Annotated in this window: 53 protein-coding genes, 2 tRNA genes, 1 other RNA gene and 1 pseudogene (2 of these 57 running past the window's edge); 22 read left to right on the top strand and 35 right to left on the bottom strand. The window is 68.2% G+C overall.

Annotated elements, in window-relative coordinates; all coding sequences use genetic code 11:
* From FDZ84_RS13300 to FDZ84_RS13275, 6 genes are all read left to right on the top strand, one after another.
* On the top strand, positions 1-266 hold the 3' end of the coding sequence (locus FDZ84_RS13300) for a nitroreductase family protein (protein WP_168586155.1). The gene continues 358 nt to the left of window position 1, outside the view; the window shows 266 of its 624 coding nt (coding positions 359-624); its start codon lies beyond the left edge, outside the window; it ends in the stop codon at positions 264-266.
* A gap of 71 nt (positions 267-337) precedes the next feature.
* Positions 338-943 (top strand): DUF2975 domain-containing protein, encoded by a 606-nt coding sequence (locus tag FDZ84_RS13295; protein WP_168586154.1) that lies wholly within the window; start codon positions 338-340, stop codon positions 941-943.
* Positions 943-1185 (top strand): helix-turn-helix transcriptional regulator, encoded by a 243-nt coding sequence (locus tag FDZ84_RS13290; RefSeq protein ID WP_168586153.1) that lies wholly within the window; start codon positions 943-945, stop codon positions 1183-1185. The genes FDZ84_RS13295 and FDZ84_RS13290 overlap by 1 nt, the downstream gene beginning before the upstream one ends.
* Positions 1186-1719: 534 nt before the next feature.
* Positions 1720-3042: a hypothetical protein gene (locus FDZ84_RS13285; protein ID WP_168586152.1), complete on the top strand. Its 1323-nt coding sequence runs from the start codon at positions 1720-1722 to the stop codon at positions 3040-3042.
* A 571-nt stretch (positions 3043-3613) separates the two neighbouring features.
* Positions 3614-4471: a helix-turn-helix transcriptional regulator gene (locus FDZ84_RS13280; RefSeq protein WP_168590028.1), complete on the top strand. Its 858-nt coding sequence runs from the start codon at positions 3614-3616 to the stop codon at positions 4469-4471.
* Positions 4468-4659, top strand: a complete 192-nt coding sequence (locus FDZ84_RS13275; protein WP_168586151.1) for a DUF397 domain-containing protein — start codon at positions 4468-4470, stop codon at positions 4657-4659. The genes FDZ84_RS13280 and FDZ84_RS13275 overlap by 4 nt, the downstream gene beginning before the upstream one ends.
* A 247-nt stretch (positions 4660-4906) precedes the next feature.
* Here the strand turns inward: FDZ84_RS13275 and FDZ84_RS13270 are convergent, their stop codons facing one another.
* The 3 genes and pseudogenes from FDZ84_RS13270 to FDZ84_RS13260 form a co-directional block, all read right to left on the bottom strand.
* A complete protein-coding gene (locus tag FDZ84_RS13270; protein ID WP_168584094.1) occupies positions 4907-5059 on the bottom strand; it encodes a hypothetical protein in 153 nt (50 codons plus the stop codon).
* Positions 5060-5212: 153 nt separating this feature from the next.
* Positions 5213-5575 carry a YciI family protein gene (locus FDZ84_RS13265; RefSeq protein WP_168586150.1) on the bottom strand — a complete coding sequence of 121 codons (363 nt, stop codon included), beginning with the start codon at positions 5573-5575 and terminating at the stop codon, positions 5213-5215.
* A gap of 402 nt (positions 5576-5977) precedes the next feature.
* A pseudogene (locus FDZ84_RS13260) lies at positions 5978-6244 on the bottom strand (adenine deaminase C-terminal domain-containing protein); the annotation flags it as partial.
* A 47-nt stretch (positions 6245-6291) separates the two neighbouring features.
* On the opposite strand from FDZ84_RS13260, the gene FDZ84_RS13255 reads away from it, so the two are divergent.
* Both FDZ84_RS13255 and FDZ84_RS13250 read left to right on the top strand, forming a co-directional pair.
* Positions 6292-6915, top strand: coding sequence for a LacI family DNA-binding transcriptional regulator (locus FDZ84_RS13255; RefSeq protein WP_168586148.1), 624 nt, complete (start codon positions 6292-6294; stop codon positions 6913-6915).
* A gap of 104 nt (positions 6916-7019) precedes the next feature.
* Positions 7020-8183, top strand: coding sequence for an aminotransferase class V-fold PLP-dependent enzyme (locus tag FDZ84_RS13250; RefSeq protein ID WP_168586147.1), 1164 nt, complete (start codon positions 7020-7022; stop codon positions 8181-8183).
* Between the two features lie 264 nt (positions 8184-8447).
* Here FDZ84_RS13250 and FDZ84_RS13245 read toward each other — a convergent pair whose 3' ends face one another.
* Entirely contained in the window at positions 8448-9335 is an 888-nt protein-coding gene (locus tag FDZ84_RS13245) for a TetR/AcrR family transcriptional regulator (RefSeq protein WP_168586146.1), read from the bottom strand.
* On the opposite strand from FDZ84_RS13245, the gene FDZ84_RS13240 reads away from it, so the two are divergent.
* Positions 9325-9666, top strand: coding sequence for a hypothetical protein (locus tag FDZ84_RS13240; RefSeq protein WP_168586145.1), 342 nt, complete (start codon positions 9325-9327; stop codon positions 9664-9666). The two genes, FDZ84_RS13245 and FDZ84_RS13240, sit on opposite strands and share 11 nt — an antisense overlap.
* Before the next feature lie 156 nt (positions 9667-9822).
* Here the strand turns inward: FDZ84_RS13240 and FDZ84_RS13235 are convergent, their stop codons facing one another.
* The 3 genes from FDZ84_RS13235 to FDZ84_RS13225 form a co-directional block, all read right to left on the bottom strand.
* Entirely contained in the window at positions 9823-11616 is a 1794-nt protein-coding gene (locus FDZ84_RS13235) for an FUSC family protein (protein ID WP_168586144.1), read from the bottom strand.
* 276 nt (positions 11617-11892) lie between these two features.
* Complete coding sequence (locus FDZ84_RS13230; protein ID WP_246868984.1) at positions 11893-12231, bottom strand: hypothetical protein; 339 nt, start codon at positions 12229-12231, stop codon at positions 11893-11895.
* A 40-nt stretch (positions 12232-12271) separates the two neighbouring features.
* Positions 12272-12553 (bottom strand): hypothetical protein, encoded by a 282-nt coding sequence (locus tag FDZ84_RS13225; protein WP_168586142.1) that lies wholly within the window; start codon positions 12551-12553, stop codon positions 12272-12274.
* 306 nt (positions 12554-12859) lie between these two features.
* On the opposite strand from FDZ84_RS13225, the gene leuA reads away from it, so the two are divergent.
* Positions 12860-14653 (top strand): 2-isopropylmalate synthase, encoded by a 1794-nt coding sequence (leuA, locus tag FDZ84_RS13220; protein WP_168586141.1) that lies wholly within the window; start codon positions 12860-12862, stop codon positions 14651-14653.
* A 222-nt stretch (positions 14654-14875) separates the two neighbouring features.
* Here leuA and FDZ84_RS13215 read toward each other — a convergent pair whose 3' ends face one another.
* On the bottom strand, positions 14876-15571 hold the full coding sequence (locus FDZ84_RS13215) for a DedA family protein (RefSeq protein ID WP_168586140.1): 696 nt from the start codon (positions 15569-15571) through the stop codon (positions 14876-14878).
* A 214-nt stretch (positions 15572-15785) separates the two neighbouring features.
* Between FDZ84_RS13215 and FDZ84_RS13210 the strand changes: the two genes are divergently transcribed.
* The 3 genes from FDZ84_RS13210 (at position 15786) to FDZ84_RS13200 (ending at position 19309) form a co-directional block, all read left to right on the top strand.
* Positions 15786-16955, top strand: coding sequence for a mandelate racemase/muconate lactonizing enzyme family protein (locus FDZ84_RS13210; RefSeq protein WP_210435543.1), 1170 nt, complete (start codon positions 15786-15788; stop codon positions 16953-16955).
* Between the two features lie 483 nt (positions 16956-17438).
* Positions 17439-17693 (top strand): hypothetical protein, encoded by a 255-nt coding sequence (locus FDZ84_RS13205; protein ID WP_246868983.1) that lies wholly within the window; start codon positions 17439-17441, stop codon positions 17691-17693.
* Positions 17669-19309: a hypothetical protein gene (locus FDZ84_RS13200; RefSeq protein ID WP_168586138.1), complete on the top strand. Its 1641-nt coding sequence runs from the start codon at positions 17669-17671 to the stop codon at positions 19307-19309. The genes FDZ84_RS13205 and FDZ84_RS13200 overlap by 25 nt, the downstream gene beginning before the upstream one ends.
* A 170-nt stretch (positions 19310-19479) precedes the next feature.
* Here the strand turns inward: FDZ84_RS13200 and FDZ84_RS13195 are convergent, their stop codons facing one another.
* The 8 genes from FDZ84_RS13195 to FDZ84_RS13160 form a co-directional block, all read right to left on the bottom strand.
* Positions 19480-19656, bottom strand: a complete 177-nt coding sequence (locus FDZ84_RS13195) for a hypothetical protein (RefSeq protein ID WP_168586137.1) — start codon at positions 19654-19656, stop codon at positions 19480-19482.
* 122 nt (positions 19657-19778) lie between these two features.
* A complete protein-coding gene (locus FDZ84_RS13190; RefSeq protein WP_168586136.1) occupies positions 19779-20891 on the bottom strand; it encodes an ABC transporter ATP-binding protein in 1113 nt (370 codons plus the stop codon).
* 166 nt (positions 20892-21057) lie between these two features.
* Positions 21058-22056 carry an ABC transporter ATP-binding protein gene (locus tag FDZ84_RS13185; RefSeq protein ID WP_168586135.1) on the bottom strand — a complete coding sequence of 333 codons (999 nt, stop codon included), beginning with the start codon at positions 22054-22056 and terminating at the stop codon, positions 21058-21060.
* Between the two features lie 14 nt (positions 22057-22070).
* A complete protein-coding gene (locus FDZ84_RS13180; RefSeq protein ID WP_168586134.1) occupies positions 22071-23003 on the bottom strand; it encodes an ABC transporter permease in 933 nt (310 codons plus the stop codon).
* Between the two features lie 4 nt (positions 23004-23007).
* Positions 23008-24018 (bottom strand): ABC transporter permease, encoded by a 1011-nt coding sequence (locus FDZ84_RS13175; RefSeq protein ID WP_168586133.1) that lies wholly within the window; start codon positions 24016-24018, stop codon positions 23008-23010.
* A gap of 103 nt (positions 24019-24121) precedes the next feature.
* Positions 24122-25819 carry an ABC transporter substrate-binding protein gene (locus FDZ84_RS13170; protein WP_210435542.1) on the bottom strand — a complete coding sequence of 566 codons (1698 nt, stop codon included), beginning with the start codon at positions 25817-25819 and terminating at the stop codon, positions 24122-24124.
* Positions 25820-26273: 454 nt separating this feature from the next.
* Complete coding sequence (gene recR, locus FDZ84_RS13165) at positions 26274-26870, bottom strand: recombination mediator RecR (protein WP_168586131.1); 597 nt, start codon at positions 26868-26870, stop codon at positions 26274-26276.
* Positions 26871-26959: 89 nt separating this feature from the next.
* Positions 26960-27283 carry a YbaB/EbfC family nucleoid-associated protein gene (locus FDZ84_RS13160; RefSeq protein WP_246869172.1) on the bottom strand — a complete coding sequence of 108 codons (324 nt, stop codon included), beginning with the start codon at positions 27281-27283 and terminating at the stop codon, positions 26960-26962.
* 166 nt (positions 27284-27449) lie between these two features.
* Between FDZ84_RS13160 and FDZ84_RS13155 the strand changes: the two genes are divergently transcribed.
* Positions 27450-29261 carry an alpha/beta fold hydrolase gene (locus FDZ84_RS13155; protein ID WP_168586129.1) on the top strand — a complete coding sequence of 604 codons (1812 nt, stop codon included), beginning with the start codon at positions 27450-27452 and terminating at the stop codon, positions 29259-29261.
* A gap of 88 nt (positions 29262-29349) precedes the next feature.
* Here FDZ84_RS13155 and FDZ84_RS13150 read toward each other — a convergent pair whose 3' ends face one another.
* From FDZ84_RS13150 to lysX, 3 genes are all read right to left on the bottom strand, one after another.
* Positions 29350-31641: a DNA polymerase III subunit gamma and tau gene (locus FDZ84_RS13150; RefSeq protein WP_168586128.1), complete on the bottom strand. Its 2292-nt coding sequence runs from the start codon at positions 31639-31641 to the stop codon at positions 29350-29352.
* A 95-nt stretch (positions 31642-31736) separates the two neighbouring features.
* An RNA gene (gene ffs / locus FDZ84_RS13145) (signal recognition particle sRNA small type) lies at positions 31737-31831 on the bottom strand.
* A 500-nt stretch (positions 31832-32331) separates the two neighbouring features.
* On the bottom strand, positions 32332-33837 hold the full coding sequence (lysX, locus tag FDZ84_RS13140; RefSeq protein WP_168586127.1) for a bifunctional lysylphosphatidylglycerol synthetase/lysine--tRNA ligase LysX: 1506 nt from the start codon (positions 33835-33837) through the stop codon (positions 32332-32334).
* Between the two features lie 224 nt (positions 33838-34061).
* Between lysX and FDZ84_RS13135 the strand changes: the two genes are divergently transcribed.
* Both FDZ84_RS13135 and FDZ84_RS13130 read left to right on the top strand, forming a co-directional pair.
* On the top strand, positions 34062-34808 hold the full coding sequence (locus FDZ84_RS13135; RefSeq protein WP_168586126.1) for a DddA-like double-stranded DNA deaminase toxin: 747 nt from the start codon (positions 34062-34064) through the stop codon (positions 34806-34808).
* Positions 34798-35226, top strand: a complete 429-nt coding sequence (locus tag FDZ84_RS13130; protein WP_168586125.1) for an Imm1 family immunity protein — start codon at positions 34798-34800, stop codon at positions 35224-35226. The genes FDZ84_RS13135 and FDZ84_RS13130 overlap by 11 nt, the downstream gene beginning before the upstream one ends.
* Here FDZ84_RS13130 and FDZ84_RS13125 read toward each other — a convergent pair whose 3' ends face one another.
* From FDZ84_RS13125 to FDZ84_RS13095, 7 genes are all read right to left on the bottom strand, one after another.
* Positions 35227-35481 carry a hypothetical protein gene (locus tag FDZ84_RS13125; RefSeq protein WP_168586124.1) on the bottom strand — a complete coding sequence of 85 codons (255 nt, stop codon included), beginning with the start codon at positions 35479-35481 and terminating at the stop codon, positions 35227-35229.
* Positions 35482-35506: 25 nt separating this feature from the next.
* A complete protein-coding gene (locus FDZ84_RS13120) occupies positions 35507-35965 on the bottom strand; it encodes a vitamin B12-dependent ribonucleotide reductase (RefSeq protein WP_168586123.1) in 459 nt (152 codons plus the stop codon).
* A gap of 116 nt (positions 35966-36081) precedes the next feature.
* A complete protein-coding gene (locus FDZ84_RS13115) occupies positions 36082-37695 on the bottom strand; it encodes an aminotransferase class I/II-fold pyridoxal phosphate-dependent enzyme (RefSeq protein ID WP_168586122.1) in 1614 nt (537 codons plus the stop codon).
* A 104-nt stretch (positions 37696-37799) separates the two neighbouring features.
* Complete coding sequence (locus tag FDZ84_RS13110) at positions 37800-37985, bottom strand: hypothetical protein (protein WP_168586121.1); 186 nt, start codon at positions 37983-37985, stop codon at positions 37800-37802.
* Between the two features lie 1696 nt (positions 37986-39681).
* Positions 39682-40056, bottom strand: a complete 375-nt coding sequence (locus FDZ84_RS13105) for a hypothetical protein (protein WP_246868982.1) — start codon at positions 40054-40056, stop codon at positions 39682-39684.
* Between the two features lie 59 nt (positions 40057-40115).
* Positions 40116-41333 carry a helix-turn-helix domain-containing protein gene (locus FDZ84_RS13100; protein WP_256413685.1) on the bottom strand — a complete coding sequence of 406 codons (1218 nt, stop codon included), beginning with the start codon at positions 41331-41333 and terminating at the stop codon, positions 40116-40118.
* Positions 41334-41849: 516 nt separating this feature from the next.
* Entirely contained in the window at positions 41850-42767 is a 918-nt protein-coding gene (locus FDZ84_RS13095) for a tyrosine-type recombinase/integrase (protein ID WP_168586120.1), read from the bottom strand.
* Between the two features lie 114 nt (positions 42768-42881).
* Between FDZ84_RS13095 and FDZ84_RS13090 the strand changes: the two genes are divergently transcribed.
* A tRNA-Ser gene (locus FDZ84_RS13090) sits at positions 42882-42967 on the top strand.
* Positions 42968-44033: 1066 nt separating this feature from the next.
* On the top strand, positions 44034-45401 hold the full coding sequence (locus FDZ84_RS13085) for an FAD-binding oxidoreductase (protein ID WP_168586119.1): 1368 nt from the start codon (positions 44034-44036) through the stop codon (positions 45399-45401).
* Between the two features lie 209 nt (positions 45402-45610).
* Here the strand turns inward: FDZ84_RS13085 and FDZ84_RS13080 are convergent, their stop codons facing one another.
* The 5 genes from FDZ84_RS13080 to FDZ84_RS13060 form a co-directional block, all read right to left on the bottom strand.
* Positions 45611-47350, bottom strand: a complete 1740-nt coding sequence (locus FDZ84_RS13080; protein ID WP_305852039.1) for an endonuclease/exonuclease/phosphatase family protein — start codon at positions 47348-47350, stop codon at positions 45611-45613.
* 316 nt (positions 47351-47666) lie between these two features.
* A tRNA-Ser gene (locus tag FDZ84_RS13075) sits at positions 47667-47752 on the bottom strand.
* Positions 47753-47796: 44 nt separating this feature from the next.
* A complete protein-coding gene (locus tag FDZ84_RS13070) occupies positions 47797-48357 on the bottom strand; it encodes an RNA polymerase sigma factor (RefSeq protein WP_168586117.1) in 561 nt (186 codons plus the stop codon).
* A 573-nt stretch (positions 48358-48930) separates the two neighbouring features.
* On the bottom strand, positions 48931-49407 hold the full coding sequence (locus FDZ84_RS13065) for a nucleoside deaminase (RefSeq protein ID WP_168586116.1): 477 nt from the start codon (positions 49405-49407) through the stop codon (positions 48931-48933).
* On the bottom strand, positions 49404-49892 hold the full coding sequence (locus FDZ84_RS13060) for a tRNA adenosine deaminase-associated protein (RefSeq protein ID WP_010307658.1): 489 nt from the start codon (positions 49890-49892) through the stop codon (positions 49404-49406). Before FDZ84_RS13060 ends, FDZ84_RS13065 begins: the two co-directional genes overlap by 4 nt.
* A 122-nt stretch (positions 49893-50014) precedes the next feature.
* On the opposite strand from FDZ84_RS13060, the gene FDZ84_RS13055 reads away from it, so the two are divergent.
* Positions 50015-50983: a prephenate dehydrogenase gene (locus FDZ84_RS13055; RefSeq protein WP_168586115.1), complete on the top strand. Its 969-nt coding sequence runs from the start codon at positions 50015-50017 to the stop codon at positions 50981-50983.
* A 508-nt stretch (positions 50984-51491) separates the two neighbouring features.
* Here the strand turns inward: FDZ84_RS13055 and FDZ84_RS13050 are convergent.
* Complete coding sequence (locus tag FDZ84_RS13050; protein ID WP_168586114.1) at positions 51492-51614, bottom strand: antitoxin; 123 nt, start codon at positions 51612-51614, stop codon at positions 51492-51494.
* Positions 51615-51866: 252 nt separating this feature from the next.
* Between FDZ84_RS13050 and FDZ84_RS13045 the strand changes: the two genes are divergently transcribed.
* Together FDZ84_RS13045 and FDZ84_RS13040 are read left to right on the top strand one after the other, a co-directional pair.
* Complete coding sequence (locus FDZ84_RS13045) at positions 51867-52559, top strand: TetR/AcrR family transcriptional regulator (RefSeq protein ID WP_168586113.1); 693 nt, start codon at positions 51867-51869, stop codon at positions 52557-52559.
* Positions 52560-52592: 33 nt separating this feature from the next.
* Entirely contained in the window at positions 52593-53780 is a 1188-nt protein-coding gene (locus FDZ84_RS13040) for a cytochrome P450 (protein ID WP_168586112.1), read from the top strand.
* A 397-nt stretch (positions 53781-54177) separates the two neighbouring features.
* On the opposite strand, the gene FDZ84_RS13035 is transcribed toward FDZ84_RS13040, so the two are convergent.
* Together FDZ84_RS13035 and FDZ84_RS13030 are read right to left on the bottom strand one after the other, a co-directional pair.
* Entirely contained in the window at positions 54178-55446 is a 1269-nt protein-coding gene (locus tag FDZ84_RS13035) for an IS4 family transposase (protein WP_168585803.1), read from the bottom strand.
* 45 nt (positions 55447-55491) lie between these two features.
* Positions 55492-55680, bottom strand: coding sequence for a hypothetical protein (locus tag FDZ84_RS13030; protein WP_168586111.1), 189 nt, complete (start codon positions 55678-55680; stop codon positions 55492-55494).
* A 400-nt stretch (positions 55681-56080) separates the two neighbouring features.
* Here FDZ84_RS13030 and FDZ84_RS13025 point away from each other — a divergent pair, with 400 nt between their 5' ends.
* The gene (locus FDZ84_RS13025) at positions 56081-56578 is read left to right on the top strand and encodes a YbaK/EbsC family protein (protein ID WP_168586110.1); all 498 of its coding nucleotides are present in this window, start codon (positions 56081-56083) and stop codon (positions 56576-56578) included.
* A 101-nt stretch (positions 56579-56679) separates the two neighbouring features.
* Here FDZ84_RS13025 and FDZ84_RS13020 read toward each other — a convergent pair whose 3' ends face one another.
* Positions 56680-57012: the 3' end of an SDR family NAD(P)-dependent oxidoreductase gene (locus FDZ84_RS13020; RefSeq protein WP_168586109.1), read on the bottom strand. 453 nt of this gene lie beyond the right edge of the window; only the last 333 of its 786 coding nucleotides appear in the window; its start codon lies off the right edge, out of view; the stop codon is at positions 56680-56682.

The following is a 57012-nucleotide window of genomic DNA, read 5'->3' as shown; positions in this document are numbered from 1 at the left end:
TGGCGCTGGCGACCGAGAACCTGGTGCTGCAGGCCGTCGCGGAGGGCCTGTACGCGCACCAGATGGCGGGCTTCGACCGGGACGCCGCGCGGGCGGAGTTCGGGATTCCGGCCGAGTTCGAGCCGATCGTCGCCGTCGCGGTCGGCAGCCTGGGCACGCTCGACGGCATGCCGGAGCGGCTGCAGGAGAAGGAGCTGCGGCCGCGCATCCGAAAGCCGCTGTCCGAGCTGGTCTTCACCGAGACCTGGGGCGAACCGCTGTTCTGACGTCCACCCTCCCGCACCATATCGTTTTTCGATAGTATCGAGAAACGATATGACTTCGGAAGGTGACGAACATGGGAAGCACGTCCCGGTGGGCTCGGCTCGGCAACCACGTCCTGGAGGCTGCGATAGCGCTCGCCATGCTGCTGGTCGGCCTGTTCGGGGCCCTCTTCCCGGTCCTCGGCGTGACCGGCCCGCTGCCGCCGACCGACACGCGCGAAGTGCAGCTCAACGCGCCCGCGACCCTGCCCGGCACCGCACCCGCCGGCCCCATGGCGCTTCGCGGCACCCACGACGCAGTGCTGATCTTCACCGATCCCAGCTTCGCGGACCGGCTACTGCTGGCCCTCCCGACGCTCGCCGGCAACCTGCTACTGATGGCGGCCCTGTCGATCCTGCTCCGAGTCGCCCGAACCTTCCGCGACGGCGACTTCTTCGTGCCAGCGAACGCACCTCGCCTGTTCGCAATCGCGGCCATCGTCACGTCGAGCGGCCTGGTCGTCCCGTTGGCGGACATGATCACCACGGATCTCCTGGTGTCCGGGACTGAGGTGGCGCAGTCGATCCGGACGGTCTTCGAGTTCGAGTTCCCGCTGCTCCTGGGGCTGCTCATCGCCGCCGCCGCGATGACCTTCCGCAACGGCATCCGGCTGCGCACCGACACCGAAGGACTGGTCTGATGCCGCCCGAGCAGCCGCACCAGATCGAGTGCCACCTCGATCGACTGCTCGCCGAGCGCGGCATGACCCTGGCCGAGCTCGCCGCGCGCGTCGACGTGACCATCGCCAACCTCTCGATCCTGAAGAACCGCCGGGCCAAGGCGATCCGCTTCAGCACCCTCAGCGCCATCTGCCGCGAGCTCGACTGCCAACCCGGCGACGTCCTCTCCTACCGGACATCGGACCGACGCACGGGGGCGTGAGCGCTTTGGCTCGCCACACGGTGCCCGGCCCGACGCGCCCGGTTTCGTCCGCGCCATCTTCGACTACGCGCTGGGCCAAACTGGCCGCCGAACAGCAGTGGCTGGCCGCCTACCGGGCCGCCGAACTCGATGACCAAAGGCCCAGGGATGGCTGACCAAGCTGACGTGTCCACCTGACAGGAACTCCGGGGTTATTTCTAGAAACGGACCAGCCGAAACGCTGGCACCGGGCCCCGGTCCGACTCAACCCGCACAGCGCCCTCGGCCACGTCCGATCCACCACCGCCTAGAAAATCTCGATCCACGGATCTTGACTATTCCCTCTGGCATATACCACAAAGTACACTGTCGACTGACGGAACCGCCCGCGCGGGCGTGGACATTCGGTCAACGACCTATGTGACGTCATTGACAAGGACTGCCATGTACGTGGATTCCTTATGTGCCCAGCCAGCTGGACCGATCTCACCGGATGTCATCAAGAAAGTTGGCGAGTGGACGCTCGAACGTCTACCAGAAGCCACGAAACGGGCGTTGGATGACGACTCCGTGTCCTCCGCGTTCCTCGCCGAGATCGATTCGGCAGTGCTCGCCGACCTCCCGGACGTGGTGGACCTCAACCAGGTGGACGCTCGACGCCTCCTGGTTGACCTGGGTTTCTGCGGTAGCGCTGTCGCCAGGGTCGCGACGGAAAGCGGTCACGACGTCGCCCACCTGCTCGGCAGGCTTGGTGTAGGTGCGCACCGACGCACTTTTCGTGACTACTACGCGGATCTCGCGACGCGATCGGGCGCGGGTCACCCACCACGGCAGACGTTCGTGTCCACGATCACCTGGAACGCACCAACGGTCGAAGTCCGGGTGGACGATACGGTCGCCGCGACCTTGCCGAGCGTGTTCGACGATCAGCGGACGAGGACGTGGACCGGAACCTCGGATGAGGCAAGCCTGTGGCTCCTGTTCAAGAAGTGCGCCGGTCTCGGTGCGGTCGCCAACGTAGCACTAGCGCCCGTGGTCTTCGGCGACCTCCCGGTCGACTCCCCTGACGCGCCGGGCAGGCTCGCTGTGGCTACGGCGGCCATGGAGGAGATGCAGGATCAGATGCGGATCTTCAGCATGGCCGGCAACCGCGCAGGGGGTATGTCCGCGGACGTTTTCATATATGGAATCCGCCAGTTCGGTGTCCCCTGGGAGGACGGTGCAGAGGCGCCGAGCGGTCCCCACGAGGCCGAGTGGATCAAGCGGGACGTAATGCTCGGGCTCAGGAGCCCGAACTACCTCGCGGACGTTCGCCGCAGGTATCCGATGCTGCTGGAGCCGGACGTCCACGCCATCGAGAAGGCAATCGGACAACCGTCGTTGGAGGAAAAGTTACGCGAGGCATGGCGATCTGACCTGCGCGACGAGGTTGACGCGGCAACCAAGGCGAGGCTGGCCGCCACCACCATGGCCGCCCGGTCGCTGTGGCGCGCGACCGGCCGGTGCTCGTCCGCGCACCTCGGCTTGGCGCGGAAGTTCCTGTTCAGCCACCTCCGCAAGCAGGCACGCACATCCACGCCCCCGACCGCGGTGTCCAACGATTTGGGCATCACCGGGATGACCGAGCAGGACGTCGTACGCCTGGCCGAGCAGCGTCTGCGCGGCGTGTTCGACGACATCCTCCGGCACGTCGACCCGAAAAGCTTGGTGGCGGCCGAAACCGAACTCGGTCGGCGTCCGCGCCCCGCCTGTACCCTGGTCGTTCACGGGATCGATGCCGGCCGAGTCCGAGATCTCCCAAACCGTCGATGCGGCGATCGGATGTCCGAGTCCAACCAGTTCGCCCTGGATCCTTCTTTGCCCTCACCGCGGGTTTAGGTGGCCGTCCGGTGTGGCGTCGGAGTGCGCTGTAGTCCCACTTCCTTGCGATGAATCTGCGGTGCCAGGCGAGGATCGTTGCGGGTTGGACGGGGAAGATGTCGTGCAGGCGGCGGGGGAGTAGCGAGGACAGGGCCGCGAACCAGAAACGGCGAAGTACTCGCGGGCCCTGAGACTGAGCAACAGGGACGGAACTTTGGGGGTGGCCGGTCGGTGCGTGGGGAGAGGAACGCACCGACCGGCCCGCAGGGACCCGGCGCCGGAGATCGGGGGCACGTCGGCTTCCGGGCCCGAGGTTTCGGGCGGGTTAGAGGCGGCGGAGTGCTTCGGGGATCCGGCGTTGGACCTCCGGTGACGGCCCGACGGGATCGCAAGTGTCCGATGTGGAGGTTCGCGGTGGATCGTAAGCATCGGCGGGTTCGGATGCATCGATGCTGCCTCTCTGGCTCGAAGTCGAACGTGCGAAGCAGGTTCGGCGCTGTCTGTAGCCAGATTGCCCGTCTAGTAGACACTAATCATTTACACGATTAGGCGAAGTGCCTGGTAGTTGAATCTGCCTACGATGTGTCTCGTGCCTGTAGACACAAACGGCGTGACACCACGCGCTCGCGCGCTTGCAGCAGCCATCCGCACCGTCCGAGAGCGTTCGGGCGTCAGCGGGCGCGAGTTGAGCAGACGCCTGGGGTTAAGCCACGGCACGGTGTCGCACTGGGAAACCGGACGCCGGGTGCCGACTCCGGAGGACGTCGCTTCGCTGTTGACCGCCGCCGGGGTGACCGGCAAGGAGAAGCAGCGGTTGGTCGAGCTGGCGCGGCACGCCAGCGAGCCGAACTGGCTTACCGTTGGCATGCCAGGAATCCCGCACCAACTTGCAGGTGCCGTGGAGTGCGAACGATCAGCCTCGTCAATCGTCGAGTGGGCACCATCGGTCATTCCTGGGCTGCTGCAGACCTCCGAGTACGCCCGCGCGATTTCGACTGTGGGTGGGCTACCGGCTCATGAGGTTGAATCCCGCGTAATGCTGCGGATCGCCCGTCGCGAGGTCGTCGTGCGCAAGAACCCTGTACATTTCCTAGCGCTGATCGGCGAGGATGCCCTTCGCGACAACATCGGCGCACCCGAGACGATGCGTGAACAGCTCCAGTATCTGCTGGACCTCAACACGCTGGAGAACGTATCGGTCCATGTGGTGCCACCGAGAATCGGCTGGCACCCGGGACTGGTTGGGCCGTTCGTGCTCTACGACTTTCCAGATGCACCTTCGGTCGTGCACTTCGAGCACTACAGCTCCGGCGCCTTCGTTCCGGATGAGGACGACGTTCAGGCGTATCGGCATGCAATCGACAGCATCCTCAAAATTTCCCGTAGCCCAGACATCACGGCGAAACTTATCGCAGAGATCATCGACGGGATGGAGCACACGAGATGACCACGGTCCAGGGTTGGAAGAAGTCCACCTACAGCCACCCGAACGGCAACTGTGTTGAGGTCGGGTGGTTATCCGGTGGTACCGCTGTGCGGGATACCAAGGACCGGGATGGTGGGTTATTCGTCGTCGGCCGGGCTCGGTGGGCCGACTTCGTTGCCTCCGTCAAGAATGAGCGGTTCGAGTGTTGAGGTATTGGCCTTGCCGCTGATCACGGGGTCGTGAGGTCTCTGGGTTGCCCAGGCTTTCGCGGTTTTGATGATCGGGCGCGGCACGGCGGCGTGGCCTTGAGGTGATCATGATAGGAGCATCGGTGGTGGAAGTGCGGGTACACCTCTTCGAATCGATCAAGTTTGGCATAAAGGAGCCCCAGCGCACCGTGCGCTAGTGCCTGCAAATAGGCGTCTTTCACCCAGCCTTATGGAGTGCGTAGCTGGGCTAGCTCCGAGCGAGGACCTCTCGGCGGAACTCGCCGAAGCGGAGGCGTTCGAAGGTCACCAGCGCGCCGAGCACGGCGCACACCCCGATCCCGCGATCGGCGTGCACGGTGTTGCCGAGCCACGCGTAGCAGCACCAACACCACCAGAGCACCGCGAGCCCCTGCCCCAGACGCCGACCGCACGAACCCGTTTCTCCCAAAGGAAAGCCAATCTGCGACGGTGCCGGTCTGCCCGTGAGTGGTTTTGGGCGTTATAGCCCCCAAAATCACTCACGGCCCAATCAGCGTCACGCAAGATTCGACGCTCACATGTCCCCCGCGGACTCGTGCAGCACCGGCCACAACTCGACGGGCTCCACGTCGGCGAACGGCATGTCCGCCGCGATTTCCTGCGCCCGCTCCAGGGTTTCGCAGTCGAGCAGGTAGAAGCTGGCAAGGTACTCCTTGGTCTCCAGGTACGGGCCGTCGGTCACCGCCGGGACGCCGTCCTTGCGGCGGATGAGCTGGGCGTTCGCCGCGTCCGCCAAACCGTAGGCACCCAGCAGCTCGCCGGTCTCCCGGTAATTCGCGTTGAACGCCTCCTGCTTGGCGATCGCCTCCGGCCACGCCTCGGCCGGAAACGAGTCCCACTTGCCCTGGTTGCCGTAGATCATCGCGACGTACTTCATCTCGGGTGTCCTTCCCGTCCCGCGCGCCCCGCCGGCGCGCTGTCACCCTTCAGTCGGAGCCCGCGGCGGATCCTCGACATCGGGCGGCGAACCTTCCCCAACTTTTTCAGATCTCGCCGCTGACCAGCCTAAATCGGTCGTCGTCCAGGAAGGGGACCAGGAGGGACGTTAGGGCTTGGGGGGCGGTTGAGCGGGATGATGTGCACGCCGACCGGATGTGCCGGATGTGCGCCAAGCGCCATGGTGGGCACGGTGAGCACCCGCGACGGCGTCGCGGATCTGGCGCGTGCTGGTGCGCATGGCGCGCCCGCCGCGAGTGGCCGAGGAGCACATGGCCGTCATCGACCGGGGCCAACGCAGCCGCCACCCGATCCCAGTGATGAGTGAAGGAAAATTCGCCGGTCAGTGGCAGCAGTCGAGGACTTGGGGGGTCCAGTCCCGGGCGAGCACGTCGACCAGGCCGAGGTCGGTGATCTTGACGCTGGGCGAGACCGCGAGGGTCAGCGTCGACACGGTCATGAACGGGTTCGCGTGCCGCCACCCCCACGCCTCGAGCGCTTCGCGCACTCGGCGGCTGCCGGCCACGACGTTCGCCGTCGGCTCCGCCGACATGACGCCTCCGACGGCCAGCGGCAGTCGCGCCGCCACTCCTCCGGCATGGGCGACCGCGACGCCGCCGTCGTCGGCTAATTAGCACCGCTTCCGCGGTGGCTCGCATGGCTCGCCGGGTCGTGGCCATCACCCCGCGCGGCCCGGCCTCGCTGTTCGGCGCCGCGGACGTGCCGCTGGTGCTGGTCGACCGGCGGATGCGCGGCCTGCCGTCGGTGGTCATCGACACACCGGGCGGGCTGCACGAGATGGGCGCGCACCTCGCGGCGCTGGGCCACCGCCGCATCGCCTACCTCGGCGGGCCGCGCGGCTCGTGGACGGACCCGCGCCGGCTGGAGGGCCTGCGCATTGGATCGGGGCAACAAGTCGTCGCGTTCGGCCCGCTGCCGCCGACCTTCGAGGCGGGCAACCGCGTCGCCGACAAGCTGGTGGCGAGCGGGTGCACCGCCGCCGTCGCGTACAACAGCGCCCTTTTCCTGGGCCTGATGTACCAGCTCGCCACGCTCGGCGTGCGGGTTCCGGACCAGCTCAGCGTTTGCTGCGCCGACGATCTGGCGGAGCTCGGCCTCGCCGTGCCAGACGCCACGACGCTGCACGTCCCGGCCGATGACGCCGGGGTGTCGGCGGTGCGCACGCTGCTCGGCCTGGTCGATGGGCGGCCACCGGAACCGCGGCACCAGCTGGTGCCGGTCGAGCTCGTGATCGGCAAAACTTCGGCCGAACCCTGCTAAACGGCGCAAAACGCTGCGCCGAGAGCACCATGACCTGGGCCGATGTTCGGCGGCGACCCCGCCACCCGTTACCTACCGCCGGGTAATGCGGTATTACTTCACTCGTGTGGACTAGCACCAGGCCGACGGCGGAGGCGCTCGATCGGGCCGACCCGCTCGCCGGCCTGCGCGTCCGCTACGACCTGCCGCCGGGCCTGATCCATCTCGATGGCAACAGCGGCGGACCGCTGCCGCGCACCACTCCCGCCCGGCTGCGCCGGTTCGTCGAGCACCGCTGGGAGCAGCAAACCGGGCGCCTGCGCGGGGAATCCGACTGGCGCGGGGAGGCCCGGGGCGCTGCGGCCGCGCTCGCGCCGCTGATCGGTGCCGCACCGAGCGAGATCACCGTTGCCGAGACGACGTCCATAAACCTGTTCAAGTCGCTGCTCGCGGCGGCCCGGCTGCGCCCGGACCGGCCGGTCCTCGCGGTGGGCAAAGACTGCTTCCCCGCCGACTGCTGGCTGGCGCGGTCCGCGGCCGAATTCATCGGCGGCCAGCTGCACCTGCTCCGCAGCAGGGACGAACTGGACCTGCTGCCGTGGGACGAGGTGGCGGTGGTCGCCCTGTCGCACACCGACGAGCGGTTCGGAGGCGTGCGCGACGCCGCCGCTCTCACCGCCGAGATCCACGGGCACGGCTCGCTGGTGCTGTGGGAGCTGAGCGGTTCGGCCGGGGCGCTGGACGTTGATCTGCACAGCTGGGACGCGGATTTCGCCATCGGCTGCGGCCACCGGTACCTCGGCGGCGGCGCGGGGGCGCCGTCGTACTGCTTCGTCGCCGGCCGGCACCGCGACGCGTTCTCGACGGGCACCTGCGACACGGGCGGCGTGCTGCACCCGCTGGCCGGCGGGTTCGCGGGCTCCGGCTCCAGCTTCTCGGTGGCCGAGCTGCGCGCTGGTCTGTCCATTTTGGATGGTGTGTCGCCGAGGGCGCTGGCGGCCAAGACCGCCGGCCTGGTGGACTTCTTCCTGGAACGGCTGGGCGACTTCTGCTCGGACGCGCAGATCGAGGTCGCGACCTCGTCCGAAGAACTGAGCCGAAGCGCGCAGATCACCTTGCGGCACGACCGGGCCCAGCGGATCGCGGACGCGCTGTTCGTCCGCGACGTGCTGGTGGACTACGCCGAACCGGACCTGCTCCGCCTGAGCTTCGCCCCGTCCTGGCTCCGCTACGTGGACATCTGGGAAGCCACCGAACAACTCCACACGACCCTCCACGAAATCGCCTGAACCGCGGGGTTCCGCCCGCCGCAACAGGAGCGGCCGATGCCCGGCAGCCCCGGGACCTGCGGGATCGGGACCTGAGGGATCGGGACCTGAGGGATCGGGACCTGCGGGATCGGCGGAGCCTTCCAGTTCCAGCCAAGATCGGAGCCCCGCACCGCCGGGAGCACTGCCCTGGGCAACGAAAGGCCGAACGGCCAACTCGATCTGCGAGCTTCTGGATGCGAAGCCAAACGCGTTGCGGAGAAGCGGGATTAACTCACTCCGGGATCAATTCGGCGACACCGTCGAGCAGGCGCTGGAGGCCGAACCGAAGATGCTGGCCGGTTCCGAGGCCTGGACGGATTCGGCGCCGAAGCGGGTGATCATCGTCAGCTCACCCGCGTCGAAGACCTCCTGGAGCTTCGCGCTCCGCACGCCCAGCCAGTGCTCCCGGGTGTCCTTCGCGTGCATCTCGCGCGCTAGGGAGAGCGCCGCGCTCTGCGTATGCACCGAGACCATGATCGCCGCCCGGACCATGGGCTCGAAGTCGAGGCCGATCCCGTCGACGGCCCGCATCCGCCAGTCCGTGTAGGCCATCATCCGGGGCGCGATCGCCGGCCGGGTCATCAGCGCGAACAGCTGCGGCACCCAGGGGTGCTCGACGTAGATCTCCCATTCGTGCTGCGCCGACAGTTCGAGCTTCGCCCGCCAGCCGGGCGGTCCGGGCTCAGGCAGCGGGCGCTCCCCGAACACCTCGTCGATCATCAACCCGCCGAGTTCCTCCTTGCCGGGGACGTAGCGGTACAGCGACATCGCACCGACGCCGAGCTCGGCGGCCGTGCGCCGCATCGAGAGCCCAGCACCACCGTCCCGGTATGCGATCGCGGCGGCCACGATGCGCTCCACGGTGAGCACGGGCCCGGCTTCGTCCGGCGGCTCGGAGCCCTCTTGCTGCTTCTCCGCGACGCGCTCCCGGTAGGCCCGCGCGCGGCAGGCCCGCGAGCTTCCGACGCTGACTGTCCGGCAGAACGTCACACTGCCCGCGGAACTCGCGTCCCGGCGGATCGCGGACTCGGCCGTCCGCGACGTGCTGGCACGGCTCGGGATCGGCGGCCACGCGGATGCGCGGCCAGCGAAGTTGTCCGGCGGCCAGCAGCAGCGGGTCGTGCCTGACACACCCAGCGAGCTCACCCGCACCGCCGTCACCCAGCGGATCACCGCGCACGTCACCCGCGGCTGGCCCGACCTCGGCGAGCCCGTCGTGCGCCACCGTGGACAGTTCTGCTACGTCAGCGCCGTCCTCCCCGGCGACCATGACCCCACACCGATCCTGCGCCAGCGCTACCAGGGATCAGCCGACCGCTGGGCCATCGGAATCTACCTGGCCAGCAAAGACCGCTACACCGAATCCGAGCTACCTACCAGCTTCGGGCCCAAAACCGGCACCCCGGAACAAGGCATCGACCACACCTTCATCCTCTACGCAGGCCCCAGCCTCCACCCCTGACAACGCCCAGCCACCACGCGCAAAGACGACCATGAAACTGCGAAACTCGACTTCCAACCTCTTCGACGCTATCGACCCGGGCGAGCACGGCTTCCGGTTCGAGCGCGCCACACCATCGGATTGGGCGGCACGCACTGCCCGTTCGACTTCGGCCGCTCACGAGCCGACGCCGGTGTAGATCCGTTCCAGTTCTTCGCGGAGTTCCGCGGGAGGTACCTTGGTCGTGCGGAGTTGGCGGGTCGTGGTGCGCATCGTCGACACCAGGCGTTGGGCTTCTTGGAGGTCGTGGGGGTCGTTCCGCACGGCCTTCTCCGTGGCGGCGTCGACCACCCGCTCCAGGAGGATGATTGCCGGCCACCAGCGTTCGGCCTCCGCCGCTGCCGTCGGGTCCATCAGCTGCTGTTGGAGGGCTGCGCGGAGATCCGCCAGCTGGCGGTAGGTGCGGCGGCGCAGCGCCGAGCGGCCGTGGTGGACTCCGGCCAGCGACTGGGACACGTACTCCGAGACCGCCTCCACCGCGTCCGCGAACCGGCCCGGCAGCGCCGGACCCCGGTTCAGCGGGCGCAGCAGGAAGCCGACGACCAGGACGATCCCGCAGCCGACGACCGTGTCCACCAGCCTGGCCGTGGGCAAGAACTGCTGGTTCTGGCTCATCTGCAGCAGGACCAGCGCCGTCACGACCGCGCTGAACAGGCCGTAGTGGCGGCTGAGCGCGACGGGCAGCTTGGCGGCGAGGGCGACGATGAACGGCAGCAGCCACCAGCCGGCCGGCACCAGGGCGATCAGCGCGAACGCGATGAGCACGCCGATGATGGTGCCGACCGCGCGCAGCAGGACCCTGGCGAGCACCGAGCCGGAGTTCGGCTTCAGCACGAGCGCGACGGTCAGGGCTATCCAGTACGGCTCGGCCATGCCCGTCGCCAGGCCGAGCCCCTCCGCGAGCGCCAGACACAGCAGCATCCGGCACACCTGGGCCCAGGTGGAGCGGCCGAAGGTCAGCCGGAGCCGCTCGTGGTGTTCGCCGGACACCTGCGGATGCTTCGTGCGCCGGAACGCGGCGATCAGTTCCGCGATGCCCAGGTCGAGTGCGCGCACCAGCGGCGACTCGTCCACGCCTGGCTGGTAGGGCGGCGGGACGTCGCCCGTGCGCATGCAACGCGCCAGCGTTCGCAGCGCTTCGCGGGCACGCTCGGGCGGCTGCTTTCCCGCGTGCGCCAAGGAAACCGACGCCTCGACGATCGGCGTGGCGTACGTGTAGACGAGGTAGAGGCGGTCGCGCACGCGGCTGCGTGACATCGAACCTCCGCCCACGAGCACGTCGTGCGCGTTGTCGAGCGCCTTCGTCAGCTCCTGCCTCGCGGTGATCGGCGAGTCGAACATGCGCAGCGTGGTCTCGAAGATCGCCGCGACCGCGCCGCGCGCCGGGGCCGTGCCGCGGAACGGCCAGGTGGCCGCGATGATCGCGAGCACCAGCAGTTCACCGGCGAAGAACCACCAGACCTGCGCGCCGAGCGGCAGCGTCGACTTCTCCCCGGTCGCAACCACGCAGAACGTCAGCATGTGCGCGCCGCCGGACGACCACAGGTCGCCCATCCGGCTGGACAGGACCGATGGAACCGCCACTGCGAGCACGATCGCCGCCGCCCACCACGGCCCCGGCGCGGCGGCTCCGGCCGCGAACCCGAGCGCGCCGAGGATCGCGGCCAGGCCCACCCGGAGCAGCCGGTACCGGTACGAGCCGGTCAGGTCCGAGAAACTCGCGCACAGCGCGCCGACCGAGGCCAGCACGGCCTCGTCGATCCGGCCGGTGAGCAGGCCCACGACCTGCGGGGCACCCACGCCGATGCTCGCCGCGCACGCCCGCGTCCAGTCGGCGGGAATCGGTATCGGGCGCAGCAACCGCGGCAACCACTGCGGCAGCACGAGCCTGGGGAGCGCTTCGGTCGTCACACGCACATCCCTTCAGTGACGGGGGGGGGACACGCGCTCCACACCGAGCGGCATTGAGGATGCTTCCGATTGTCACGCGGCAACTGCCACGGCACCGCAGAACGCCATCGGCGTCACACCTTGGGTTCGATCACACCCGGGACTGCATCCAGGCTCGTTCTGAGTGACGGTGCCGGGAGCGGGGTGGGTCCGTGAGCGTTTTTTGGGGTTATAGCGCCAAAAAACGCTCACGGATCTTGGCCTGCAGAGATTCAAGTAGAAGTCCGAAGTGGACCTTCAGGCGAGGGCGTGGAGGATCCGCACGGCCATCGACGTGGCGATCAGCCAGAACAGCGACGCCACGCCGTAGTTGACCGCCACCGCGAGCGTTGGGTCGTCCGGCATGAACAGGTCCTGGAAACCCAGCGCCAGCGTCTCCGCGCAGGACGCCACGAACTGGGTGATGCCGTTGTCCGGGTTGGCGCCGGCGACGGTGAACACCACGTGGATCACGAGCAGCGCGGCACCGAGGTTGCCCGCCCACCGGACCACGTTGACGAGCACACCGACCACACGGGCCCGCGCCCGTCGCAGGTCAGCGCGACGCACGCCGCCCTCCTGCGCTTCCGTGCTCACGTCATCCGCCACGATCTCCAGTTTGGCACGACCGGAGGGGTCAGCCGAACACACGAGCCAGCCCCCCGCCCACCAGCACCCAGAAAACCGCCGCCAGGCCGTAGTCGAGGAGCACCTGCAGCACCTCGCCCGGCGCCTGCACCAGACCGGGGAAGAACAACGCCAGCGGCTCGGCCGCCTGCGCCACGGATTGCGCCAACCCGTTCTCCGCCGGGAAACCGGTTACCACGAACACGATGTGCAGCACCAGCAGCGCGGCGAACAGGAATCCCGCGCCGTTGATCAGCGCCGCGACCGCGGACCGCCCCTTCTTCGCCGCCATCCGACCGCCCCTCCCCTTGATCCTCCGACCACTTTGCCAGGCGCGGAGATCGGGAAGTCAGAAATCGCCCGAAACCGGCGGACACGCACTGTGCTGCCGGGATTCCCCTGATCACCACGTGTCATTTCCCACCATCTGGACGTCCCGCTTGCATTTCGGGCCACTACTGCGGTTAGCCTAGGGCCGTGGCTCGCGTTCTCCTGCTTCGCCGCCGCGACGGGGTCTCATAGACCGGCCCCTCGTCGCGGGGTTCGAACGTGCCGGTCGTCGGTCCAGACCCGGTAACCGAGCAGGAGAACCACTCGCATGAGCAGCAACACCCCCGACGCCCAAGCCCCGTTCGCCGGCAAGGTGCGCAAGCCGTCCCGGCCAGCGCCCGCCGACCAGGCTCCGTGGAACACTCAGCTGGGCAGCGCCATGCCTTACCACCGCTACCGCCCGTTCCACGAGCTGGTCGAGAAAGTATCGCTGCCCGACCGGACCTGGCCGGACAACCGCATCACCAAGGCCCCGCTGTGGTGCGCGGTCGACCTGCGCGACGGCAATCAGGCACTGATCGACCCGATGTCGCCGGCCCGCAAGCGCCGCATGTTCGACCTGCTCGTGCAGATGGGCTTCAAGGAGATCGAGGTCGGCTTCCCGGCCGCCAGCCAGACCGACTACGACTTCGTCCGGGAGATCATCGAGGACGGCGCGATCCCCGAGGACGTCCGCATCCAGGTGCTGACCCAGTGCCGCCCGGAGCTGATCGAGCGGACCTTCCAGTCGCTGGAAGGCGCGCCGCGGGCGATCGTGCACATCTACAACTCGACCTCGATCCTGCAGCGCCGCGTGGTGTTCCGGGAGGAGCGCGAGGGCATCAAGAAGATCGCGACGATGGCCGCCGAGCTGACCCTCGAACTGGCCGGCAAGTACTCCGACACCGACTTCCGCTTCCAGTACTCGCCTGAGTCCTATACCGGCACCGAGCTGTCCTACGCCGCCGAGGTGTGCGACGCGGTCACCGAGATCTGGCAGCCCACCCCGGAGCGGCCGGTGATCCTGAACCTGCCCGCCACCGTCGAGATGGCCACCCCGAACGTCTACGCCGACTCCATCGAGTGGATGCACCGGAACCTGGCCCGCCGCGACTCGGTGATCATGTCGCTGCACCCGCACAACGACCGCGGCACCGGCATTGCCGCCGCCGAGCTGGGCTACCAGGCCGGCGCGGACCGCATCGAGGGCTGCCTGTTCGGCAACGGCGAGCGCACCGGGAACGTCGACCTAGTGGCGCTGGGCATGAACCTGTTCAGCCAGGGCATCGACCCGCAGATCGACTTCTCCGACATCGACTACGTCAAGCGCACCGTCGAGCACTGCAACCAGCTGCCAGTGCCGGAGCGGCATCCGTGGGGCGGCGAACTGGTCTACACGGCCTTCTCCGGCAGCCATCAGGACGCCATCAACAAGGGCCTGGACGCGCTGCGCGACGAGGCGAACAAGGCCGGGACCGGCGTGGACGACTACCCCTGGGAGGTGCCGTACCTGCCGATCGACCCGAAGGACGTGGGCCGCACCTACGAGGCCGTGATCCGGGTCAACTCGCAGTCCGGCAAGGGCGGCGTCGCCTACATCATGAAGACCGAGCACCAGCTGGACCTGCCGCGCAAGCTGCAGATCGAGTTCTCCAAGGTGGTGCAGGCGCACACCGACTCCGAGGGCGGCGAGGTCAGCCCGACGGCGATGTGGTCGGCGTTCTCCAGCGAGTACCTGGAGGCCACCGCGCCGCTGAAGCTGGTCCGGCAGCGGGCGGCAGGCGAGAACGGCAACGAGAGCATCACCGCGACCGTGGTCGTGGACGGCGAGGAGCAGGAGATCACCGGCAACGGCAACGGTCCGGTATCGGCCTTCGTCGACGCGCTGAGCAGCATCGGCTACGACGTGCGGGTCATGGACTACCACGAGCACGCGCTCACCGCCGGTGACGACGCGCGGGCCGCGGCCTACCTGGAGTGCGCGGTGGGCGACAAGATCTACTGGGGCGCCGGCGTCGACACCTCGACGATCACCGCGATGCTGCGCGCAGTGGTGTCCGCGGTGAACCGCGCCAACCGCTGACCTACGCAGGCGCGAACGGCCCGTTCACCCCGTCGATCGGGCGAACGGGCCGTTCGCTTCTCACCCGGGGGATGCGCAATTTCGCGAGAAATCGACCGTCACCCGGGTGAACGCCAATTTCTCGCGAAATTGCACTCCGCCTGCGGAACGGCAGCAGTAGATTACGGAGCGTCAGCAGTGGCGTCATCCTGGCTTTGGGCAATTTCTCGCGAAATTGGCAGCTCAGCGCACTGGAGCGTCGGTTTCGGGTTCGGTGCGTTCGGCCTCGACCGGTGGTTCTCCGGATCCTTCCAGCCTCTCCGCTTCTTCCAGTTCCTCGGCTTCGTCGGCCTTCTCCGCGCGGCGGCGCACCACGTGCACGATCAGCCAGCCGACGACGACGGTGACGATGAGGGCGACCCACGAGAACCGGTGGAACCACTGCCCGGCCACCACGCCGAAGACGTAGGCCAGCGTCGTCACCGTGCCCGCCCACGCGATGCCGCCCGTCGCGTTCGCGATCAGGAACTTGCGGTACCTCATGCCGAGGATGCCCGCCAGCGGACCTGCGAGGATGCGCAGCAGCGCCACGAACCGGCCGCCGAACACCGCCCACGCGCCGTAGCGGTCGAACGCCCGTTCCGCCTGGCGCACCGGTTTCGGCCCGAAGTGCTTCGGCAGCTTGCGCCCCAGCCAACCCAGCAGCGTGCGCCCGTAGCGCTTGCCGACCGCGTAGCCGATCGAGTCACCGATGATCGCGCCGCTCGCGGCGATCGCGCCGAGCACGACCGGATTGACGACGCCCTGCGAGGCCGCGACGCCGGCACTGACGAGCATGATCTCGCCGGGCAGCGGGATCCCCACGCTTTCCAGTCCGATGATCAATCCGACCACGAGGTAGATCACCCCGGGTGGGATCGTGTCCAGCCACTCGATCATGAACGCCCATTTCGATTCGAGAACGCGTCGCGGTCGTCTGGGCCGACCGGCCCCCGGCCAGGGTACGTATGCGAATCGCGCTTGGCGCCATCGACGGCCGAGGAAGGCATGTCCATCTTTGGCGCAGCACGAAGGTTGATGTGACGGTAACCACACAACAGTCGCGAGCGGGCGCAGCTCCGAGCCGCTCACGACGCCCTGGGGGGAGGGCGTTTTGCGCATAATCGGCATCCGCAGCATCCCGGTCGCCGTGCCGTTCAACACCGACGAGAAGTGGGCCTACGGCAGTCGGCGCGGCCTGGTCAGCGTGCTGATCGAGATCGACACCGACGAAGGCATCACCGGCCTCGGCGAGGCCCCGGCGTACCCGTCGGCCGAGATCGTGCTCGCCGTGCTGCGCTCGGTAGAGCGGTTCGCCATCGGAGAGGACCCGTTCCGCACCGAGCGGATCGCGAAGCTGATCGACATCGTCGGCACCTGGCACCACGTGGGCACCACCAGCCCCGCGATGGCCGCCATCGACATGGCCTGCTGGGACATCGTCGGCAAGGCCTGCGACCAGCCGCTGGTCAACCTCCTCGGCGGTCCGCTGCGCGAGGAGGTCGAGTACCTGCACTACGTCCCGCACGGCACCCCGGAGTGGATGCGGGAACAGGCTGCCCGGGGCGCGGCGGCCGGCTTCGAGAGCTTCTACGTGAAGGTCGGCGACGCGGACGAGGCCACCGACGTCGAACGGGTCGCCGCGATCCGCGACGGCCTCGGCGCCGGGCCGTCGCTGCGGATCGACGCCAACGAGTCCTGGTCCCCTGCGGCGGCGCTGCGGGCCCTGCGCGCACTGGAGCCATATGGCATCGAGTTCGCCGAACAACCGGTGTCCGGCCGGAACCTTCCCGAGATGGCCCGGCTGCGCGCCCGCGCCGGGGTACCGCTGCTTGCCGACGAAGCGTCGCAGACCCGCTACGACCAGCTGAACGTGATCCGGCAGGGTGCGGCCGACGCGATCTCGGTGGACAACATGCTGGACGGCAGCCTGCTGAACCTGAAGCGCTCCGCCGGGATCTGCGAGGCGGCGGGCCTCCCGGTCGTCAAACAGAGCCTCGGCGAGCTCGGGGTGGCGACGTACGCCGCGGCCCACCTGATCGCCGCGACGCCGGGCTTCCGCTGCGCCAACCAGTCCTACGGCCGGCTGCTCGCCGACGACGTCGTCGAGGGCGGCCCGTTGCCCTATCCGGGTGGCAGGCTGCGGGTACCGGACCGGCCGGGCATCGGAGTCCTGCTCGATCGCGACCGACTGGCCCGCTACGCGGAGTTGTACCAGGTCGCAGGCCATGAGTACGGCTACGCCGACCCGGCGGACGGCACCCCGGAAGCGCCGAACCGGTGAGCGGAGTACGCCGGAAATCGCAATCCGCTGGGCCGAAAAGCAGCGCCCGGTACGGTGAACACACTCGACCAAAGATGGTATTGCGCCTTCCTCCTAATCGGCACCATTGACACCGTCGCGGGACGCCAGGCGACGCCCCTGGGGAACAGAGGATCAGGGGGAGCGGCCGTAGGACTGGGAAACGTCGGGGCACGGCCCTCCCCCTGGTTTCTGGTGGTTCCAGGGTGTCCCGGTGGTTCCAGGCTCTTCTTGCGTAGCGGTGCGGGGTAGCGGAACCTCAGACGCCGACTGGACTGCGGGATCCCCGATTTACGTATGTTCGACTCCGCGATCCCTGCTTTCCACCCTTGCTCGCCTCCGTTTCCTGGTCGTTCCTTCCCAGCCGAGTCCTGTCTTTGATCACTCGTTCGGTCTACGGGGCTTGATGATGGGCGGATCACCGGGTTACGTCAGGCACCAAAGTTCAGCAGTGTTGAGGTGGACATGTGGCCGACCGAGGATCCGACCGAGAAGCTCCGCTGGCGAATCCCGTGCATCGCACCGTTGGGTTCGGGCACCATGACGGTGCTGGTGGTGGGCGATCGGGTCGCGGTGGTGCTGCCCCCTGGTAACACGCTGGTCTTCACCGCCGACGAAGCCGATGACCTCGCCGCGCTGCTGGATCGAGCCGCGGGCTACCTGGCCCGCGGTGCCGAGGTACCGGAGGCGACGTCGTGGCCCTCATCGACACCGACCTGAGCTTCGATCCCCAAGACCCCTACTTCCCCGTTCCCGGCGCGGCCGGGGTGGAGTGGGCGCTGCAAGTGTTCACCACGGCCAACGGCTACGGCATGGACATCGAGCGGACGCACGTCCGCGAGGGCGACCGCATCCACGTGCACGCCGACCGGTACGCGCGGCTCGGGCAGCAGGTGCCGGTCGAGGCCGGTGAGGCCGACATCGAGGTGACCCGCACGGCCGGCGTGCTGGAGTGGTCGATCACGGTGCGCCACGACGAGCCGGTGAAGGCGGTGAAGCTCCTGCTGCGTGGCCTGCCTGCGCACCAGCTGCGGGCCGGTTGGTGGGCGCCGAACACCGGTCGCGGCTGGGCGCACGGCGTCAACGGCCAGCGATTCCAGTTGGAGTACCCCGGCTCGGACTGGGCGACGCCGTGGGTGGCGGCCGGGGACGAACCGAACGGGCTGGCGCTAAGCGTCCGCGATCCGCTGGTGCGGCGGAAGATCCTGCACGTCCACCAGCCGCCATACGCGCCGGGCCCGATCGCGGAGCTGGTGCACGTGCCGTCGGCCACCGCGCGCTCGACCACCTGCCGGGTTCCGTCGATCCGGCTGCGACTGGGCACCACCGAGCACAGCGCCGACGCTGACCTGGACGAACATCTGTCCTTCGTGGAGGGTGCGCAGAACCTGGTGCCGTGGTCGTCCCGCAAGGACGTGCCGGAGTGGCTGCGGCAGACCGCGCTGGTGGTGACCCTGCACGGGCAGCACTGGACGGGCTACGTATTCAACACGTTCGCGCAGATGGCCGAGGCACTGCGGTTCGTCGCGCAGCACATCGACCCGCACCGCGTGCTGGCCTACCTGCCCGGCTGGGAGGGCCGCTACTACTACGCATACCCGCGGTACCGGCCCGGCGAAGACCTGGGCGGCGCCGAGGGATTCGCCGCGCTCGCGCACACCGCGCGGCAGCTGGGCGTGCGGCTGATGCCGATGTTCGGCGGGCACGGCGCGAACGTGCTCGAGTACCCGGTATGGGAGCAGTCGGTGCTGCGCAACGACACCAACCGCTACGTGGAGCTGCTGAACCGGCCGGACTGGGACAGCGACCGGGTCGGCGAGGGCGACCAGGTGTTCCTCAACCCGGCCGAGCCGGAGTTCCGCGCCCACCTGGTGACGTCGATCTCGGCGCTGGTGCGAGATTTCGGCGTCGACGCGGCCTTCCTGGACACCCTGGGCTACTGGTTCAACGACCCGCGCTACGAGGTGATCGACGGATACCGCCGGATGGCCGACGAGCTGCGCCGCCGCCACCCCGAGCTGGTGCTGGCGACGGAGGGCTGGTGGGACGCGCTGTCGGCGATCTTCCCGCTGAGCCAGCAGTGGTACGGCGCGGACCGCGACCTGCGCAAGCCCCGCGTCCTCACCCGCTACGCCCGCACCACCGGACACCTCGCCGAGGGCACGCCGGGCCCCGGCAGCACCGGTGTGCACGAGAAGGGGTTCCTGCGCCGTCCGTCCGATGTGGCGCGAGAAGCCCACATCCCGGTGGTCGGCATAGCCGACGACACCCTCCCCACCCACGCCGAAGAGGTGGCGGCGATCTGCCGCTGGGCCCGCGATCACGCCCCGAAGTAATGCGTAGAAGATCAACATTTGCGCCAGGTCACTGGCCAATCATCAGTCCCGCGGCCAGATTCGAGCCCAACGACGCCGACACGGCCGATTCCGGCTCGGTGGGCTGGTCACCGTCCGTGAGTGGTTTTGGGTGCTATAACACCCAGAAACACTCACGGCCCTGACCAGCCCTAACGGGTGGGGCCGCGTTCGAAGTCCGGGTTGCAGACGTGGATGCCGTTGCCCTCCGGGCAGTCGTAGGGCACCAGGAGCCGGTCGGTCTCGGTCATCAGGCGTTCCGCGGTCGCCCGCTCCAGGATCGCCCGGTGCTCGCACGCGGAGCACCGCGCAGCACTGCTGTACCTCACCCACTGCCTCCGTTCGACCGGACCTAGCGATCTTGCAAACCTAGATGTTCGGACCCCTGCGGCAGCAGACAACGCGCGATTTTCAATGGAAATCGAAGGTCCGATTTCGATGGAAATCGCGCTCAGGCCGGGTGGGCGGAGGTGACGTCGAGGTCGCCGAAGTCCGCCGAGTTCACCGCCTCGGCCGGCACCTCGTGCGGCCTCAGGCGGCCGTCGCGGATGTCCTCGGCGTAGTGGCACGCCACCCTGTGTCCCGGCTTCAGCTCCCGCAGCTCCGGCCGCTCCGTGTCGCACCGGGTCGACTGCCGCCACGGGCACCTGGTGTGGAAGCGGCAGCCCGACGGCGGCGCGGCCGGCGACGGCAGATCGCCGGAGAGCAGGATCTGCTCGCGCTCGTCCTCCACCGCCGGATCCGGTACCGGGACCGCCGAGAGCAGCGCCTTCGAGTACGGGTGCAGCGGCTCCTCGTACAGCTCGTCCGATGTGGACTCCTCCACGATGCCGCCGAGGTACATCACCCCGACCCGGTCGGCGATGTGCCGCACCACCGCGAGGTCGTGCGCGATCACCAGGTACGTCAACCCGAACTCGGCCTGCAGGTCCTCCAGCAGGTTCAGCACCTGCGCCTGCACCGACACGTCCAGCGCGGACACCGGCTCGTCGGCCACCACCAGGTCCGGCCCAACCGACAGCGCCCGGGCGATGCCGATGCGCTGCCGCTGGCCGCCGGAGAACTCGTGCGGGTACTTGCGCAGCGAGGTCGACGGCAGGCCCACGGCCGACAGCAGCTCGCGCAGCCGCTTGTCGGTGACTGCCCGGCCGGTGTCCATCCCGTGCGCCCGCATGCCCTCGACCAGCAGCGACTGCACCGACTGCCGGGGATCCAGGGACGACAGCGGGTCCTGGAAGACCATCTGCATCCGGCGGCGCATCCGGCGCAGCTGCTCGCCCTTCATCCCGGACAGGTCGACGCCGTCGAACACCACCCGGCCCCCGGTCGGCTTCTCCAGCCGCAGCACCGCGCGCCCCAGCGTCGACTTGCCGCAGCCGGATTCCCCGACCAAGCCGTAGGTTTCGCCGCCTTCGATGCGCAGCGACACCCCGTCGACGGCGTACACGTGGCCGACCGTGCGGTCCAGCACCACGCCGCGCTTGATCGGGAAGTGCACCTCAACCTGGTCGATGTCGACGAGCACTTCCCGGGAATTCCCCGCAGTTTCCGGGGTTTCGGTCATGACGCCTCCAGGGTCCGGCGCCGGGCACCGGCATCCGATGCGGTCAACAGGTGCATGGTCTGGTCGTGTCGCACCGGTGCCCCCGCCGCAATTTCAATGGAAATCGAAGGCCCGATTTCCATTGAAATTGCGGCAGAACCAGCAGTGTGCGGCGGGAGGGGGGAGCTCATGACGCCTCCACCGGGGTCGACATCGTCTCCCGCATCGGATTGTGGCAGCGCAGCAGCCGCGCGCCGACATCGATGCTCACGTCCGGGGTCTGCTGCTCGCAGACCTCCTTCGCGTTCGGGCAGCGCGGGCAGAACGCGCAACCGGCGTCCCACGGGATGTTGTCGCTGATCGAGCCTTTGATCGGCGACAGCCGCTGGCCGCGTGGCGAATCCAGCCGCGGGATCGAGGCCAGCAGGCCCGCCGTGTAGGGGTGCCGGGGCCGGGCGAACAACTCGTGCCGCGCGGCCCGCTCCACCACCCGGCCCGCGTAAAGCACGTTCACCTCGTCGCAGAGCCCGGCCACCACGCCCAGGTCGTGCGTGATCATGATCAGCGCGGTCTCGGTCTCGGTGACCAGCTCGGCCAGCAGCTGCAGGATCTGCGCCTGGATCGTCACGTCCAGCGCGGTGGTCGGCTCGTCGGCGATGAGCAGCCGCGGCTTGCAGGCCAGCGCCATCGCGATCAGCGCGCGCTGCCGCATGCCGCCGGAGAGCTGGTGGGGGTACTCCTTCAACCGCCGCCTCGGGTCCGGGATCCCCACCCGCCGCAGCAGGTCCTCGGCCTCCGGCATCGCCTCCTTGCGCGGCAGCCCGCGGTGCCGCTCGACGACCTCCGACACCTGCAGGCCGATCGGCACAACCGGGTTCAGCGAGGTCAGCGGGTCCTGGAAAACCATGCTCAGGTCGCGGCCGCGGCGCTGGTCCAGCTCGCGCCGGGGCAGCTGCAGCAGGTCGGTGCCGTCGAAGTTGACCGAACCGGAAACCTCCGCCCCGGTGCTCGGCAGCAGGCCCATGATCGCCAGCGAGGTGACCGACTTCCCGCATCCCGACTCGCCGACCAGGCCGACGGTGCGGCCCGGATCGACGTCGAAGGAGATGCCGTCCACGGCGGTGACCGGCGGCTCGCCCTTGCGGGCGAAGACCACCGAGAGGTCGCGAACTTCCAGCAGTGCCATTCGTTTCCTCACCTCTAGCGCCGGCGCTTGGGGTCCAAGGCGTCCCGCAACGATTCGCCGGCCAGCGTGAACCCGAGCGCGACCAGGATGATGCAACCGGCCGGCCAGAACGCCAGCTGCGGGTGCGAGTCGATGATGTTCTGCGCGCCGCCGAGCATCTGCCCCCATTCCGGCACCGAGTCGTCGGCCGCGCCCAGTCCCAGGAAGGACAGCGCCGCCGCGTCGATGATCGCCACCGCCAGCACCAGGGTGGCCTGCACGATGACCGGGCCGAGCGCGTTCGGCAGCATGTGCCGGAACACGATCGCGCTCTCCTTCACGCCCAGTGCCCGCGCGGCCAGCACGTGGTCGCTGGCTCGTTGCGCCAGCATCGTGCCCCGCAGCAACCGCCCGAAGATCGGCACCTGCACGATCGCCACCGCCAGGATCACGGTGAACTGGGTCTGCTGCGCGAACAACGCGCCGATCGACACCGCCAGCAGCAGCGACGGCACCGACAGCATCACGTCCGCGATCCGCATGACCACCGCGTCGACCCAGCCGCCGAACGCGCCGGCCAGGATGCCCAGCACCAGGCCGCCGCCGAGCCCGATCACGGTGGCCAGCACGGCGACCAGCAGAGTCTGCTGGGAGCCCAGCAGCAGCCGGGAGAACAGGTCCCGGCCGTACTGGTCGCCGCCGAGCGGGAAACCCTCCTGCGGCGGCGGGATCGTGTTGTCCGCGCGCGAAACCTGCTGCTCCAGCAGGCGTTGCGCCGGGTCGTGCGGGGCCAGCACCGGCGCGAGCAGCGCCAGCAGCACGAACGCGGCGATGATCACCGCGCCGACCACGAACACCGGGTTGCGCTTCAGCCGCCGCCACGCCGACGCGGCCAGGCTCACCCCGGCGTCCGACGCCGTCTCCGCCAGCGCGTCGATGCGTTCCCTGCGCTGCGTTTTCAGCACCATGACCTCACCGTGTCCGCAGTCGTGGGTCGATCAACGCGTACGAGAGGTCGACTATCAGGTTGACCAGCACGTACACCATCGCGGACGCCAGGATCACCACTTGCAGCACCGGGAAGTCCTTGCGCTGGAACCCGATCGCCACCGCCTGGCCGACCCCCGCGATGTTGAACACCCGCTCGGTCAGCACCGCCCCGGCCAGCAGCGCGCCGGTCTGCAGGCCGATCGTCGTCACCACCGGCAGCATCGCGTTGTGCAGGATGTGCCGACGCCGGATCACCATGCCCGTCAGGCCCTTCGCCCGCGCGGTGCGCACGTAGTCCTCGTCCATCACGTCCAGCACCGCGGCCCGGGTGATCCGGAAGATCACCGCGAACGGGATGGTGGACAGCGCAATGGCCGGCAGGATCAGGTGCACGAACGAGTTCCACGCGGCGTCGAACTCGCGGGTCAGGAGCCCGTCGAGGATGTAGAAGCCGGTTACCCGCGTCGCGTTCAGCCCGACGTCCTGGCGGCCGGAGGCCGGCAGCGCGCCCAGCTGGATGGCGAACACGAACTTCAGCAGGAACGCCAGGAAGAACACCGGCACCGCAACACCGATCAGCGACCAGGTGATGCTCACGTTGTCCAGCCAGCTGCCGCGCTTGCGGGCCGCCAGGTAGCCCAGCGGGATGCCGACCACGACCGCCAGCAGCAGCGCCAGGATCGACAGCTCCAGCGTGGCCGGGAAGCGGGTCAGGAACACCTCCAGCGCCGACGACCCGCGCTGCACGCCGGTCGACGTGCCGAAGTCACCGGTGATGGCGCGCCCCAGGAAGCGCCAGTACTGCACGAAGATCGGTTGGTCCAGGCCGAGATCGGCCTCGAGCCTGGCGCGCGCCTCCGGCGTGGCGCGGTCCCCCAGCAGCGCTGACACCGGGCCGCCGGGCAACATCCGCAGCCAGGCGAACAGCAGCATCGACAGCACAACGACGACCAGCGCCAGCTGCGCGAGCCGTCGGATCGTGAAGCGGAGCACCACGAAACCCCCGTTTCGTCAGTCCGGACGTGAGCGCGCGATTTCGCGCGAAACCGACGGCCCCCATGCGAGAGCCGCGCCGATTTCGCGCGAAATCGTCAACTCACTTCTCCGAGACGCTCACCGACGCGAACTCCTCGGCGGTCAACGGCGACGTCTGCAACCCGTGCACCCGCGGGCTGGTCACGATCGCCGGCGGCGAGTGCGACAGCGGCACGGCGGGCAGGTACTCGGACATCAGCTTCCGGTTGATATCCTGGTACATCTGGTTGCGCTTGGCCTCATCCGGCTCTCCGTCGGCGGCCTTCAGCTGCGCTGCCAGCTCTTCGCCCCACGGCGAGGCCGCGGTGTAGAAGCGGTTGGCCGGCGTGCCGAAGAAGGTGCCGATGAAGTTGTCCGGCGTGTTGTAGTCGCCGGTCCAGCCGAGCAGGAAGATGTCAGCCTTGGCGTTGTCCACGTCGTCGATGTAGCCGCCGTTCCACGGCTTGCTCACCGGGTTGATGGTGAAGCCCGCCTCGCGCAAGTCCTCGGCGAGGGCGTTGTAGATGCCCTGCGGGTCCGGCATGTACGGCCGGGTCACCTCGGTGGGCCAGTAGAAGTTCAACGTCAGGTTCGGCTCGCCCGCCTCGGCGAGCAGCTGCTTGGCCTTCGCCGGGTCGTGCGAGTACTGCTGGACGTCCTCCGCGTAGCCGTCCACCGTCTTCGGGTAGAACTGGGTGGCCACCGTGGCGCCTTCCGGCAGGTTCGACTTGACCAGCGTCTCCCGGTCCATCGCGTACGCCAGCGCCTGCCGCACCTTCAGGTTCTGCAGCGCCGGGTTGTTCTTCTGGGTGATGCCCAGGTACATGATGTTGAACGGGTCGCGGACCTGGACGTTGTTGCCTGCGTCGCGCAGCGCCTTGAGGTCGGCGGCGTTGGGGTAGTCGTAGCCGTCGATGGCGCCCGACTCCAGCTCCTGCTTGCGTACCGTCTCGTCCGGGATGATGCGGAAGATCAGCTCGTTGAGCTTGGCCTTCTCGCCCCAGTACTCCTCGTTGCGGACCAGCTTGATGGTGCCGTTGCTCTCGTCGTAGGACGCGAACTTGAACGGGCCGGTGCCGGTCGGGTGCGCCTTGGCGTACTCCGGGTACACGAAGCTGTCGCCCTGCGCCTGCACGTTGTTGGCCTGGTACTGGTCCATCGCGGTCGGCGACTGCATGCTGAACGACGGCAGCCCGAGGATGTCCGGGAACTTCGAGCTGGCGCGGGTCAGGTGGACCACGGCCGTGGCCGCGTCCGGCGCGTCGCACGCCTGATACAGCGACGGGGTCTTGCCATCGGCGAACCCACCGAAGTTCTCGATCCAGTAGTAGGACAGCGCGTTGTTCTGACCGGCGCCGGTCTGGTTGAACATGCGCTGGAAGTTCTTGCACACCGCTTCGCCGTTGAAGTCGGTGCCGTCGTGGAACTTCACGCCCTGGCGGAGCTTGAAGGTCCAGGTCTTGCCGTCCGGGCTGTGCTCCCAGCTCTCGGCGAGCTCCGGTTGGACGTCAGACGAACCCGGCTTGAAGCCGACGAGACCTTCCATGATCTGACGGGTGACCCGGAAGGTCTCGCCGTCGGAGGCGTAGAAGGGGTCGAACAGGTCGGGTGCGCCGGCCGCGCCGAAGGTGAGCGTGCCGCCTTCACCGCCGCCGGCCTCGCGCTGCGATTGCGCGCAGGCCGCCAGCGAGGTCGCCGCGACTATGGCGACGCCAGCGGTCACAACACGACGCCGCGTGCTTGATCCGCGACGCGGCCCGTCCGATGGAGCTCTACTCATGGAAGCACCTCGGTGTGTCTAAGGTCTCAAAGTTCCGTGAGACTAACTCGCATTCGGAGTTGGGTGGAGCACCTGAGGTTACGATCCAGCTACTTAGGCGCGCCTAAGGAAAACCCGATTTATCGGGCATTCACCCACGTGGGCGAGGGTATTGAGCCGCCTGGACGACCCGGAAGAACTATCGGACAAGCCGGGAAATCCGTAAAGAATTGCGGAAACTCGCGCCCGTCACGAGCGATTCTGGCGATGGGCGAATACCTCCGGCGGTACCGCCCGCGGCCCGCCTTCAACCCGACTGGGTCGCGATGCCGGGACTCCGGGCCAGCGCAAATCAACCGAATAGGCGTCACCGCAGCAAAATGCTCGTGAGTGCTTTGGGCCAAACTCAACAGCCATTATCACGACCCGAAGTACTCACGAGCATTCACCAGGAGAAACGCGCGGGGCTCGGGAATCACATGGCGCGGCGGCCGGAGAGGGCGCGGCCGAGCGTCAGCTCGTCGGCGAACTCCAGGTCGCCACCCATCGGCAGGCCGGACGCCAGCCGCGTGACCGTCAGACCGGGGAAGTCCCGCAGCATTCGCAGCAGGTACGTCGCGGTCGCCTCGCCCTCGGTGTTCGGGTCCGTCGCGATGATCACCTCGGTGATGTCGTCCTGCCCGATGCGGGCCAGCAGCTCGCGCACCCGCAGCTGGTCCGGCCCCACCCCGGACAGCGGATCCAGCGCGCCGCCGAGCACGTGGTAGCGCCCCTTGAACTCGCGGGTGCGCTCGACCGCCAGCACGTCCTTGGGTTCCTCGACGACGCACACCAGCGCCCTGTCCCGCCGGGCGTCCCGGCAGATGCGGCAGGTCGTCTCCTCCGAGACGTTGCCGCAGACGTCGCAGAACACCACGCCTTCCTTGACCTTCTGCAGGACCTCCTGCAGCCGGGTCACGTCCGCGGGCTCCGCGGCGAGCAGGTGGAAAGCGATGCGCTGCGCGCTCTTCGGACCGATGCCCGGCAGCCTGCCGAGCTCATCGATCAAATCCTGAACCGGACCTTCGTACACTTATCGCTCGTTTCCAGGGATTCGGTGCAGTTTCAACTGAAACCGCACTCCCCGCCGATGACGGTGCGCGGTTCCAGCTGAAACTGTGATCACATGCCCGGCAGGCTGAGACCGCCGAGGCCCCCACCGCCCAGCGCACCGGTGAGCGGACCCATCTTCTCGGCCTGCAGCCCCTGCGCCGCCCGGTTGGCGTCGCGGACCGCCGCGACGACCAGGTCGGCCAGCGTCTCGGTGTCTTCCGGGTCGGCCGCCTTCGGGTCGATCGACAGCCCCTTCAGCTCGCCCGCACCGCTGACGGTCGCGGTGACCAGGCCGCCACCGGCGCTGCCGGTGACCTCCGCGGCGGCGAGCTCCTGCTGCGCAGTCATCAGCTGCTGCTGCATCTTCTGCGCCTGTTCCATGATCTGCTGCATGTTCGGCTGGCCACCAGGCTGCACGTGATCCTCCTCCGGCTGGCGCGTGCGCGTACCCCAATTCGGGCTACGCCACCAGCCTAGAGAATGCGCGGCCCGCGCTGCCTGGCGGTGCGGGTGGCGGCGAGCCCTGGGCGGTGGGGGCGAGGCATGACATGGTGCTCGCATGGCGCTGGACATCGTGCGGTTGCTGGAGCTGACCAGCTGGCGGGCCTTCGACGTGTCAGCCACCGGCCGGGTCCTGGCCGGCTCCGACGAGTCCGGTTCCACCCAGCTCGTCGAGCTCGCCGACGGCGAGCAGACCCCGCTGACCGCCCTGCCTGGCGCGGTGACCGGCCGCTACCTCCCCGGCGAGCGCGCCGTGGTCGTGCAGCACGACACCAACGGCAACGAGCGCGGCCAGCTCTCCCTGCTGCGCCTGGACCAACCGCGCGCCCGCCCGGCGCAGCTGCGCGACCTGGAGCCGCTGGTCCGCGACCCCGAACACGTGCACCGGCTGCTCGACGTCATGCCCGGCCGGATCGTCTACGCGACCAACCGCCGCAACGGCGTGGACTTCGACGTGGTGATCCGCAACGTGGCCACCGGCAACGAGCAGGTCGCCTACGGCGGTGGCGGCATGGTCATGGAGGCGGCGGCCTCGCGGGACGGCCGCCACCTGGCGCTGACGGTGCCCGCCGACCCGCCGATGTCCGACCAGCTCCTACTGGTCGACACGACAGCACCCGGGAACGTGCTCGCGCTGACCGGCCGCGACGTGCCGGCCCGGCACGTCCAACTCGGCTGGCTGCCCGACGGGCTGGTCGTCACCACCAACGCCGACCGGGACCTCACCGGCATCGCGCACCTCGACCCGCGGACCGGGGCGCGTCGGTGGCTGGTGACCTCCGACGAGCACGACCTCACCGGCTGGCTCTCCCCGGACGGTTCGACGCTGCTCGTGCAGGCCAACGAGGACGGCGCGAGCCGGCTCGCGCTGCACGACGCGACCGGCTACCTGCTGCGGGCCGTCCAGCTGCCCGCCGACGGCTGGTGCGCGTTCCCGCTGCCCACCCCGGTCTGGTCACCGGACTCGCGGTTCGTCGCGCTGTCCTTCAGCGCCGCAACGGTTCCGGGCGACGCCCTACTGATGAACGCTGCGACCGGAGAATGCGAGTCGCTGACCGGTTCCGCGGAGCAGCTCCGCCGCCAGCGCCCGGTCGAGCCGAGCACGCACCGGGTGCCGACCCGCGACGGCGAGAAGCTGCCGTGCTTCGTCTACTCGCCGCGCGAAGCCGATCCGCGACTGGCCGGCTCGGCGGTGCTGATCATCCACGGCGGCCCGGAGAGCCAGTCGGTGCGGACGTTCAACCCGATCGTCCAGGCCCTCGTCGCCCAGGGACACACGGTGCTGGTGCCCAACGTCCGCGGCTCCACCGGCTACGGGAAGCGCTGGTACTCGGCCGACGATGGGCGCAACCGGCTGGAGTCGGTGACCGACCTCGGCGACCTGCACGACTGGCTGCCGTCGATCGGACTGGACCCGAAGCGCGCGGCGCTGTGGGGCGGCTCGTACGGCGGGTACATGGTGCTCGCCGGGCTGGCGTTCCAGCCGGAGCGGTGGGCGGCCGGAGTCGACATCGTCGGGATCTCGTCCCTTGTCACGTTCCTGGAGAGGACCGCCGCCTACCGGCGCGCGCACCGCGAGCGCGAATACGGTTCGCTCGCGGCCGATGCCGAATTCCTGCGCAAGGCGTCGCCGCTGACCGAGGTCGCATCCATCACGGCGCCGCTGTTCGTGCTGCACGGGGCGAACGACCCACGGGTGCCGTTGTCCGAGGCGGAGCAGATCGCGGCGGCGGTCCGCGCCAAGGGCCTGGAGTGCGAGCTCCGGGTCTACGACGACGAGGGCCACGGCCTGGCCAAACGCGCCAACCGCCTCGACGCCTACCCGGGAGCGGTGGCCTTCCTGGCCCGCCACCTGGCAAAACAAGCCTGACCTCACCCGACGAGCGGCTGGCCGGACGAGAAACCGCCGCCCGTTTCCGGGGGCGCTCCGAGAGCACGGTGCCGCTTCGCGGAAGGGCTCAGTTTTCGATCCGGCGGGCGCCGAGCTCACGCTCGAAGAGTTCAACCGCCGCCGCTTCGGGGTCCGGCCCCACCTGGACGTCGGCGTCCATCGGGGACGACTCGGCGAGCATCGTCTCCGGGTCTTCCTCGTCGTCGGAGACCGGCGGACGCGGTGCCGGCGACGGTTCCGGGGGCTTGGGCGGCTCCGGGGGCGGCGGCACGTCGTCCGGCGGCGGGGGTTCGTCGTCCGGCGGCTCGGGCGGCGGCGGGATGTCGTCCGGCTCCGGCGGACGCGGCACCGAACCCTGGCGCGCGGGCGAACCCGCCTGCGGCCGAGAGGGCGCCCGACCGTTGGCGGCCTGGCCACCGACCTGTGGATTCGCGGCCTGACCGTTGGACCGCTGGGCACTGGACTCGCTCTGCTGGGTCGACCGGCGCTGCGGCGGCTGCTTGGGCGCGGCAGGTCGAGCCGGAGGCGGCGGTGCGGCACCGGCCTCGACGCACTGGATTTCCCATTCGCCGCCGACCACCTCACGCAGCGAGTCCCGGACGAAGTCCAGCCGCCGCTGCTGAGCGAGCTGCTTGACCAGCCCGGACGTCGGCATCGACAGCACCAGCGTGCCACCGTTGAGGTCCTGCACCGTCGCGTTGAGCAGCAACGCCTGCGTCGGCCGGTTCCGCTTAGCGACGGCCTGCAGGACGTCCGACCACACCCTCCGCACCTCGGCAGCCCCAGCGGGCGCTGCCGACGCTGCCGCTGGCGCTGCCGACGCTGCCGCTGGCGCTGCCGCCGGACGCGGCGCCGCCGCTGCAGCGGGACGCGGCGCCGCCGCTGCAGCGGGACGCGGCGCCGCCGCTGCAGCGGGACGCGGCGCCTGCTCAGCCGCCTGCGGCGGTGTCGCAGGCGCGGGGCGCGGCTCGGCGGCCGGCTCGGCCTCCTGCGGAGGCGTCGCACGCTCCGGGGCTGCCCCGGCAGGCGCTGCCGCCGCTGCTGGGCGTGGCTCCGCCGGCGCCTGCGACGCGGCTGCCTCCTGCGCTGCGCGCTCGTGCGGCCGCTGGAAGACGCGCTTCGGCCGCGCATCGGCGTCCGCCGCTGGCGCAGCAGCCTGCCCGGCCGGAGCGATGTCGGGAGCACCCTCACCGGGCGCGATGGTCATGCGGCGCTCGACGCGCTCCAACCGTTGCAGCAGGGCGGTTTCCGAGTCGGCTGCGGCCGGCAGCAGCATCCGCGCGCAGAGCAGTTCGAGCAGCAGCCGGGGCGCGGTGGCGCCGCGCATCTCGGAAAGTCCGGTGTGGACGATCTCGGAGAACCGGGAAAGCGTTGCCGCGCCGAGCTGTTCGGCCTGGCTCTGCATCCGGGCGAGCTCGTCCCCGGCGGCCTCCACCAGTCCGCGCTGCGCGGCGTCCGGCACCGAGTTGAGCAGCACCAGATCGCGCAGCCGGTCGAGCAGGTCGGAGCCGAACCGGCGCGGATCGTGCCCGGCTTCCACGAGCCGGTCGACCGTGCCGTACACGGCGGCGCCGTCGCCCGCGGCGAGCGCATCGACCATGTCGTCGATCAGCGCGACGTCGGTGACCCCCAGCAGCGCCATCGCGCGCTCGTAGGTGACGCCGTCGGGCCCCGCCCCGGCCAGCAGCTGGTCGAGCACGCTCAGCGTGTCGCGGGCGGACCCGCCACCGGCCCGGATCACCAGCGGATACACCGCAGGCTCGACCTGCACGCCTTCGTCGCGGCAGATGCGGTCGATCAGCTCGCGCATCACGCCCGGCGGCATCAGCCGGAACGGGTAGTGGTGGGTCCGGGACCGGATGGTGGTGAGCACCTTGTCCGGTTCGGTGGTGGCGAAGACGAAGATCAGGTGTTCCGGCGGTTCCTCGACGATCTTCAGCAGGGCGTTGAAGCCCTGCGTGGTGACCATGTGGGCCTCGTCGATGATGAAGATCCGGTACCGCGACTGGGCGGGCGCGAAGAAAGCCCGATCGCGCAGCTCGCGGGTGTCGTCGACGCCACCGTGACTGGCCGCGTCGAGTTCGACGACGTCGACGCTGCCGCCGCCTTCCGGCGCGAGCGCGACGCACGAGTCGCATTCGCCGCACGGGTCAGCGGTCGGGCCCTGCGCGCAGTTCAGCGAGCGGGCGAGGATGCGTGCGCTGGAGGTCTTGCCGCAACCGCGCGGCCCGGAGAACAGGTACGCGTGGTTGATCCGGCCCGCGGTCAGCGCGGTCCGCAGCGGCTCGGTGACGTGGTCTTGCCCGACGACCTCAGCAAAGGTCGCCGGCCGGTACTTGCGGTAAAGGGCGAGCGCCACGGTGGAAACCCTACGCGGTGAGCACGACAGCCCGAACACGGCCTGAAACCCGCCCGGACCTGCCGGTCAAGTTGGGAGAGCGGTCCCCGGAAAAAATAAGGGGACCCCGCGCACCCGCCAGAGCCCGCTTACCCTTGCTGCCTTCCGGCCCTGGGGGAGTTCACAGGATGGACGCCGCACGAGGTCCGCATTTAGTGTAACCCGAAGCCCCGATAGCCCCGGAACGCGACCCCGCCGCAACGTTTCCACGCGCCCACAGCACGCCGTTTGACCTGTTCAGCACGCTCAACCAGATCCGCCACCTCGATCTTCCGAACCTCCGGACAACCGGCGGACGAGGGCACCGAGTCACGACCCAAACCCGGCACCGGCTGATTCGTGACGCCGTCGAGCAGCGGCACAATGCCGAACTGTAGGGGCGCCACACCAGAAGGCTCTATGCCGTCAGCTGTGACCATCGCCGATGGCAAGAAGTGGGGCATCCGTTGCCCGTACCCGCCCTGTGGCAACCGGGTGGACGATACGAAGGATTTCCGTCCGACGAAGCATGCAGGGCCTGATGGCATGGAGTGCCGTGGATGGCTCGACAACCGGCGGGCTCGCCGGTAACCGCGCCGCACCGCTATACGAAGCGCCCTCGCTCCCGGACTGACCGGGAGCGGGGGCGCTGTCGTCGTTGTGGGGCTTTTACTACTGCTGGGGCTTGACGATGGGGAACAGGATCGTGTCGCGGATGCCCTTGTCGGTGAAGGCCATGAGCAGCCGGTCGATCCCGACTCCGACCCCACCGGTGGGGGGCATGCCGTACTCCAGCGCTTCGAGGAAATCCTCGTCAAGCTGCATGGCTTCGGCATCGCCACCGGCGGCGAGCAGGGATTGCTCGGTGAGCCGGCGACGCTGTTCGAGCGGGTCGGTCAGCTCGGTGAAGCCGGTGCCGAGTTCCATGCCCCACCCGATGAGATCCCATTTCTCGGTGAGCAGCGGCTCGTCGGGGTGCTGTCGGGTCAGCGGGGAGGTCTCCGTCGGGAAGTCCCGCACGAACGTCGGGTGGACAATGGCGTGCTCGACGAGTTCCTCGAACAGGTACTCGGTGAACTTGCCGTTGCCCCAGCGCGGATCATGCGGCAGGCCGCGGGCATCGGCGAGCTTGGCGAGGGCTTCGACCGAGGTGTGCGGGGTGACCTCCTCGCCGAGTGCTTCGGACACGGAGCCGTACAGCGTGATCGAAGGCCAGTCGCCGCCGATGTCGACTTCGGTGCCGTCGCGCTCGATCACCGTGCCCCCGAGGACGGCCCGCGCCACCTTCTGGATGAGTTCCTGCGTGACTCGCGCGACCTCGTCGTAGTCGGCGTGCGCCTGGTAGAACTCCAGCATCGTGAACTCGGGGTTGTGCGTGCTGTCCGCGCCCTCGTTGCGGAAGTTCCGGTTAATCTCGAATACTTTTTCTAGTCCGCCGACGACTAGGCGCTTGAGGTATAGCTCGGGCGCGATCCGCAGATACAGATCGAGGTCGTAGGCGTTGATGTGCGTGGTGAACGGCCGTGCCGTCGCGCCGCCGTGCACCTGCTGCAACATCGGTGTTTCGACCTCGACGAACCCCTGATCGTGCAAGCCGTCGCGCATCGCGCGCACCGCTGCCGAGCGCTGCAACGCCATCTCGCGCGCCTCGGGATTGACGATCAGGTCGACGTAGCGGCGCCGAACCCGGGCCTCGGGGTCGGTGAGGCCCTTGTGCTTCTCGGGCAGCGGGCGCAGCGACTTCGCGGTCAGCACCCACCGCTCGGCCAGAATCGACAGCTCGCCGCGGCGGGACGTGATGATCTCGCCCTCGATGCCGACGTGGTCGCCGAGGTCGACGTCCGACTTCCACGCGGCGAGCGACTCCTCGCCGAGCCGGTCGAACGACAGCATGATCTGAAGATCGCCGGTGACGTCGCGGATCGTGGCGAAGCACAGCTTGCCGCCGGTGCGGTAAAGCATGACGCGACCGGCGACGCCGACCCGTTCGCCGGTGGCCTGGTCCGGGTCGAGGTGGCCGTGTTTTTCGCGGACGTCAGCGATCGAGACCGTGCGGGGCGACCGCTCCATGAAGGGGTCGGCCCCGGCGGCCCGGAGCCGGTCGAGCTTCTCGCGGCGGACTCGAATCTGCTCGGGAAGGTCCGCCAGGTCCGCGTTGTCGTCAGGCGCGTCAGTCACGGCGGCCAGTGTATCCAGCCTGCGAAAACCTCCGATTCATGAGCACCGCCCGCCCGGACAAACGAAGGGGTACTGCTCACACACCGGGTCGAAAGCGGCGCGACAACGCGGCGTAACACGACCCTGTGCTCTCGGGGCTGTTCGGGCGATTTTGCTCGTCCGGTTCGGTGACGGTCTGCCGCTGTGCCGAGATTTTGTCGTGGTCGTGCTGAGTATCAGCTCGCGTGGGCGATGACGTCGCGGCGGTTGCCGCGAAGATCCGTGCGGCAATAGCAACGATGCCGCCTGCCGCGTTACAACAGGCCGGGGAATGCCTGGATGAGGCATGTACGGTGCTATATCCGCTCGCCGAGGAGACCAACGATGCCGAACTGGCCGAAGCGATCGCCGCGATGGGGAGTGCACGGGAAGAGATCGACCTGGCATGGCAGCTGTGCACCCGCATCCGCGATATCTGCCAGCACTATCTCGTCAGCATCGGTGCGGCGGGCGATCCGCTGGAAACGGCGTCGCCTTCGCAACAAACATCATCGACCACGACCATGCAGACCCGAGTACGCCGAGCGCGCGACGCACTGCCGAAGGCCAAGCCCGGTGCCCGGACAGAGGGCTGGCGGCTTCGTTCAGACGGCAATGACGAACCGATCCGCAGCGGCGAGCGACTGAGCAACGGCGAGTACGACCCAGCGTTCGTCGCCGCCGCACGGCGGGCCTGGGAGCTCAAACTTGTGCCACCGACCGCGCCGCCAAGGCTAGCGGGACATGTCGAGATCAAGATGGCGGTGCAAATGCGGGCCGGTCAACGCGAGACGATTGTGATCGACCGGCCGCCGTGCGGTCTGGCCGACCAGGAGTGGTTACGGTGCCATCGGCAGCTACCTCGGTTTCTGCCGCCGGGGGCCGAACTTACCGTGATCACCAGCGCCGGCGAGACCTACACATACCAGGGAGAGCAGCGCAATGAAGCTTGACGTCTCGGTCCGCGTCTTTTCTGAAGGTGGACACGAACGACATATCGTCGTAGAGCACGTCGACCAGTTGCCCGCGCTCGTCGACCAGCTCGCCGCCGAGGACACCGGGTCCGCGATCATCACGCACCAGGACCGCCCCAGATGGAACGAGCAGGGCCCCGACCACGAGCTTGTGGTGGCGTTCGGCACGGACGGGCGGGCTGCTTTGTCGTACTGGGACGGGGAAACACCGCGACACTACAGCCGAGGCAGCGGTCCCGCTGTCGAAGGCTGGGAAGACGAGAACATCGCGCCTCCTGCCGACGCCTGGGTGTCCCGCAACGTTGTCGAGCGCGCGCTGGAGGAATTTCTGCGGACTGCACAGCGGCCGACGGTCGTGGAGTGGCAACCCGATCCCTTTCCGTTGCCTGGCCTGTGATTACTCGGGCCGGTGATTGTCGGTCGGGCCGGGCGCCTTTGCCACTATGAAGGCGTAGCGATCCTGGAAGCTGACCTGGTCCTCGGGATGACATCTGCGGATCTCGGCGATGCCTTTGGCGATCTCTTCGTCGGAGTACCGCCGCAGTAGCGTCATGTACCGGTCAGCGACCATCGTCAGCCATCGCCGCGTCAGCATGGTGACCTGGAACTGCTCGCGCCAAATCGCAACGTCTAGCCCGCATTCAGCAAGCATGGCCGCAACCGTTTCCGGTGTGCGTTCATGCCACGGCGCGCGTACCGGGAGCGATGCCGAGCATTTCCTGCCGGGTTCGGGGCAGGAAATCCAGGGCTATGCGGCGGGCGAGGTAGTCAACGACGCTTGCGGCACGTGGGATGTCGGGGTCGTCGGTGTAGCCGCTGGGCTCGAATCGGGTGTGCACGAAGCGGTCCACGATCTCTTCCAGCGGGGCGCCGTAGCGCAGGGCGAGCGACATCATCGAGACGTAGGCACTGAGCATGCCGTGCTGGAATGAGCCGTGCGGGCCGGATTCGGGCAGGTGGATGTCGCACAGCTGCCCGTCGTTGTCGAGGTCCATGATGACCTCCAGGTCGACGCCCCCGACCGAGGCCGAGATCCGCTGCCCGGACCGAACCCGGGGCAATCGGCGGCGGGTGATAGTCGGCGTGACCGTGACCTCGGCGATGCCGACACTTCCGGACCTGTCGCTCCTTTTCATCACCCCAACAATTGGGGTTAATGCGATGGTTGATCTACAAGATATGGGGCTTGATCGTAGCGCGAGCACCTGACAGCAGGGGGATGATCGCGCCACCTGATCAGCGCGCCACCTGATCAGGCGGTCTCGACGATGGTGTCGAGATCGTGCACGACAGCGCGGGCGCGGTCGAGTGCGTGCGTGATCGCGGCCGGCCTGGCGGGGCTGCGTAGCAGCGCGCCGAGATCTGCCAAACGGTGTGTGAACTCGTCGAGGTCGTCGTCGCCGACGGCGACGCTGGCTCGCAGGATGTAGTCCGGCGAGCCTGGCGTGACCCGGTAGCCGGAGAGCTCGCCGGGGAGCAGGGCGAGTCCGGTGTCGCGGCGCTCGCGGCCGCAGTTCAGGCAGACCGCCAGAGCGTGGACGCTGGAACGAACCCGTGGGTCGGCGAACAGCCCGTGATGGATGCGCAGTGCCGCGTACCAGCCGCCGTCCGGCCTGGTGAGCCGGAAAGCGTCCATCCCGAGGTTTTCGTTGATGGCCTGCAAGCGGGTACAGAGCCGGTCGACCCGCTGCGCGTAGGTGCGGTTCCACCGGTCGATCCATTGCTGCGGGGTGAGGCAGATCGCGGCCGCGGCGGTCAGTTCGTCGCCTTGTGGCACCCGTCCGTAGGACAGCATCGTGCGGTAGTGCGCCACCGCTGACCGCAGGGCCTTGTTGCCGGTGTGAGCGAAGGCGATGCGGCTCGTGGGTAGCGCGTAGGTCTTACTCGGTGTCACCACCGACAGAACCCAATCCGACATGTTCCCCAAGTCCGGGCTGCCGAGCTCGTCACCGCGGATGGACCCGATCGGCCGCGTCGAGGCTCCAGGCGCCAGGTAGCTACCGGCGTAGACGTCATCGCCCAGCACATATGCCGGGTTCCCGGGGTGGCGCCGGTTGTGCTCTAGCACCGCCGCCGCGATCCCGCGCGCACGCGACTCCGTGAGCACGTTGCCATCGACATTGTTCACCAACGGCGCATAGATCACCCGGCCGCACTCGCGGGCGGTGTCGGCAAGCCACGCCTGCACGTCCGGGCCGTCCAAGCTCGCTGCGACGTCGATGGTGCCGCCGACGATGGGCGGGAGAATCCGCAAACTCTGGTAGTAGCCGACCGGAGCGAGCACCCGCCCGGACATCCGGTGCACCTTCTCGCCCTCGTGGCGGCACATCACCGCCCCGAGCATCGCCATCATCCCGCCCTTGGCACCACCGCAGAACACCAAGACCTCCCGCGGCGAGGCGGGAACCCCGGTGCTGCGGAAATGAGCGGCGGCGAAAGACCCGGCCTCGTCATCGAACCCAGACGACCCGCCCCGGTACCGGCCGAGATCATGCTGCCGCGACACGACCCACCGGGTGAAGTCCTCGACCGTCTCACCGTCACGACGCGAGCACTCGGCCAACAGGCCGAACACCTCCCGAGTAGCGATGCGAGGGCGACATGCCGAGTCGTAGGCCACAAGAGCATCCAGCCTCGCACCCGCTGCGCCCATCGCATGGTGCACGAATGCGAAAATCCCTTTCTTCTCAAGGAAAAAGTACGCCCCCACGTCCTGCACCACTGGGTGCGGGTTATCGGACCCGTGGCTTCCCTTGTGCAGCTTGACCAGACGATGGTCTCGCTTGGCATCATCGATCAGTGCATAAACCACCGTGTAGAGATCAGAGAACCTCCCTTGCACGGCTTGACCATCTTCAGCGACCATGCTGCTCCCTCACCAACAACGGCTAGTGGCCGGCCGGGTGCCGCTCGGCGCCGGAGTCGGGATACCAACACCGAGCGGCCAACGAGGCGGATTGCCCAGCAGATTCAGTGCACTGGAATCCATTCCCCCACGTCGGCGAGGATCTGCCCGGCGTCGGTCGAAGTCGTGGCGAATGCATCTCCGAAGTAGTAGAACTCGCCCGAGTTCAAACGAGCCTGTGCCACCACACCGATGATGACCACGTATCCGGCGATCACGGCCAGACAGAAGCCGACCACTTTCTCAAGCATGCGACCTGTTTTCGGTTGGCGGTCGGCGCGGAGCCTGCGCCAGCCCAGCGCCGACCAGGAAATTCAACTACTTCGAACCGTGCGGAACGTGCCACGGATTACCGCAGTCGTTGCAGCGCAAGCTATCCTCCTCTCGTCTCGTCGGAACTCCTGATCACTCGGTCTCCATGCGAGGAAGCCACCGAGCGACCAGACGATCGATGTGGCGAACGGGCTGGCCCATGCCGGTGGGCGAGCCCGTTCGTTAGAACTTGAGCGGCAGCCTCACCGCGCACGGGTCAGCCGGCGGAAACGGTTGCACCGCGATGAGAGGTTCAACGGCTCTGGCACTGAAGTTCGGAGTGTCGAGCGCTGGCCGGTCTGCCAACGCGACGCACGAGACAGCGCACACGCTCGCCAAGATCGCCGCGACAAGCGTAGACGTGTACCTCAATTTCTCCCTTTCCTTCATTCTTTGGGGGCCCTGGCCACCGCCACGCCGTTGTAGCAGTGGCCAGGGCGGAAACGGGCCGAGTCCCAGTGCTGACGACACGTCTCGGCCCGAGCTCTGCGGCCTTACTTCTTGGAGGCGAGCTCCGCCTCGTGGCTCGCTTTCGCCCGCACCGGCGTGCCGCCCCGGAGTCCGGGCGTCCCCTGTCGGCTCCGCACCTCAGCATCCGCAGCCCCTCGCGGACGGCTTCGACGCTCGGACCGTTCACGGCGAGCACCCAGCCGCCGCCGACCTGGTAGACCTCGACGGCGGTCGGCGCGAGGTAGTACAGGGTGCGGGGCGGGTCTTCCCACGAGCGGAAGCCGCCCGCCTCGCGGATGTCCTGAAACACGGTGTCGGGGTCGATGCCCGGGACCAGAGCCCGGAACCGGCGGTTCGCAGCGGGCCATGGTCGGCTCGATGCGCTCGGTCATGCCGCCTCCGCCCTGTGTTGGAGAGCGTGGCGGGGCCTGTACGACTGGCGCGGGAGCGGAGTAGGCTCAGCCGCCGTCCCCGGCAGGTAGGAACTGCCGGGGCACCAACGCCTAAGCCGGGCTGGTCGAGATCCGGGTCGTCCACAGGCCACCCGTCAGCGTCCAGACCATCCCACAACACCGGCAGCCGGTCGGTCATCTCGACGTCCACGACCCGCGGAATCACGGCCGTCGGCCGATCCACCGAGTGAGCTCTCGGACGGTAGCTGTCCAACGCGCGCGACAACGCCTCGTCGAACGACATCGCCGGTTGAGTCAGAACCGGGAAGATCTTCGCAAGCACACAACACGGCTCGCACAAGCCGTAACCCTGGATGTGCGGCGGGCTTCCCTCCCACGCCCCAACGACGCTGCGAACGAAGTGTTCGCACAGTCCAAGAAGGGACTCCGCACCCTCTTCGGCCTCACGCTGGCCTGCAAGATGCAGTCTGGATTCCTTCGCGCTGGCCACCCAAACACGCGGGACCGGTTTCATCGATCGCGCGCCCGGGTGGCTCATTCTTTTCCCTCGCTGGCTTCCTGATGCTCACGCTCCGGCGACGATCCCCACCACGCGAGCGCACTCAATCCCACAACAAGCGCGACCATTATCCATAACAATTGCACAAACATATTTCCCTCCATTTTGGGCGCAGCGATTCACCATCTCTCGGGTTTTCCCGAAAGAGCTAGCGGAATGGTCTGCTCTTTTAGAAATGAATCATTGGACGGTCAAGCCTGCATCCCGGGGCCATCAGGCGAACGGCGGCACCCACAAGCCGCCGGGGAGCGGAAGCGTGAGACTGGGTGCCCCCTTGGACCCGTGCGGCGGCAGTTGCATCAGCTCGCGCACCACATCGGTGACCGATCCGTGCGCGTGCCACAACGGCCGGGGCCGGCCGGTCTCCAGATCTTCCAGTCGGTACCGGGCAGCGACGGCGTCCGATGTCGAGGCCGCGCTGTAGACGTCCATCGCGCCGTTCACCTTGAGGATCCCCTGCAACGTCGACATGTTGGCCAGACTCGGCAGGTAGACAAACACGAAGCCAGCACGACGGCTGTCCTCGATCGCCTCGATGTGCGGGCGAAGCCAATCAGGCAGCTTCGCCAAGAGCAGACTGCTGTTCATGATCGGAACTCTCGCGTGCGCACAGTACGCAGATGGGTACGTTTTGTACCCCCACCCGATCAGCGGATCCCGACTCGCCTCGCGAGCGCGCGCACGGCTGGTATTTCTCCAGTCGGCGGCTGGTCTCGGAGTTTCAGGATCAGGTCCCGTGCCCAACCGTTGAACTGGACAGTCTCCGGCGCCGTGCGCTCGGCCTTGGTGAGGATCCCCAGCACCGAGGCGCTTTCGCCCTGCTGTGCGTAAGCACGCGCTACCTCGATCAGATGCCGCGAACGCCGTGGAACCGAGACGATCTGATTCGGATCGAGCTCTCTCGCTGCCTTCAATGCCTCGCCGTTACGACGGAGGTCCACCCCGAGACTCAAGGCGTTCGCCTGCATGACCGCGAGACTGAAACTTGACTGAATGTGTCGATAGTTCGGCCTAAGCTTTCGAGCGATCTCGTAAGCGGACTCCCAGTATCGCCACGCTTCCCCATGTCTGCCTTTGCGGGCGTAGGTGAGGGCGTTTTCGGCTTGTAGCGCCCCAACCATCCCTCGCCAATCATCAGGCGCCGACTCCATGTAGGGCTCAAGCTGAGCGGCACCGTCATGCGCAACAGAGATCGCCTCGTCCCAACGTCCTGATTCCCGCAACGCCTGCACTAGTGCCCAAGCTCCCGCCGCCATCGCATACGGGTCGTCAGCATCTTGGCCTTCGGTGACCGCTCGATCAGCAACAAGCCACACCAACTCGGGAGCGGGCTGATAAGCAACGTAGAAGTCGGCAAGCTGGTACACGCCCGCCAAGACCCGACGCGCGTCGCGGCGTTCGGCTCCCCATCGCGCCCTGACAGCACGCTGTGCGTCCCGAATGAGGCCCGGCAAGATCGAACCGACCTGTGTCCGATGGTCGGGCGACGAGTGGCGCAGATGCCACGCTGCGGCGAGACGTTCGCGAAGGTGCGTCAGGTTTACGGGGCGCGTGTCCATGCTGAGCCGATAGTCCATCAAGGCAGCACGCACTTCGTTCAACGCGCCGTGCGCAGGGCCTACCGCATACCGGGAGACCGGAACCGCTTCGCCATTGCCGGTTAGCTCGGCCAAGTCGCTTATGTCGAGCGCTTCGGCAAGCTTCGTCAGCATGTGGAGCTTTGGGGTCTGGAGGCGACCAGATTCGATTGCCTTCACCCACTCGGCAGAACGCCCCACGAGCCCGCCGAGCACAGGACGGCTCATGCCGACGCGTTCCCTCGCTTGACGGATGCGACTACCGACGGGCAGATCGTTGTGTTCCACCTGCAACCACCACGTTCCGTGAATCGACCGGTGCGCCTTCGCGGTGCTGCTCTAGCGATCAGATGCGTCGAGCGTAGCCGGGCCGCGATCAAGTGACGATAGCCTGAGTTAACCCTCATCCGAGCAGTCGCGAAGGTCAGTTGTGACGCCCGCGTTCAGCTGCCAAGCGGGCGCCCGTCATTCCTGACTATTACCACGTCGGAGATTGATTGGTCGCAGACCGCGGACCTCGCCGGCGAGCCTTGGCGCTCTTGAGCGCAAGGGCATGGAAGTACGCCTTGCGTGCCGAGGCGGCTCGCCTGGCTCGCTCCTCTGGTGCTAACACCCCATCGGGATCGACCTGGCGCTCAAACCGGTCAAGCGAGGCTCGACGTGCTGGCGCAGTCTCCGCAACGCGGTCCGACACCTTCGCCCACCGAGCGTGCGCTGCCGCAGAGGCGCGCAGCGTGCGCTGTGCTGGAGTGAGATTCTTGCTTGCTGCCATGCACCCCAGCACAGCGCATCAGTGTCACCCGCTCAGGCGATGCTGTCAGCGATGCCGAGACGTGCCTGCTCCTTGAGAGCGCGCCGGGCTGCGGCTTGCTTGCCATAGTGGCGGGCCATCTTGTTGGAACTCCATCCGGCGATCAGCATCAGCCCGTGCTCGCTGCCTCCGGCGTCCTGCCAGCGATGCGAGAAATCGTGCCGGAAACGATGCGCATGCAGTGACCCAGACACCCCTGCCTGCTTACCGCGACGGTTGAGCATGTTCTTGATCCCGTCTGTCTTGAGCGCAAGGTCGCGGCGCGAGGACAGCCACAGCGCGGGCGATGCCGCGTGGGAGTGCTTTTCTCGCTCCTTGAGGTAGCGGGCGAGGGCGAGGCCCGTGCTGTTACCGAAACCGACGATGCGCACTTTGCCGCCCTTTCCGCGGAGCTGAAACTGGCGCGTCTTGAGGTCGATGTCGTCCTTGCGGAGCGATGCCATCTCGGACACCCGGATGCCGGTGTCGATGAACAGCAGGATGATCGCCGTGTCACGCCGGGCGGCGAAGTCGCGCCCACCGCAAACCGCGAACACAGCCCTGTGTTCCTCATCACTCAGCAGCGGAGTGATCTTCTCTGCCACGTTCGGCGGCTCGGTCTTGTCCATCGGATTCGACGACATCTCGTCCCGCTTGACCAGCCAACCGAAGAACACGCGGAGGTTGCGGTAGTGGTGTGCGCCGTTGGCGGCGCTGGTCGCCTCGATGATGTCGGCGATGAAGTCGTCGACGTGGTGCGGCTTGACCCGGTCCGGTTCGATGTCGAGCTGCTGCTCGGCCAACCACTCGGCCCACCTCTGCGCGGTGTAGAGGTAGCCACGCTCCGTGTTCGCCGAGAGGTTCTTGGCCTTGATCGTCTTGCGCCAGCATGCCCCAGACCGCGGCTGTCGTGTTCGTCGTCCCCATGTCACAAATCCTCGAATCGTGTTGGCTCCGAGCGCTGTGCAAGATCCCGACGTCCACCCGTCACCCCAGGTCAAGACCCGTAACCCCTGTTCAGAAGCCCACCTGCTAGGCTTCCGCACGGAGGATTGGCCGAGCGGCCTAAGGCGCACGATTGGAAATCGTGTTGGGTTAATAGCCCTCACGGGTTCGAATCCCGTATCCTCCGCTGGTCAGGGCCCCGGACGCGACACCGCGACCGGGGCTCTTTCACGTCCAGTCTCAGTTTCCGTCTCAGTCGCCCCCGTTGAGAGGGGTCCCCCGCTCTGCGCTACGAGGGGACGACGGCGCCGGCGGTGGGGTCGTCGCCCTCATCGTCGTCCGTCAGTAGGGCTGAACAGGGCGCACCTAGCTAGATGATTGATTCCGTGAAGATCATGTGAACAGAGGGGTCGGTGAGTGGGTAGAGGACGAGGGTGTTCAAGATCAATGTGTGAATAAAGAACTAAACACCCTCCTGACCGCACTCTACGTGCTCGTCGACGACCACGTTGTTCCCGCCCGCACAGGGCGAGGTCGTCAACCCCTACTCACCGACAGTGAGCTCATTGCCGACGGGTTCGGGCTCCACGCCGCCCGAGCCGTCGGCGGAAGCGGTCGCGACGTCTCGGGCAGCCGGTCGAGCGGTGTCCACATCGGACGGTTGGGTGTGCACGGTGCAGGACCAAGGCCCGTGAGCGTTTTTCGGTGCTATGGCACCCAAAATCACTCACGGCCAGGTGGCGACCTTCGCCGCGCGGCGCGTCGGGTCGGTAGCGGAACCGCCGCACGGCCGAGCACCCGAGCCTCGACCTCGATGGGCGGCTCCATCGCGATGGCGGTGCCCCTGTCGTGGGTCCGACCAGTGATCGAGGGCGAGCGGGCCACCAGTAGGTGGCTGGTGTCGAACGGGTGCTGAGTGGTCTCGGCACTCGTGGCAGAGGAGAGACGGTAGCCGTCTCAGTTCCCGTCTCGGTTCGCCCCCACACCAACCACCCCCTCTGAAATGCTGACCAGTGCGAACACACGGCTGGGCACCCCTGTTGACCTCGCCATCGGAATTGGAAATCGTGTTGGGTTAAGAGGGAGCCCTCACGGGTTCGAATCCCGTATCCTCCGCTGGTCAGGGCCCCGGACGCGACACCGCGACCGGGGCTCTTTCGTGTGCTCGCGGGCCATACGTCCCTGTCACGCATGGTCGGCTCGCCGCACCGTTGGTGGCGATGGCACTGGTTTTCCCGGGCGGGGTGGCTCCGATGGACTTGACGATCGAGACGTTGCGGGAGCGGGTTCGCGGGACCGTGATCAGCCGGCAGGACGACGGTTTCGAGCAGTCCCGAAGCGTTTACAACGCCATGATCGACCGTCGGCCGCAGGTCGTCGTGCGGTGCGTCAACGCCGGGGACGCCGTCGCCACCGTCGACTACGCGCGGGAGAACGGGCTCGACCTCGCCGTGCGCGGCGGTGGACACAGCGTGCCGGGGTTCGGGACCTGCGACGACGGCGTAGTCCTCGACCTGACTCCGATGCACGGTGTTCGGGTTTCGCCGGGCGGCCGGACCGCGCGGGCCGAAGGAGGCACGACCTGGGGCGACATCGACGCCGCCACTCACGCTTTCGGGCTGGCCACCACCGGCGGCCTCATCTCCACCACCGGCATCGGCGGGCTTACCCTCGGCGGCGGCATCGGGCACCTCGCCCGCGGCCTGGGCCTGTCCTGCGACAACCTGGTCTCCGCGGACGTCGTGACCGCGGCCGGTGAGCTGGTCGTGGCCGACGAGCGGCAGCACGAGGACCTGTTCTGGGCGTTGCGCGGCGGTGGCGGCAACTTCGGCGTGGTGACCTCGTTCGAGTACCGGCTCGCCCCGGTGCGCGACATCTACGGCGGCCTGATCTTCTTCGAGGTGGACCAGGCCCCGAACGTGCTGCGGGCCTTCCGCGAGATCATCACCCGCGCCCCGGAAGAGTTCAGCGCGTTCCCCGCTTTCCAGATCGCGCCACCGCTGCCCTTCATCCCCGAGAACCGGCACGGCGACGTGCTGATCGCGATTGTCGCCTGCTGGGCCGGGCCGATGGACGCGGGCCCGGCCGTCGTCCAGCCGCTGCGCGAAATCGCGCCGATCGTCGCCGAACACGTGGGCCCGACGCCTTATCCGCGGCTCAACAGCGCTTTCGACGCGCTCGTCCCGCCTGGTCTCCAGCACTACTGGAAGGCCAACTTCGTCGTCGAACTGACCGACGAGATGATCGCCGCGCACGCCCGGTTCGGCCCGAAGGTGCCGGCGTTGAACTCGACGGTGCACATCTACCCGATCGACGGCGCTTGCCACCGGGTCGCGGCGGATGCGACGGCGTTCGCCTACCGGGATGCGAACTTCGCGGCCGTCATCGCCGGGATGTGGCCCAACCCGGCGGACAACGAAGCCAACATCGCCTGGGTGCGCGACTACTACGCCGCGACCGCGCCGCACAGTGAGGAGGGTGGGTACGTCAACTTCATGGCCGGCGACGACCAGGACCGGATCAAGGCGAACTACAAGGGGAACTACGACCGGCTGGTCCAGGTGAAGCGCGAGTACGACCCGCAAAACCTCTTCCACCTCAACCAGAACATCCGCCCTTGAACGACGTATTCGCAGGTGGCGGCCCGTGAGCACCCGTGGGTGCTGAACAGGCTGCTTTGGAAGGTGCCGACATGAAGCGAACGGACCATTCGCCTCGCCTATTGAAGTGAACAGTCCGTTCGCTTCACAGCGGTTGGCGAGGCAGAACCAGGGCGCTCCCGCTGCGGCGGCAACCGGAACCGCCCGGCAGGAACGAGCCTGGAAACAGGCTAGAACCGGAGGCGGGCGACCTGGGGGTCGTGGTCGCTGGCCTGGTCGGCGAACTCCGCGTTGATGTGGACGACGTCGTACTCCGCCGTGATCGACGGGGTTGCCAGGATGTGGTCCAGCTGCTGGGAATTGCCCTCGTAGACGTAGCTGTAGCGCTCGGCGGGCGGCAGCGAGTCGGCCAGCGACACCAGTGCTCCCCCGGTGGTCAGCGGCGCGAGTGCCGGGGCGAAGCCGTAGTCGTTGAGGTCTCCGAGCACCACGACCGCGGCCTCGTCGTTGACCGCCCGCGCCTCGTCGACGAAGGTGCGAACCGCCTGGGCCTGCCGCTCCCGCTGCTCCTCCGACGACCTCGCCTGCGGCTGGAGGCGGCCGTGCAGCGGCTGGTCACCGCCCTTGGAGTTGAAGTGGTTGGCCACCACGATCACCGGCGTGCCGCGGAACAGGAACTCGCCCGCCAGCGGCTTGCGGCTGTCCCGCCACGCCTCGTTGGCCGGGTCGATGCGCCCCGGCGATGCGCTCAGCGCGATCCGCGGGCCGTGGGCCACCGGGTGCACCGGCGTGGTCGCGTCGCCACCCGGACGATCCACAAAGGACACCCGGGCCGGGTTGAACAGGAAGGCCACCCGGATGTTCCCGCCGGGCTGCCCGCCGTCGGCGTTGTTCTGCGGGTCGATCTGCCGCCCCTGGTAGCGCGGCCCGCCCGCCGCCACGATCGCGTCGGTGACCTGCTGCAGCGTCTGCTCCGCGGCCACCACGCCGTCGTCGGTCGGCCCGGAGTTGTCCTGGACTTCTTCCAGCGCAACGATGTCCGGGGCGGCAAGCCGGTCGACGATGCCCTCGGCGAGCCGGTCGAACTTGGCCTGGTCGGTGCTCGGGGCGAGGTTCTCGACGTTGTACGTGGCGACGGCGAGCTCGTCGCGTCCCTGCGGCCGCGTCGTCTCCGGCCGCAGGCCGCCCGGCACGTGCTCGCCCAGCCGCCCGGCCTCCAGCACGTACCCACCGAAGCGCGAGTAGTCCAGCGGTCCTTCGGTGCTGCCGCGCAGCCGGTCGCCGACGTTCGCGGCGGGGAACGGCGCGTCCGACGGCGACTCGACCTTCAGCCGCCCGGCGTTGGCTTCGGCGTAGCCGGTGTAGGTGGTGCCGCCGCGGCCGTTCGCGTTCTGCTCGGGCTTGCTGATGATCCACAGCGCCCGGTAGGCATCGGTCGGCCCGACGACCCGCGCGTCGTCGACGCGCAGCAGCATCCCCTCGCGCGACTCGTAGTAGTCCAGCGCGAATCGCTGCGGCTCCAGCTCGCGCTTGTCGATGTTTCCCTCCAGCGGCGCGAACTCGGCAGGGACGGTGTCCGCCCGGAGCACCTCGGCCGGGACGCTGCCCTTGCCGGTGGCCTGCCAGGTCGCCTCGGTGAGCTCGGTGACCGACTGGTTCGGCGTGGTCTCCGGCGTCTCGCCCTCGGCCGTCGGGTAGTACTCCGCGACCAGCCCGGAGACCGCGACCGCGTCGCCGACCGCCACCGCCGGGGTCTCCTTCCCGGTGAACACAAAGAGCCCTTCGCTGGTGCGCGGGTCCGCGTCGGGTTCCGGGTCCTGGAGCCAGAACCCGCGGGCCGAGCCGAAACCGCGTACGCCGGTGACCACGCCCGGCACCCCGGCCAACCGCTGGCCGACCAGCGGCGAAACCCGCGTGGTCCCCTGGATATCGTGGATGCGGGCCTGCTGCTGCGGCGCCGCGGCCGCCATGGTCGGCGCGATCAGGACCGCCACTGCGGTGGCGGTCAGCAACGACGTGATGCGCACTTCGGCTTCCCCTCGCCAAGCGACGTGGTCGACGAGAAGCTACCGTCGCAAAGCGATCGGGAAAACACGATCACGTGAGCAGGCCAGTATCTCAACCTGCCGTTGCCCTACTAAGTCTCTCCGCACCAGGGGACCTTCTTGCCCCGATGCGGCTCATGGCCGCGATCCGCCAACTGTTCAAGACCAACCGAGACCGCATAATCGAGACCGCATAATCAAGGGCCGGTCCCCGTCTTCACGGGGAACCGGCCCTTGCGAGCGGTAGCGGTGGGATTCGAACCCACGGTGGCTGTTAACCACACGCGCTTTCGAGGCGCGCTCCTTCGGCCGCTCGGACACGCTACCGCCAGCTAGGCTACCGGTCACCCGACAGCGCTTGACAACGGGGGTCAGCGCCAGGCCCGCATCATGCTGGCGAGGCTGGCCCTGGCCCGCGAAAGCCGACCTCGCACCGCCTGCTCACCGGCCCCGACGCGCTGGCCGATCTCGACGTAGGACAGCCCGTCGACCTCCGCGAGCAGCCAGACATCGCGCTGCCGGCTCGGCAGGACCGCGAGCGCGCGCCGCAGCGCCAGCACACCCTCCTCCGCCTCCGCGGCCCGCTGCGGATCGGCGATCAGCGCGGCGGACCCGACCGCGGTCCGGTGCTCGGGAATCACGCCGACAGGAGCGGTGCGGCGCGTCCGCCGGCGGCGCAGCACGATCAGGCAGTTCCGGTGGGCGACCTTGAACAACCAGGTCCGCAGGGCGGCCGGTTCGGCGAGTTCGCCAGCCCGCCGCCACACCGCGATGAACGCGTCCTGCGCCACGTCCTCCGCCTCGGCCCGGTCGCCGAGCATCCGCAGCGCCATGCCGAAGATCCCGTTGGAATACCGGCGCACCACCAGCTCGAAGGCGCCGGTGTCGCCGGTCGCGATGCGCGTGGCCAGGACTGCGTCAGTCGGCTCCACGTCACACTCCCCTGCAACGCGATCAGTCCGCCCGTCGCAAGCGGACGGGCTCATCGTCACAGGCCGGGACACCGATCGCGGTGCGGACAGGCCGCCCGAACCGGTGGAAGCTCCCAGATCCACTCTCCCGCCCACCTTGGGTCCGGGCGGCGCAGTCGACGAGGACGTGGCCGCGGATAAACCCACAAACATCCTTTTACTACGGCTTTCCCGCACTGCCTATCGTGCATCTGGCGCGCGAGGCGACCGAGAAGGGAGCTGTGGTGATCGAGATCGAATACCGCCCGTCCGACTCGCCGAACATCGAGTGGGTCTGGAGCAGCAGCGGTGCTTCGGCGGCAACCCGCATGCACTCCATCGCGTAAGCGAACTGGGAGCTGGTGGTCTGGGAGGACCGCGGGCGCGTGCATGTCGCGGCCCGGGAACCGGAGACATCGCCGAGCACGGCGGAAGCCAAAGCCGGGGCCGCGCGTAGATCGTTTGAAAAAGTGCCGGTCGTGTTCCGCGATTCCTCGCTTGAAGATGCTGAAACGGGGCCGCCCGGGTGCGGGTCGGTCGTGGTGATGCGGGTTCCTACTCGCGGTGGCCGGCGAAGAAGTCCTCGAGCACCGCCGCGCACTCGTCGGCCAGCACGCCGCCGACCACCTCCGGCCGGTGGTTCAGGCGGCGATCCCGCACCACGTCCCACAGCGAGCCCACCGCGCCAGTGCGGGGTTCCCACACCCCGAACACCACCCTGGCCACTCTGGCCAGCACCAATGCCCCCGCACACATCGTGCAAGGCTCCACCGTGACCGCCAGCGTGCAACCCTCCAGCCGCCAACCGTCGCCGTGCGCGGCGGCTGCGGCCCGCAACGCGAGGATCTCCGCGTGCGCCGTGGGGTCCTGCAGCTCCTCGCGCTGGTTGTGCGCGCTGGCTAGGAGCCGACCCTCCTGATCGACCACGACCGCGCCGATCGGAACATCCCCAGTGGACGGTGCTTCGGCGGCGACTCGCAACGCGGCCCGCACCAGGTCGGCGTCCCCGGCGCGGGAACCGGATGTGCTCACTGGTCCAGCTTCTCCAGCACTTTCGCGAAGTTGTCCCCGAAGCCGCAGCGCTGGGCGATCATCTCCAGCTGCTCGTCCGGGTAGAGGTCGACCTCTTCGATGATCACCAGCAGCTCGCCCTCGGGCAGCCCGAGATCGGACAGGATAGCCAGGTTGCCTTCCGGCCACACCTCTTCGTCGTCCTCATCGGGCGGGTCGATGCGCAGCAGATCGAGGACGTCCGCAGCGATGTCGTAGTCCAGCGCCGCGGCGGCGTCCGACAGCAGCAGGTCCACCCCTCCGGGCACCGGTCTGATCAGCACGAAGAACTCGTCGTCCACATTGCACATACCGAACACCGCGCCGGTGGAACGCAGCTCGCGCAACGCCGTGATCGAGGCGTCCAGGCCGGTCAGCACCGATTTGTCCATCGTGCTACACCGCCACCGCCCGTCCTCCCGCACCACGGCGACGGCGAAGCCAGCGACCGGCTCCTGCACCGTCATGAGGACACCGTAGAGCGTACGAACGCCACCCGAAAGCACTATTGCGGGCTCGTAACCTTCCGGGCATTGTTTGCCGCTCAACCGGGTGCGTGGCCGGCCGGGAAGTCGGGCAGGATGGACCGATGCGTGCCGTGTGCGTGATCGGACTGGGACTCATCGGTGGCTCGGTGCTGCGAGCCGCCAAAGCCACCGGACGCCCCGCCTGGGGGACCACCAAGTCGGAGTCGGACGCCGCCGCCGCGCGGGCCGACGGTTTCGACGTCCTCGACATCGACCCGGCCCTGCGCCGAGCCGCCGAGGAGGATGCGCTCGTGGTCGTCGCGACGCCGCTGACCGCCGTGCGCGAGGTGCTGCGGAAGGTCGCCGAGCACGCCCCCGAGGCCTGGCTGACCGACGTGGTGAGCGTCAAGGACCCGGTCGCCGCCGAGGTCCGCAGCCTGCTGCCCGGCGCCCGGTACGCCGGGGGCCACCCGATGGCCGGGGTGTCGGGTTCTGGCTGGTCGGTCGGGTCGGGCGAGCTGTTCGCCGGGGCCGCCTGGGCGGTGACCGTTGAGGAGGACACCACGCTCGCATCGTGGCGGGAGGCCGCCCAGCTCGCGCTGGACTGCGGTGCCCAGGTGGTGCCCACCTCCGCCGCCTCGCACGACTTCGCGGTCGCGCGCATCTCGCACCTGCCGCACGTGTTCGCCGCGGTGCTCGCGTCGGTCGGGGCCGATGGCGGCCCGCTGGCGCTTTCGCTGGCCGCCGGCTCGTTCCGCGACGGCACCCGGGTCGCGGGTAGCGCGCCGGAGCTGGTGCGGGCCATGACGGAAGGCAACCGGATCGCGCTGCTCGACGCCGTGGACGACGCCCTCGGCCGGCTCGGCGCGGCCCGCGGGTCGCTCGCCTCGACCGGGGGCCTGAAGTCCACAGTGGATGCGGGCCACGACGCGCGGCAGACGCTCGACGAACTCGCGACTACGGCGCGCGCGAGCGCGACCGTGCAGCTCAACGGCGCCGCGCTGGAGCGCCTGCGGGAGCTTGGCGAGCGCGGCGGACGGGTCGTCGCGCTGTCGGAGGAAGCCGCCGCCGTGGAGCTCCCGGTGGCCTGATCACCGCAATTTCCATTGAAATCAGAGCTCCAATTTCCATTGAAATCAGAGCTCTGCCTTCAATGAAGCCTCTTTCGTGCTCGCCGATCCGCGGCTGCGACGCTGGAAGTCCCACCAGGCTGCCGCAAGCGGCGTAGCCGCCTTGGCCCACCCTCGCAACTGGCACCGCTGCGGGTTCTCAGCGGTCTTTTCACGAGGACAGCCCGGACGCCGCTGGTCATACACAAGTCCGGGATCCCACCGGTTCCGCCACCCGCGCCGCAATGCAAGAAGAGGCTGGAAGTCGCTCGACGAAACCGAGGGATTCTGGGCATTAAGAGAGGCCGCCCTGTGCGTTGAGGCGGCCTCTCCATGATCCGCTCCGACCACTGCCGGGCAGGATGGCCCTCACCTGGTCCCGCTCGTCAGCATGGGCCGGGCGGCGATGTTCGGTCGGCTACCGCTGCTCGCCGGGTCCCAGTCCGGGATCCCCGAGGAACTCGTCGCCCTTCTCCACGGCCTTGTCGATCTACTCCTCGTGACCGAACTTCTCCTTGGCCACATCGGCCGCCCTGTCCAGGCCCTGCTCGATCTTCTCGCCGTGTTCCTCGCCGGGATTCTGCAGGCGGTCCTTGAACTCGCCGAATCCCATGGTGCTCCCTTCCGGGCGGCGGGGAAAGCCCTTTCGGTATGGGGGGCTGCCTGCAGAAGCTAAGCCCGCCCAGGCGGCAGCGCGCGCCCGGTTGGTGCTTCCGGGTGACGCGTCAAGACCGCGTCAAGGCGGCCCCGAGGTCCATTGCCCGCCGCTGCGGCTAGCGGTATCGTGACTTATGACTGGTTGACCAGATTTCAAATCTGGTCAACAGGTCATCGCAAGCGCCTACCCAGGCCAAGGAGACGCACCATGCCGCAGCCCACCGAACGTGCCGACCGCATCCTCGACGCGGCCGGCGAGCTGATGATTCGGCTGGGCTACCGGAAGGTGACTATCGAGGACATCGCCAAGCAGGCCGGCGTCGGCAAGGGCACCGTCTACCTGCACTGGCGCACCAAGGAGCGGCTGTTCGAATCGCTGTTCCTGCGCGAATCGGTGGACCTGATCACCGAGCTCGTCGACGCCGTGCGCCGCGACCCCGACGAGGTCCGGCCGCACCGGTTCATGCAGAACTCGTTCCTGGCCACCCAGCGCAGGCCGCTGATGCGGGCGCTGGTCACCGGCGACGCGGAACTGCTCGGCAACCTCAAGCAGGCCTCGGCTCAGATCCGCGGGCAGGAGTTCACCGCCCGCTACTTCGAGCTGATCACCAAGTACGACCTCGTCCGCGACGACGTGCCGCACCTGATCTTCTCGATGAGCGCCGCCGTCACCGGGTTCTTCATGGTGGACAACATCAACCCGCACCTGGCGGGCCCGGACGACCGCGCCAAGGCGGACGCGCTGGCGCTGACCGTCCGCCGCGCCTTCGAACCCGAGCAAGGACCGGACCGCGCCTCGCTGATCTCGGCGGCGGCCGAGATCAGCGCGCTGTTCGACGAGATCAACGCGAACTACCGGAAGTGGATCTACACCTCCGAGATGGACATGGAGCGCACCTGACCGGCGGCGCTCGCCAACAGGAAGGGGCACCACATGACGACCCTCGCCGACACCTGGGGGATAAACGAATCGCAGTTCTGGTTGCGGGGGGTGCGACCGGATCAGCCGGTGGCGAACGACTCGGCGGCCGGGATCTGGAACGTCTACGGATACCCCGAGGTCCTGGAGGCCCTCAGTGACCCGGCGACCTTCTCCTCGGCCACCCAGCGGCTGGTGCCGGAGGCGTCCGGGTTCCAGGAAGGCAACATCGTGCAGCTGGACCCGCCGGAGCACAACAAGCTCCGCAAGCTGGTGAGCCACGCGTTCACCCCGAAGGTCGTCGCGGGCCTGGAACCCCGGATTGCCGCGCTGACCAACGAACTCCTCGACGCCGTGTCCGACCGGACCGAACTGGTCCGCGACCTGGCCTACCCGCTACCGGTCATCGTGATCGCGGAGCTGCTGGGCGTGCCGAGCAGCGACCGGGGCCTGTTCAAGAAATGGGTCGACGCGATGTTCGAGACCTCCAACCAGGTCTCCCTCAAGGACCGCTCGAAGGAGCAAGAGGAGTACATGGCGAAGGCCCTGGACCAGGTCCAGGAGCTGACCAAGTACCTGGGCGAGCACGTCACGGAACGCCGGCGGGCGCCGCGCGAGGACCTGCTGAGCAAGCTCGTCCTGGCCGAAGTGGACGGCGCGCGGCTCAGAGACGCCGAGGTGGTCAACTTCGGCATGGTGCTGCTGATCGCCGGGCACATCACCACGACCATGCTGCTGGGCAACACGGTGCTGTGCCTGGACGCGCACCCCGAGCAGTTCGCGAAGGTGCGGGCAGACCGGTCGCTGGTGCCCTCGGCGATCGAGGAGTCGCTGCGCTTCTTCAGCCCGTTCGCCGCGGTTTCCCGGGTGACCAACCGGGAGGTCAAGCTCGGTGGGCAGCGGATCCCGGCCGATGAACTGCTGCTGCTGTGGGTCGCGGCGGCCAACCGGGACCCCCGCCAGTTCACCGCCCCGGACGTCTTCGACATCGGCCGGGACCCGAACCCGCACATCGCGTTCGGGCGGGGCATTCACTTCTGCCTGGGCGCGCCGCTGGCCCGGCTGGAGGGGCGGGTCGCGCTGAACATCCTGCTGGACCGGTTCCCGAACCTGCGGACCGACCCGGCGAAGGGCCCGGAGTTCATCCCCAGCCCCCACATGACCGGAGTCCGAAAGCTGCCCCTGCTGGTCAAGTCCGAGTAAGTCCAAATTCCTGCGGGCATGAGGCGAGGGGTCCAAGCGGCTGCCAGGTCGGCCACCCAAGCTCAGCCACTCCGAGTTGAGGAATCTCACCATCCGGTGTTCGTCACGGTGGGCTGGTGCGATCACCCGGGCATCCGAGCGAAGGACGCCGTGAGTGTTTTTGGGTGCTATGGCACAATGCCGCTTAGCCTATTTTGATCATGCTGCTGTGTGGGTGAGTTGGATGCTGGGCGGGCTGTCGTGGCGGGTTCCGGTGTCGGTGGGTTTTTTGACTCGGTAGGCGTTGTGGCGGCCGCGTTTGATCACGCGGGGGTAGCTGCGGTGGCGGCGGCGGGGATTGAGGTTGCGGGCGGCGGTGATGTCGGAGGTGATAGCGGCCAGAGATCGTTTCTGGTGTTCAGGGGGAAAAAGCCGCCGGATCGGCGATCCGGCGGCGGACGATGCGGACGGTGCGGGTGAATTTGACCCGGTCGGGGTCGATGTCGGCTTCGGTGGCCGCCCGGCAGATCAGCGCGCTGATCGCGTAGTGGGTGAGCAGGTAGCCGTAGAGCTCCTGGCGGACCATGTCGGGGCTTTTCGACCGCAGCACTCTTCCCGGTCCGCGCAGGACGGTTTTGATCTGTCCGTTGGCGGTTTCGTGTTCCCAGCGGTGGTGGTAGCTCTCGGCCAACGCCGCCGCCGGCGCTGCGGTGGGGTCGGTGATAGTGGTGATCAGCCGGATCAGTTCGCCCTTGCCGTTGCCGTCGCGGTCGGGCACCGTGTATTCCACGACCCGCACAATCCTGGCCTGATCAGGAGGGAGATCCTCGCCGCGGGCGGCGGCGTCGATGAGCGCTTGCCGTGCCCTGCCCCGGATTTTCGCCTCGATCAGCACCGAGCGGTAGGAGCCGTCATACAGCGATCCCAGCACCGGCAGCCTCGTGTTGGACTTGACGCGCCACAATAGCTCCGCACCCGTGTCAGCCGCGGTGCACCAGTCCTGCCAGGTGTAGAAGTTGCGGTCGGCGATCAGCAACCAGCCAGGCTGCAGGCGCCGGTACAACCGTCTCGCCAGGGTCTGTTCCCCGCTGCCCTTGCCGGTGACCCCACCGATTTCAGCGTCCACCATCGCATGCGAGCCGCACTCGCTGACCGACACCACACGGACCTTCGGAAACGCCGACCGGCTCTCCCCCGAGCCGCCGTATCCGAACTCCGCGCCGTTGGCCTTGGTGTCCGGTGCATCCCACTCGAACCCGTCGATGGCCATCAACCGCCACGGCCCGAGAAACGCACCCCGGGTCAGCTCCCCGGCCACCGGGACCGCGACCCGGGCGAACAACTCCGCAAGCGGCTCGGCCCCCAACCGCTGACGAGCCTGGGTGATCCCACCCGAAGTAGGCAGACTCCACTGCTGATCCCAGCAGCCCCACGCCGCCAGCGTATCGGTCAGCCGGGCCGCGACTTCCTCATAATCCTCCGTGGCGAACAACGCCATCGCCATCACGAAATACACCATGACGTGCGGCGGAAGCTTCCCATCCGAGCGCTTGGCCTGCCGCCCCGCCGCGACGATCACTTCATCGACCACATCCCGAGGAACCGACGAGGCCAGCACCCCCAGCGAAACCAGATCCGTCAACCGGGCCCCAGCCACCACGCCATCATCCACCACACCCGAGATCATCCCCGCCACCAACAACAAGATCAACTCAAGCTAAGCGGCATTGTGCTATGGCAACCAAAAACACTCACGGGCGTTCTTCGGGGTCAGCGAGATCAGCCGGTGCTGGACTGCGGGCATGATCCCCCAGCCGCCGAGCCCCCAGAGGACAAGCGCCACGGCGGTGGCAAGCGCGGAACCGCCCGCGACCGGCAGGAACGCCAGCCCGGCGGCGAGCATCAGGAGCCGGAAGGACATTGGCTTCTCTTCAGGGTCATGGGGTGGGCTGGGCAGCACGAACCGCGCGATGGGCCCGCGGGTCGATCGCGTGCGGAAATTCGGAGTTGAGCACCCGGAGTCGCCCGACGAACCGCTTCCCGCGGCCGCACCAGGGCATGGCGCGGCCGACACCGGAAGACGGCGGTGCCGGATGTCCGGTTGGCGGATAACCCTGCAACTGCGGACGGCCAAGAAGGCCAAACCCGTTGTCGGTGTCAGCTAGAACAACGGCCTCAAACGGGCCGCGCCCGGGATTTCGACAACGCCCCACCGCGTGGTATCGAACGTGTCATGGATCACAACGAAGAGCAGGGCGACGCAGCCACACGACCGTGAAAGAACTTGTTCCATCGGCGCGGTTTGGGGGATTCTGCGCCGCATGAGCAATGCCACCGATACCTTCGCCGCCTGCCTGCGCGACCTCGACGTCGCGGGGTCAGTCGTCGAGTTCGACACCGACGTGCCGACCGCAGCGGCGGCAGCCGAACGGCTCGGCTGCGAGCTCGGCGCGATCGCGAACAGCCTGATCTTCACCGCCGACGACGAGCCGCTGCTGATCGTCGCCAGCGGCGCGCACCGCGTGGACACCAAGCACGTCGGGCAGTTGCTCGGGGTGCGCAAGATCCGGCGGGCCACCCCGGAATTCGTGCTGGAGGCGACCGGGCAGCCGGTGGGTGGTGTCGGTCCGGTCGGGCACCCGCGGCCGATCCGGACCGTGGTGGACCGGATGCTGGCCGACCACCCGGAGGTCTGGGCGGGCGCGGGCTCCAAGCACGCGATGTTCCCGACGACGTTCGGCGAGCTGGTGCGGATCACCGGCGGCTTGCCCGCCGAAGTGGAGAAACCTGAGCCGCACCCCGACCGCACCAGCTCGTGAGTGACGATTCCGGCTCTTACCGGAAGACTCACTCACGACCCCACGACGCGCAACGAGGCCCCGCCGGGCGGGGCCGCGTTCTTGCTTGCCCCGCAAGCGGATCAGACGCTCGGTTCGAAGCGGCCGTCGATCGCCGTCCAGCCGCCCTCGACCAGCTGGAGGCTGCCCGTCACGTACGAGGCGGCGTCCGAGGCGAGGTACACCACGGCGCCGGCGATCTCGTCGGCGTTCGCCCAGCGCTTCAACGCGGTCTTGTCCGCGTACGCGCCGTACCAGCCCTGATCGGACTTGATCTGCTCGGTCAGCGGGGTCTCGAACGGTCCTGGCGCGATCGCGTTGACCCGCACGCCCTTCGGACCCAGTTCCGCGGCGAGCGCGCGGGAGAGCTGCACGACGCCGGCCTTGGTCGCGGCGTAGATGCCCTGCCCCGGTTC

This window comes from Saccharopolyspora sp. ASAGF58, assembly GCF_012277335.1.
Taxonomy (GTDB): Bacteria; Actinomycetota; Actinomycetes; order Mycobacteriales; family Pseudonocardiaceae; genus Saccharopolyspora; species Saccharopolyspora hattusasensis.
The sequence above is the reverse complement of the archived record's forward strand: the minus strand, read 5'-3'. Positions and strand labels throughout refer to the sequence as shown.

Coding starts and splice junctions, on each gene's coding strand:
- FDZ84_RS13180 (WP_168586134.1), bottom strand. CDS start 23,003: ATGGTGCTGAAAACGCAGCGCAGGGAACGCATCGACGCGCTGGCGGAG.
- FDZ84_RS13190 (WP_168586136.1), bottom strand. CDS start 20,891: ATGACCGAAACCCCGGAAACTGCGGGGAATTCCCGGGAAGTGCTCGTC.
- FDZ84_RS13170 (WP_210435542.1), bottom strand. CDS start 25,819: ATGAGTAGAGCTCCATCGGACGGGCCGCGTCGCGGATCAAGCACGCGG.
- FDZ84_RS13030 (WP_168586111.1), bottom strand. CDS start 55,680: ATGTCCTTCCGGCTCCTGATGCTCGCCGCCGGGCTGGCGTTCCTGCCG.
- FDZ84_RS13055 (WP_168586115.1), top strand. CDS start 50,015: ATGCGTGCCGTGTGCGTGATCGGACTGGGACTCATCGGTGGCTCGGTG.
- FDZ84_RS13225 (WP_168586142.1), bottom strand. CDS start 12,553: ATGGCGGCGAAGAAGGGGCGGTCCGCGGTCGCGGCGCTGATCAACGGC.
- FDZ84_RS13025 (WP_168586110.1), top strand. CDS start 56,081: ATGAGCAATGCCACCGATACCTTCGCCGCCTGCCTGCGCGACCTCGAC.
- FDZ84_RS13085 (WP_168586119.1), top strand. CDS start 44,034: ATGGACTTGACGATCGAGACGTTGCGGGAGCGGGTTCGCGGGACCGTG.
- FDZ84_RS13275 (WP_168586151.1), top strand. CDS start 4,468: ATGACCACGGTCCAGGGTTGGAAGAAGTCCACCTACAGCCACCCGAAC.
- FDZ84_RS13290 (WP_168586153.1), top strand. CDS start 943: ATGCCGCCCGAGCAGCCGCACCAGATCGAGTGCCACCTCGATCGACTG.
- FDZ84_RS13185 (WP_168586135.1), bottom strand. CDS start 22,056: ATGGCACTGCTGGAAGTTCGCGACCTCTCGGTGGTCTTCGCCCGCAAG.
- FDZ84_RS13120 (WP_168586123.1), bottom strand. CDS start 35,965: ATGAAAAGGAGCGACAGGTCCGGAAGTGTCGGCATCGCCGAGGTCACG.
- FDZ84_RS13125 (WP_168586124.1), bottom strand. CDS start 35,481: ATGCTTGCTGAATGCGGGCTAGACGTTGCGATTTGGCGCGAGCAGTTC.
- FDZ84_RS13155 (WP_168586129.1), top strand. CDS start 27,450: ATGGCGCTGGACATCGTGCGGTTGCTGGAGCTGACCAGCTGGCGGGCC.
- FDZ84_RS13110 (WP_168586121.1), bottom strand. CDS start 37,985: ATGCTTGAGAAAGTGGTCGGCTTCTGTCTGGCCGTGATCGCCGGATAC.
- FDZ84_RS13265 (WP_168586150.1), bottom strand. CDS start 5,575: ATGAAGTACGTCGCGATGATCTACGGCAACCAGGGCAAGTGGGACTCG.
- FDZ84_RS13105 (WP_246868982.1), bottom strand. CDS start 40,056: ATGAACAGCAGTCTGCTCTTGGCGAAGCTGCCTGATTGGCTTCGCCCG.
- FDZ84_RS13255 (WP_168586148.1), top strand. CDS start 6,292: ATGGCTCGCCGGGTCGTGGCCATCACCCCGCGCGGCCCGGCCTCGCTG.
- FDZ84_RS13215 (WP_168586140.1), bottom strand. CDS start 15,571: ATGATCGAGTGGCTGGACACGATCCCACCCGGGGTGATCTACCTCGTG.
- FDZ84_RS13035 (WP_168585803.1), bottom strand. CDS start 55,446: ATGATCTCGGGTGTGGTGGATGATGGCGTGGTGGCTGGGGCCCGGTTG.
- FDZ84_RS13115 (WP_168586122.1), bottom strand. CDS start 37,695: ATGGTCGCTGAAGATGGTCAAGCCGTGCAAGGGAGGTTCTCTGATCTC.
- FDZ84_RS13295 (WP_168586154.1), top strand. CDS start 338: ATGGGAAGCACGTCCCGGTGGGCTCGGCTCGGCAACCACGTCCTGGAG.
- leuA (WP_168586141.1), top strand. CDS start 12,860: ATGAGCAGCAACACCCCCGACGCCCAAGCCCCGTTCGCCGGCAAGGTG.
- FDZ84_RS13160 (WP_246869172.1), bottom strand. CDS start 27,283: ATGCAGCAGATCATGGAACAGGCGCAGAAGATGCAGCAGCAGCTGATG.
- FDZ84_RS13080 (WP_305852039.1), bottom strand. CDS start 47,350: ATGGCGGCCGCGGCGCCGCAGCAGCAGGCCCGCATCCACGATATCCAG.
- FDZ84_RS13130 (WP_168586125.1), top strand. CDS start 34,798: ATGAAGCTTGACGTCTCGGTCCGCGTCTTTTCTGAAGGTGGACACGAA.
- FDZ84_RS13060 (WP_010307658.1), bottom strand. CDS start 49,892: ATGACGGTGCAGGAGCCGGTCGCTGGCTTCGCCGTCGCCGTGGTGCGG.
- FDZ84_RS13045 (WP_168586113.1), top strand. CDS start 51,867: ATGCCGCAGCCCACCGAACGTGCCGACCGCATCCTCGACGCGGCCGGC.
- FDZ84_RS13040 (WP_168586112.1), top strand. CDS start 52,593: ATGACGACCCTCGCCGACACCTGGGGGATAAACGAATCGCAGTTCTGG.
- FDZ84_RS13050 (WP_168586114.1), bottom strand. CDS start 51,614: ATGGGATTCGGCGAGTTCAAGGACCGCCTGCAGAATCCCGGCGAGGAA.
- FDZ84_RS13205 (WP_246868983.1), top strand. CDS start 17,439: ATGTGGCCGACCGAGGATCCGACCGAGAAGCTCCGCTGGCGAATCCCG.